The sequence below is a fragment of the Nonomuraea roseola genome, assembly GCF_039535395.1.
Lineage (GTDB): Bacteria > Actinomycetota > Actinomycetes > Streptosporangiales > Streptosporangiaceae > Nonomuraea > Nonomuraea roseola.
In genome coordinates this window covers 4,136,530-4,192,442 of record NZ_BAAAXC010000015.1, presented here as the reverse complement: position 1 = coordinate 4,192,442, position 55,913 = coordinate 4,136,530, and the positions used below count along the sequence as shown (strand labels likewise).

The window sequence follows — 55,913 nt, the reverse complement described above, 5'->3', positions numbered from 1 at the left end:
GGCCGGACGGTGCCCGATCGCCTCCAGCGTCTTCTGGGTGGTCACGTAGTCGTAGGCGATCTCCGAGGGGTGGACCTCGTGCGCGAAGCGGACCCCCACCTCGTCGAAGACGTCGAGGATGGGGTTCCAGCGGTCGGCGAAGTCCTGGTAACCGGCCTCGATCATCGACGCGGGCACCGGCGGGAACATCGCCACCGTGTGCCAGATGGACGACCCCGTGAACCCGACGACGGTGTCGACGCCCAGCAGGGCAGCGGCGCGGGCGGTGTTCTTCAGCTCCTCGGCCGCCGCCTGCCGTACCGACTCGGGGTCGCCTGAGCCCCAGATGCGCGCGGGCAGGATCGCCTGGTGCCTGGCGTCGATGGGGTGGTCGCAGACGGCCTGGCCGACGAGGTGGTTGGAGATGGCCCACACCTTGAGGCCGTGCTTGTCCAGCTGCGCCCTCTTGCCCTGGACATAGGAGGGGTCGGAGACCGCCTGCTCGACGTCGAAGTGGTCGCCCCAGCAGGCGATCTCGAGGCCGTCGTAGCCCCATTCGGCCGCCAGCCTGCACACCTCGTCGAAGGGCAGGTCTGCCCACTGCCCGGTGAACAGCGTGATGGGTCTCATGCGATCTCCTTGTAACTGCCGGAGGCGGCGCTCTCCTCGACGGCCGCCAGCACCCGCTGCACCCTGAGGCCGTCGGCGAACGAGGGCGAAGGGTCGCTCCCCGTGCCGACGGCCTCCAGGAAGTCCTTGATCTCGTGCGTGAAGGTGTGCTCGTACCCGAGGCCGTGCCCCGGCGGCCACCACGCGCCCACGTAGGGATGGTCGGGCTCGGTGACGAGCACCCGCCGAAAGCCTGAGTCGCCCGACGACACCCACAGCTCGTTCATGGCCTCGAAGTCGAAGGCCAGGCTGCCGAGCGAGCCGTTGATCTCCAGGCGCAGCGCGTTCTTGCGCCCGGTGGCGAACCTGGTGGCCTCGAAGGAGGCCAGCGCCCCCGCCGACATCCGCCCGATGAACAGCGCCGCGTCATCGACGGTGACCGTCCCCTTCTCGGAGGTACGGCTGCCGCCGAGCCCCGAGGAGGCCGACGCCAACGGCCGTTCCTTGACGAAGGTCTCGGTCAGCGCCGAGACTCCCACGATCGTCTGCCCCGTGACGAACTGGGCGGTGTCAATGATGTGCGCCCCGATGTCGCCGAGCGCCCCCGAGCCCGCCTTGTCCTTCTGCAGCCGCCACACCAGGGGGAACTCGGGATCGACGATCCAGTCCTGCAGGTACTGCGCCCTGACGTGCCTGATCTGCCCGAGCTCGCCTGCCGCCACCATGCGCTGCGCCAGCGCGACGGCGGGCACGCGCCGGTAGTTGAAGGCGACCATCGACCTGCCCTGCGAGGCGGCTGCCGCCGCGACCATCGCCTCGGCCTCGGCCACGGTGTTGGCCAGCGGCTTCTCGCAGATGACGTGCTTGCCCGCCTGGAGCGCCGCGATCGCGATCTCGGCGTGGGAGTCGCCCGGCGTGCAGATGTCCACGATCTGCACGTCGTCGCGGTTGACCAGCTCCTTCCAGTCGGTCTCGACCGCGGCCCACCCCATCCTGGCCGCCGCGTCGGTGGCGGCCGAGAGCGACCTGCCGGACAGCGCTGCCATCACTGGCGTCACCGGCAGATCGAAGAAGGCCGCCACGTTGCGCCAGGCCTGAGAGTGGACGCGTCCCATGAACGCGTAGCCCACCAGACCGACGCCGATGGTCGTCTGTGTCATCAGGATTCGAACCCCAGAGGTAGATAGGTCTGCACGTTCTCCTTCGTGATGGTCTCCGAAGCGAGCGTGATCGACTGCGGAACCTGGTTCTCCACGAGGTCGCTCATGCCCTTTCCCTGGGCGATCAACCGTGCCAGCTTGATGGCCGAGGAGGCCATCGTCGGGCTGTAGGTGACGGTCGCCTCCAGCACCGAGCCGCCCGACTGGATCTCCCGCATGGCGTTGGCCGAGCCCGCGCCGCCCACCATGAAGAACTCCTTGCGGCCCGCCTCGTTGATCGCGGCGAGCACGCCCACGCCCTGGTCGTCGTCGTGGTTCCACATGGCGTCGATCTTCTTGTGCGCCTGCAGCAGGTTGGCCGCGACCTTGTTGCCCGTCTCGACGGTGAACTGCGCGTCCTGCTTGGCCGTGACGCTGAAGCCGTAGGTCTTGAGCGCGTCGGCGAAGCCCTTGCTGCGGTCCTGGGTCAGCGGCAGCGTCGCGATGCCCTGGATCTCGACGATCACCGGGTTGGCCACGCCCTTGTCCTTGAGCTTCTTGCCGACGTAGTGGCCCGCGGCCACGCCCATGCCGTAGTTGTCGCCGCCGATCCAGGTCCTGTAGGCGAGCTTGTCGGGGAAGACCCTGTCGAGGTTGACCACCGGGATGCCCGCGGCGGTGGCCTGCAGCGCGATCTGGTTCAGCTGCTGGCCGTCGTTGGGCAGGATGACCAGCGCGTTCACCTTCGCCGCGATCAGCGATTCGACGGCCGAGATCTGCGCGTTGATGTCGTTGGTCGGTTCGACCGGCTTGAACTCCACGTCGGAGTACTGCTTCGCGGCGGCCTCGGCGTTCTTGGCGATGGCCGCGATCCAGCCGTGGTCGGCGGCGGGCGCGGAGAAGCCGATGACGACCTTCTCGCCCGGCTGGTCGTTGCCGCTGGCAGCAGGGGCGGGCGCGGGGGCCGAACCCTGCGCGGAAGGCTCGGCTGCGGGCTGGTTGCTGGTGCAGGCGGCGGTGGCCAGCAGGACGGCTCCGCCCACTCCGCCGGCAAGGAACCCTCTGCGCGCGACGTTCTCGGTCATGTTGCTCTCTCCTTGAGATTCCGCCGCTGGAGAAGGACGGCGACGACGATGATCAGGCCCTTGGCGACCAGCTGGTCGCTGGTGTTGAGCCCGTTGAGGATGAACAGGTTGGTGATCAGCGTGAAGATGAGCAGGCCGAGGATGGAGCCGATGATCGTGCCCCTTCCCCCTGTGAGCAGGGTGCCGCCGATGATGACCGCGGCGATCGCGTCCAGCTCGTAGAGGTCTCCATGGGTGGAGGAGCCCGTGGTGGTCCTCGCCATGATCAGGATGGCCGCGACCCCGCAGCAGAACCCGGACAGGGCGTACAGCAGCATCGTGTGCCTGCGCACGTCGATCCCCGCGAGCCTCGCGGCCTCCGGGTTGCCGCCGACCGCGTAGGTGCGGCGGCCGAAGGTCGTGCGGTTGAGCACGACCCAGCCGACCGCGACCACCAGCGCGAAGATGTAGACCAGCAGCGGGATGCCGAGCACCCTCGTGGTCGACAGGGCGACGATCGCCTCGTTGCCCTGCTGGATGAGCTGCGTCTTGCGGTCCGACATCCGTTGCGCGAGACCGCGCGCGGCGACCAGCATGGCGAGCGTGGCGATGAACGGCACCATCCGCCCGTAGGCGATCAGCAGGCCGTTGACCAGGCCCGCGCCGGTGCCGACGAGGATCGCGCAGACCGCCATGATGAAGGGGCCGAACGCCTGGGTGGCGAGCGTGGTCGCCCACACCGAGGCCAGCGCCATGATCGCGCCGACGGACAGGTCGATGCCACCACCGATGATCACGAAGGTCATGCCGACCGTGATCACGCCGATGGTGGCGGCCAGCGACAGGATGCTGACCAGGTTCGAGGCGGTGGCGAAGTTCTCTGGCACGGTCACCAGCCCGACGACGGCCAGCAGCACCAGAGCGATCACCAGCCCGAGATGCCTGGCCTCGCCGAAGCGCCGCCCTGTCAGCGAAAGGACCCCGTTCATCAGGCCGCACTACCTTCCATGATCATGTCCAGGACGGCGTGCTCGTCCAGGTCTGTGGCGGCGCCCTCGTGGATGACGCGGCCCTCGCGGATCACCAGCACCCTGTCGGCCAGGCCGAGCACCTCGGGCACCTCGCTGGAGACCAGCAGTACCCCGATCCCGTCGTCGGCCAGCTTCCTGATGACCGCGTAGAGCTCGGCCCTCGCGCCGACGTCCACCCCTCGGGTGGGTTCGTCGAGCAGGAGCAGCTTGCGCCCGTTCAGCAGCCATCTGGCCAGCACCGCCTTCTGCTGGTTGCCGCCCGAGAGGGTCTTGATCGGCCGCTGCGGATCGGGCGGCCTGATGTCGAGGGTCTCGACGAGCTGCCTGGCCTCGACGTCCTCGCGGGCCCTGTCGAGCCAGCCGAACCTGGCGTAGCGGCTGAGGCTGCCCAGCGTGATGTTGGCCGTCACGCTCTGGTCCAGCAGCAGCGCCTGGGCCTTGCGCTCCTCGGGAGCCAGGCCCATGCCGTGCCGTACCGCCTTGGTGGTGGACCTGGACACGGACGCGCCCTCCAGCAGGACCCTGCCTGAGGCGCGGCGCGCGCCGTACACCGCTTCGAGGATCTCGGACCTGCCCGAGCCGACCAGACCGGCCAGCCCGACGATCTCCCCCGCCTGCACCGCGAAGGAGATGTCGGTGAAGACTCCGGGTGCGGTGAGGTTCTCCACGCGCAGGACCTCTGCCCCCGGCGCGACGCCCGAGCGGGGAGGGAAGACGTACTCCACGTTGCGGCCGGTCATGAGCGAGACGACCTGCGAGGTCGGGGTGTCGCGGGCGGGCAGGCCGACCGCGACCGTCCTGCCGTCCTTGAGGACGGTGACCCTGTCGCCGATCTCCCTGATCTCCTCGAGGCGGTGGGAGATGTAGACGACGGCCACGTCCTGGGAGGTGAGCTCCCTGATGATGCGGAACAGGTTGGCCACCTCGTCGTGGGCCAGCGCCGCGGACGGCTCGTCCATGACGATCACGCGGGCCTCGTGGGAGAGGGCCCTGGCCATCGAGACCACCTGCTTGGCGGCCGGCGAGAGCCTGCCGACCTCGGTGGACGGCTTGATCTCCCCGTGCCCGAGCCTGGTGAGGATCTCGGTGGCGGTGCTCCTCAGCGCCCTGCGGCGGGTGAAGCCGAGACGGGTGGGCTCGTGCCCGAGCAGGATGTTCTCGGCCACGCTGAGCCCGTCGACGAGGTCGAGCTCCTGGTACATGGTGGCCACACCGAGCCTGATGGCGTCGACGGGGCTGCTCGGCCTGATGACCTCGCCGTTGAGCTCGATGGTCCCCTCGTCGGGCTGGTGGACGCCGGCGAGCACCTTGATGAGCGTGGACTTGCCCGCGCCGTTCTGGCCGAGCAGGCAGTGCACCTCGCCCGCGCGCACGTCGAGGTCCACCCCGTCCAGCGCCCGTACGCCGGGGAACTGCTTGACGATGCCACTCATGATCAGCATGTGACGATCCGATTGATGTTGTCGGGAGCGAGGTAGTGCTCGATGGCCAGCGTCCCCGCGCCCAGCGCGGCGGCGTTGACCCCTGTACGGCTGGGCACGATGACCAGGTCGTGGGTGGCCAGCGGGAGCGAGCGCCGGTAGACGGTCTCGCGGACGCCCGCCAGGAGGTGCTCGTGCACCCTGGCCAGCACCCCGCCGATCACGATGACCTCGGGGTTGAAGAAGTTGACCAGCCCTGCGAGCACCTCGCCGATGAGCCGGCCCGCCTCCCTGACCAGGCGGAGCGCGTGGGTGTTGCCGTTCTGGACGAGGGTGACCACGTCGGAGCCGGTTTCGGCGGAGAAGCCCAGGTCGGTGAGCCTGTGCGCGAGGGCCTCTCCTCCGGCCACCGCCTCCAGGCACGCGGTGTTGCCGCAGTGGCAGAAGGCCTGGTCGTGGCCGCTCACCCTGATGTGCCCGATGTCGCCCGCCGAGCCCTGCGCGCCCCTGTGCAGCTCGCCGCCCGCGACGATCCCGCAGCCGATGCCGGTGCCCACCTTGACGAACAGCAGGTGCGCCACCTCGGGGAAGGCGTTCCTGTGCTCCCCCAGCGCCATCACGTTGACGTCGTTGTCTACCAGGATCATGGTGGTGAAGCGGTCGGGGATGGGGTAGCCGTTCCAGCCCGGCATGATCGGCGGATTGTTCGGCCTGCCGGTGGCGAACTCCACGGGCCCCGGCACGCCGAGCCCCATCGCCCTCAGCGCGGTCGGCGGACGGCCCGCGTCTTCGAGCAGCGCGTGGATGCGCCGTTCCACGTGGTCGAGGACGGTTTCGGGCCCCTCGGAGATGCGCATCGGGTCCTCGGCCGCGGCCAGGACGCGCCCCGTGAGGTCCATGAGCGCGATCCTGCAGTGGGTCGCGCCCAGGTCGACGCCCGCCACCGCGTGGTCCTCGGCGTGCAGGCGCAGCTGCCGCGCCGGTCGGCCGCCCGTGGAGTCGCCACCCTGGGTCTCCTCGACGAGCCCGCGCTCGATGAGCGCGTCGACCCGCTGGGAGATCGTGGACCTGGCCAGGCCAGTGATCCTCGCGAGGTCCGACCGTGTGGTGGCCGACCCACTGCCGATCAGCGTCAGAACATCGCCCGGCGAGCCGGGGACGTCACCCGTCATGCCGCGACCATAAGAGCGTACTTATGCCGAAATCAAGAGATCGTCAGCACGAAATTGGACTGATACCTGAGTCCCTTCGGACGATCACCGAACAAAGTGCGGTCCTGACCGGCACAAGGAGCACGCCGGAGGGCCGCCCCACGCGGAGGCGGCCTCGCGGGGGCTCCTTCAGAGCATGGCCTTCATCGAGTCGGCGGCCGACAGCACGTAGGGCTGCTCGGTCATGATCGAGTCCCAGTTGGCGGCGATCGTCTCGGGCGACAGGTCGTCGGTCTTCCACCCGGGGCCCTCGGCCACGAAGACCCTCGCCACCTTGCCGCCGCCGACGCTGAACACCTCGCCCGTGACCTCGCACGACTCGTGCGTCAGGAAGGCCACCAGCGCGCTGACGCGCTCGGCGGTGAACTTCGCCTCGAACTCGGCGGGAAGCAGCGCCTCGGTCATGCGCGTCCAGGCGATGGGCGCGATGGCGTTGGCCTTGATTCCGCTGCGCGCGCCCTCGATGGCCAGGGTCTTGGTCAGCCCGACCAGACCCATCTTGGCCGTGGAGTAGTTCGCCTGGCCGAAGTTGCCGAACAGGCCGGCGGGCGAGGAGGTGTTGACGATCCTGCCGTAGCCCTGCTCCTTGAGATAGGGGTAGGCGGCCTGGCTGACCAGGTAGGACCCGCGCACGTGCACCGCGAGCACCGTGTCGAACTCCTCGACCGTCATCTTCCCGAACGACTTGTCGCGCAGGATGCCCGCGTTGTTGACGACGATGTCGACCTTGCCGAACGCGTCGACGGCGGAGCGCACGATGGCCTTGGCGCCCTCGGGGGTGGCGACGTTGTCGGTGTTCGCGACCGCCTGGCCGCCGTTCTTGGTGATCAGCTCGACGACCTCGGCCGCGGGGCCCGTCGACGCGCCCGTGCCGTCCAGCGCCCCGCCGAGGTCGTTGACCACGACATGGGCGCCGCGCTCGGCCAGGAGAAGCGCGTGCGAGCGACCGAGACCGTGCCCGGCGCCCGTGATGATGGCGACCTTTCCGTCGAACCGGAGCATGCGAACCCTCCACACTAGGAGAACAACATTCTAGTAAGGGCACAATATCCCGATGATGCTGTTGCGGACAGTGATCAGTCGGACGGATTTCTGCTAGAGTTCTTGACCCCGCTAGGGCGGCGGTCAACGACGACACCCCTCCCTGTAACGGCCCCGCCCACCATCCGGGCTGGAGGCTCTGCATGCCCACACAGCCGCCCCTCCGCGTGGTCCAGTGGGCCACTGGCGCCGTCGGCCGCTACGCGTTGCGCAGCCTGCTCAGCAGAGCGGAGTTCGAGCTCGCGGGCGTCCTGGTCTACGACCCCGACAAGGTGGGCATGGACGCGGGCGAGCTGGTCGGCATGCCGCCGGCGGGCGTCTGCTGCACCGACGACGTCGAGCGGATCATGGCGCTCGACGCCGACTGCGTGCTGCACATGCCGCTGCCCGCCTCCTACTTCGGGCGCGACCAGACCTCGGACGTCGAGACGATCTGCGCGCTGCTCGCCTCGGGCAAGAACGTGATCACCACGACGGGCTTCGTCTACCCGCGCTCCTACGGCCCCGGCGTCGTCGAGCGGCTCGAACAGGCCTGCAAGAAGGGCGGCAGCTCCCTCCACGGCACCGGCATCAACCCCGGCTTCATGAGCGACTTCCTGCCCCTGGCGCTGACCGGGCTGTCGAGCAGGGTCGACCACATCTACGTGCGCGAGTCGTCCGACTTCCGCGGCCATCCCTCCAGGCAGATCGTGGTCGACCTGGTCGGATTCACCCGCTCGGCCAAGGACTACACCGCGGCGATCAGGCCGTACAGGGCCTTCCAGCGTTCGCTCTTCGCCGAGAGCGTGCAGCTGGTGGCCGACGCCCTCGACGTGCGTCTCGACGAGGTGGAGGAGAGCGACGAGTTCGAACTGGCGACGGAGGAGTTCGAGATCTCGGCCGGGCTGGTGCGCGAGGGCACGGTCTGCGCCTCGCGCTGGGTCTTCTCAGGACTGGTGCGCGGACGCCCCTTCATGACCGTCGAGTGCGTCTACAAGGCCGACTCCACCAGGGTGCGGCGCTGGCCCGATCCCGGCTTCGCCATCCACATCGAGGGCGTGCCGCAGATGACCGTGACCGTGGACGAGGTCTCGCACGGGCTGGCCGCGGCGGCCGCCCGCGCGGTCAACAACGTCCCCGCCCTGTGCGCGGCCCCTCCCGGCATCCGCACCATGCTCGACCTGCCCGTCGCCACCGGCCGTCGCACCGTCACCCGCCACTGACCCCTGCGCCGCGCCCTCACGGATGGGGCTGGAAGCGGCCGTAGCGGCCGTGGTGGTAGAGCAGAGGGGCCGCGCGGGTGGTGGAGGCGGAGGTCACCAGGCCGACCACGAGGATGTGGTCGCCGATCGCCATCGTGGAGTGGGGCGCGCAGATCAGGTGGGCGGCGACGTCCTCCAGCAGCGGCGTCCCCGAGGGGCCTGGCCGCCAGCGGGTGGGATCGGCGAAGCGGTCGACGTCCTTGCGGGCGAAGCGCCCGGCCACGTCGTGCTGGTCGCCCGCCAGCACGTTGACGGCGAAGCTGTCGGCCAGCCGCAGCCACGGCCAGGTGGCCGACGACTGGGCGACGTAGAAGGACACCAGCGGAGGGGCGAGGCTGACCGAGGAGAACGAGGTCGCGGTGAGCCCCACGGGAATGCCCCGCGAGTTGGCGGTGACGACCACGACGCCCGCCGCGTGTCTGGCCAGCGCACTGCGGAAGCGCTCGCCGTCCACTCCTGTCTCGTCCGTGATCGTCATCGCAGGGCCTCCTCGCCCAGGGGGATCTGCGGGACGACGAGGTCGGCCCACGCCGCCAGAGCCTGCCCGCCGGGAAGGTCGGACTCCAGCAGCGCGAGCCCCGGGGTCGGCACGGAGGCGCCGAGTTCCAGCAGAAGCGGCCTGAAGTGGACCTCCACGGCGAGGGCGTGCCTGGGATCGCCCATGACCAGCACGGGCAGCGCCGTCCTGCCCGTGAGCGCCCCTGGCGGGAGCCTGTCGAGGAAGGCCTTGAGCAGGCCGGTGTAGGTGGCCTTGTAGGTGGGGCTGGCGATGACCGCCAGGTGGGCCCCTCGCACCAGCTCCAGCGCCGCTTCCAGGCCGGCGTGGGCTTTCGTGTCGAGGAGGACGGGCCCGAGGGCGGACAGGTCGACGACGTCTCTCTGACACTCTTGGCCGAGTCTCGCGGCGACGGCCTCCGTGGCCGCCACCGCCGCTGCGAGAGTTCTGGATCCGGTTCTCGGGTTTCCGACGACGGTGACGATGTTCATCGCTCTCCTCTCGTCACCGACGCTACGCAGACGCCACTCTAAAGTCAACTTTTCCTACTAGCTTTACATGGAATACCAGAGATCCGCCTCTCCAGGGATCCTGCGCACCCGCCCCTTGGCCTCCAGCCAGGCCAGGTGGGCGAGGGTCTCGTTGTTGGCCGCGCGCCGCATGAACGGCTGGATCGACTCCCACGGCCGCGACCAGGTGAGCCTGGTGGCGATGTCCCAGCAGGTGATGCCGTCGTGCGCGCCGATCACCTCGACGATCTCCTCGAGCCTGTCCTCGTGGTGGCCGATCACGTAGTCGACGCGCTCGGCCAGCTCCTTGAAGCGGTACTCGTGCGCGGGCAGCACCTCGTCCACCTCGAACTTGCGCACCGCGACCAGCGCCTCGAGGTAGTCGGCCAGCGGGTTGGGCGTGGACTGCGGGTGCACGGCCACCATCGGAGTGATCTTGGCGAGCACGTGGTCGCCCGAGAACAGCACCCTGCGCGACTCCGAGAGGAAGCACAGGTGCCCTGGCGAGTGCCCCGGCGTCCACACCGCGCGCAGGTCCCAGCCCCGCAGGTCCAGACGGTCGCCGTCCTCGACCAGCCGGTCGGGCCTGGCCATGGTCACCATGTGCCTGATCATCATCGACGCGCCCGCCAGGGTGTCGAGCACGGTCTGCGGCACGCCCGACCTGACCAGGAGCGCCTTCTCCTGCTCCACCAGCGTCTCGACGTAGTCGTCGTCGTACCGGTCGCGCAGCAGGCGGGCGTCGGCGGGATGGAGGGCGATCCACGCGCCCGAGACCTCCCTGACCCGCCCTGCGAGGCCGTAGTGGTCGGGGTGGATGTGGGTGACCAGCACGGCCTTGACGTCGGTGATCGAGTAGCCCGCGACGGCCAGCCCCGCCACGAGCGCGTCGTAGGCCTCGTCGGTGTTCCATCCCGCGTCGACGATCGCCACGCCGTCAGGCAGTTCGAGGGCGTAGACGAGGACGTAACGCAGGGGGTTGATCGGAATGGGCACCGGGATGGACCACAGGCCCGGCCTGACCTTCTCGACCTCGGGGAGCGTTCCACCGAGCCAGGCGGCCCGCTGGGCCTCGTTCGCCGCCGTCACCACAAACTTCGACATTTGGCCATTGTTCCAGAACCATATTCTGTCGGCCTCACCGGCCGGAGCGCGCCCGCCTAGAATTGCGCGCGTGCTGCGCTGGGCCAGGCTCGCGACCCTGGCGACCCTGAGCATGACCGTGCTGACGAGCCTCGTCATGCCCGGCGTCGGCCTGCTGCGCGAGCCCGATCCCCTGCTGGTCGTCCTGGGCGCGCTCGGCATCGTCCTGTTCGCCGCCGCCCAGGCGGGCGTGCTGTACGCGGCGGTCACCCCTGCGGTGGACCCCGGTCTCCGGCGCCGGATCTTCGCCGCCGCGACCGTGGCCTCGGTCCCGCTGGCGGGGCCGCTGGCCGTACCCGACTGGCAGACCTGGGCGTGGATCGGCGGCTCGGTCGTCGCGACCGCGCCGATGCTGACCACACGGCGGTGGCCCGCGCTCACCGTCATGGCGGCGGCCACCGCCGCCTCCGCGGGCGTCGCGCTGTGGGCTGGCGACCAGGTCCGCCCGTATGTCGCGATCACGGTCATCCTCGGGCTGTCCACGCTCACGATCAGCGGCCTGCAGGTCTGGCTGTGGAACCTGCTGATCGAGGCGCAGGAGGGCCGCGCCGCCCAGGCCAGGCTGGCGGCGGTGGAGGAGCGGCTGCGCTTCGCGCGTGACGTGCACGACGTCCTGGGCCACGATCTCTCGGTGATCGCGCTCAAGGCCGAGCTGGCCGAACGGCTGGTCTCCCTCGCGCCGGAGAAGGCCGCGCAGGAGGCCGCCGACCTGCGCCGCGTGGCCGCCGACGCGCTCACGAACCTGCGCGCGGCCGTCCATGGCTATCGCGAGGTCGACCTGGCCGCCCAGCTCACCGCCGTCGCGCAGGTGCTGCGCTCCTCGGGTGTGCGCTGCACGGTCACGGGCCCCGACCGCGAGCTGCCGCGCGAGGTCGCCGTCCAGCTCGCCACGGTGCTGCGGGAGGCCACCACCAACATCCTCAGGCACAGTACGGCCGGCTGGTGCGAGATCGTGATCACCGGCACCAGGATGACCGTGACCAACGACGGCGCAGGGCAGGCCGTTCCCGACCGCCACAGCTCGGGCCTGCACGGCCTGCGTGAACGCCTGGCCGAGGTCGGCGGCGCGCTGCGCACCTCGGTCGAGGGCGACGTGTTCCACCTGGAGGTGACGCTGTGATCAAGGTGCTGCTCGCCGACGACGAGGAGCTCATCAGGACGGCGCTGGCCGCGCTGCTCGGCCTGGAGCCCGACCTCGAGGTCGTCGCCCAGGCCGCCGACGGCAGAGCAGCCGTCGACACCGCGCTGGCCCACAGGCCGGACGTGGCCGTGGTCGACCTGGAGATGCCTGCCCTCGACGGGCTGGAGGTCAGCGCCGCGCTGGCCGCCGCGCTGCCTTCGTGCAAGGTGGTCATCCTCACCGGGTACGGCAAGCCGCCGCTGCTCAAGCGGGCCCTCGACGCGGGGGCGAAGGGCTTCCTGCCCAAGGGCTCCCCCGGCGGCGCGCTGGCCGAGGTGATCAGGCGCGTGCACGCGGGTGGGCGCTACGTCGATCCCGCGCTGGCCGCCGACGCGCTGACCGCGCCCGAGTGCCCGCTGACGCCGCGCGAGCTCGAGGTGCTGCGGCTGGCGGAGTCCGACACGCCGGTGGCGGTGATCGCCCGCCGTACCCACCTGTCGGGCGGGACCGTCCGCAACTACCTGGCGGCCGCCGTCGCCAAGCTCGGCGTCTCGAGCAGGGGCGAGGCGTTCAGGCTGGCCCGCGAGCACGGCTGGCTGTAGGAAGGGCCTTCCGGCGAAGGCGCGTGAAAGTTTCATGGCCCGTTGACGGCCCGGCGGGCGAACGACAGGCTGGGAGCGCTCCCACCACCCTCTCCCGAGGAATGATGATGCGACATTGGGCCGCGGCCTTATCCCTGCTCACCGCGATCGCGCTGGCCCCCGCCACGGCGCACGCCGACGAGGGCCCCGAGCAGATCGTCAACGGCACCTTCGAGACCGGCACCGCCCCGTGGTGGAGCACGGCCAACACCAGCCTCGCGGTGTCCGAAGGGCGGCTGTGCGCCGACATCCCCGGCGGTACCGCCAACCCATGGGATGTGATCATCGGCCTCGACGGCGTGCCGCTCGTCGCAGGCGAGACCTACGCCTACAGGTACTCCGCCTCGGCCGGTCCCGCCAGGGTCGCGAGGGCGCTGATCCAGCTCCCCGTCGACCCCTGGACGCAGTACCTGTCGGCCTCCCCCGAACTCGGACCCGAGCCAGGGGCCCACCACCACACCTTCACCGCGCCCGTGAGCCTGCCGAACGCCCAGGTGGCCTTCCAGCTCGGGGGCAGCGCCGACCCATGGAGGTTCTGCTTGGACGACGTGTCACTCAAGGGCGGCGCCGACCCCGACGTCCACGAGCCCGACACAGGGCCCAGGGTTCGCGTCAACATGGTCGGATACCTCACGAAGGGCCCGAAGAACGCCACCGTGGTCACCGACCTGACCACGCCCTTGGCCTGGCAGCTCAGGAACGCAGAGGGCGACACGGTGGCCGAGGGCTCCAGCAGGCCGCGCGGCCTGGACGCCAGCTCGGGCCAGAACGTCCACTCCATCGACTTCGGCTCCTACGCCAGGCCAGGCCAGGGCTACACCCTGACCGCCGACGGCGAGACCAGCCGCCCCTTCGACATCGGCGACGACCTCTACGACGAGCTCCGCGTGGACGCGCTGAAGTTCTACTACACCCAGCGCAGCGGCATCGAGATCCGCGACGACCTGCGGCCCGGCTACGGCAGGCCGGCGGGCCACCTGGACGTCGCGCCCAACAAGGGCGACACCCAGGTCCCCTACGGCGACGCCTACACCCTTGACGTGCGCGGCGGCTGGTACGACGCCGGCGACCACGGCAAGTACGTCGTCAACGGCGGCATCTCGGTCCACCAGCTCATGTCGGCCTACGAAAGGGACAAGACCGCCTTCTCCGACGGCCAGCTCACCATCCCGGAGAGCGGGAACGGGGTGCCCGACATCCTCGACGAGGCCAGGTGGGAGCTGGAGTTCCTGCTGTCCATGCAGGTGCCCGACGGCAGGCACCAGGCGGGGATGGCGCATCACAAGATCCACGACGTCGCCTGGACCGGCCTGCCCCTGCTGCCCCATCTCGACCCGCAGCAGCGCACCCTGCACCCGCCGTCCACGGCCGCCACGCTCAACCTGGCCGCCACCGCCGCGCAGGCCGCACGGATCTTCGCCCCCTACGACGCGGCCTTCGCCGCCCGCGCCATGACCGCCGCGCGCAAGGCGTGGGCGGCTGCCATGGCCAACCCCGCCGTCCTCGCCGATCCAGCCGACAACGTCGGCGGCGGACCGTACGACGACAAGGACGTCTCGGACGAGTTCTACTGGGCCGCCGCCGAGCTGTTCATCACGACGGGAGACAAGCCGTTCGCCGACTTCGTCATGGCCTCGCCGCATCACAGGGGCGATGTCTGGCTCGAGCGCGGCTTCGACTGGGGCCACACCGCCCAGCTCGGCCGCCTGCAGCTGGCGGCGGTGCCGAACGCGCTGCCCGACCGCGCCCGGGTGCGCGCGTCGGTGCTCCAGGGGGCCGACTCCTACCTCGCCACGCTCAGGTCGCACCCGTACGGCGTGCCGTACGGACCGCCCGACTACGACTGGGGCTCCAACAATCTGATCCTCAACAACATGGTCGTCATGGCCGTCGCCCACGACCTCAGCGGAAAGGAGAAGTACAGAGCGGGTGTGCGCGAGGGCATGGACTACGTCCTGGGCCGCAACGCGCTCAACCAGTCGTACGTCACCGGCTACGGCGAGGTCGCCGCCAAGAACCAGCACAGCCGCTGGTACGCCCGCCAGCTCGACGCCTCGCTGCCGAACCCGCCCAGGGGGACGCTGTCCGGCGGCCCCAACTCCGCCATCCAGGACCCCGTCGCCCAGCGACTGCTGAAGGGCTGCGCGCCGCAGTTCTGCTACATCGACGACATCGAGTCGTGGTCGACCAACGAGCTGACCATCAACTGGAACTCCCCGCTGGCCTGGATCGCCTCGTTCCTCGCCGACAGGGGGAAGCGGGCCTCGTGCACGGTGTCGTACGCCGCGCACGGGCCCGCAGGGCAGATCAGGCTGACCAACACGGGAAAGAAGCCCATCGAGGACTGGAGCCTGCGCTGGTGGTTCCCCGACGGCCGGCGCGTGGCACGTGACTGGGGAGCGGAGCTCTCGCAGTCAGGTCCCGTCGTGACGGCCCGCGGCCCGGCCGTCAGACCGGGCAGGTCGGTGGTGTTCGGGTTCCTGAGCGACAGGGCGAAGGGCGCCTCCCCCGAGGTGTTCCTGCTCGACGGCGCCCGTTGCGCCTGAGGCCATGAAGCGGCGCGGGCCCTGCCTCCTCCGGGGCCCGCGCGTTGGTCCTACGCTGGTCACATGCTTGACGACATCACCGTTGACCCCTCGGTCACCGCGCTGCGGCCCGACTTCGCCGTCCTCGCCATCACCGCGCACGGGCTGCGCAACGGCCCCACCGACGACAGGTCACGCGGCTGGCTGGCCGAGGCGAGGCCGGTGCCGAACGACCACGAGAAGCTCGAGTCGTGGAGGGAGGCCTACCGGGCGTTCGGCACGAAGCCGTCACGCACCAGGCCCTCGGTGGACGCGCTCTCGCGCAGGCTGCCGCTTCCCGAGATCAACCAGGTCGTCGACGCCTACAACGCCATCAGCGTGAAGCACGTGCTGCCCATCGGCGGCGAGGACCTCGCCCGCTACCAGGGCCCCGCGCGCCTGGTGCGGGCCGTGGGCGACGAGCCGTCGGAGGAGGCGCTCGGCGTGCCCGAGCCAGGCGAGGTCGTCTGGCGCGACGACCTCGGCGTCACCTGCCGCAGGTGGAACTGGCGTCAGGTGGCGCGCACCAGGATCACGGAGGAGACCACGGACGCGCTCTTCCTCCTGGAGCGCCTCGAGCCGTTCTCGCTCGACGAGCTCAAGGTGGCCGGCGAGGAGCTGGCCGAACTGCTGTCGGAGATCACTCCTGAGGTGCGCATCGTGACGAGACTCATTGTTAGCGGGACGTAAAACCCCCGCCGAAGTGTTGATACCGAATGGTAACAATGACTGCACCCCCAGGATTGACTAGGGAGGCGTGACCACTTTGGACAGTCCTGAGAGGATCAGACGAAGTGGCCTGGCCTCACGGGCGCACGTTGCCGGTCTGGGCGAGTAGCCTTGGACAGGTTCTCTATCATCAACGCCGATCTGCGGAAGAGGGCGATTTCCGCCGTGTCGTCTGAGTCGTCGCGGACAAACCCGCTGGCAAGCTTCGGTCAGAACGAGTGGCTTGTCGACGAGCTGTACCAGAAATACCTCCAGGATCCCGAGTCTGTGGACAAGGCCTGGTGGAACTTCTTCGCTGACTACAACCCTGACTATGGACCGGGCCGAACCCCGGCCAGGGAGGCGGCGAACGGCACAGCGACCGCGCCCGCCCCCACCGCTCCGAAGGCCGCCGTGACTACCACCGCAACCGAGAAGCCCAAGGTCTCCACCCCCGTGCCCGCAGGCGCCGAAGAGGTCAAGCTGCGCGGCGCCGCAGCGCGCACGGCGGCCAACATGGATTCCTCGCTCACCGTGCCCACCGCCACCAGCGTCAGGGCCATCCCCGCCAAGCTGCTCATCGACAACCGCATCGTGATCAACAATCACCTCGCGCGCGGTCGTGGCGGCAAGGTCTCCTTCACGCACCTGATCGGCTACGCGATCGTCAAGGCGCTGAAGGCCATGCCGGAGATGAACTACTCCTACACCGAGGTCGAGGGCAAGCCGACGCTGGTCAAGCCCGAGCACATCGGCTTCGGCCTGGCGATCGACGTGCAGAAGAGCAGCGGCGAGCGCCAGCTCCTCGTGCCCTCCATCAAGGCCGCCGAAGGCATGGACTTCCGGCAGTTCTGGATGGCCTACGAGGAGATCGTCCGCAAGGCCCGCTCCGGCAAGCTCGGCGTCGACGACTTCTCCGGCACCACGATCTCGCTGACCAACCCGGGCACGATCGGCACGGTCCACTCCGTGCCGCGTCTCATGCCCGGGCAGGGCACGATCATCGGCGTCGGCGCGATGGAGTACCCGGCCGAGTACCAGGGCGCCTCGCCCGACACGCTCTCGCGCCTGGCCGTCTCCAAGGTCATGACGCTCACCAGCACCTACGACCACCGGATCATCCAGGGCGCCCAGTCGGGCGACTTCCTGCGCACGATCCACCGGCTGTTGCTGGGCGAGGACGGCTTCTACGACGAGATCTTCGAGGCGCTGAGGATCCCCTACGAGCCGGTTCGCTGGACCCAGGACGTCTCGGCCTCCCACGACGACGACGTGGCCAAGTCCGCTCGCGTGATCGAGCTGATCCACGCCTACCGCGTCCGCGGCCACCTCATGGCCGAGACCGACCCGCTGGAGTACAAGCAGCGCAAGCACCCCGACCTCGACATCCAGTCGCACGGCCTCACGCTGTGGGACCTGGAGCGCGAGTTCGCCACCGGCGGTTTCGGCGGCCGCCCCCTGATGAAGCTGCGCGAGATCCTGGGCGTGCTGCGCGACTCCTACTGCCGCACGGTGGGCATCGAGTACATGCACATCCAGAACCCCGAGGAGCGGGCCTGGATCCAGGAGCGGGTGGAGAAGGCGCACGCCAAGCCCGACCGCGAGGAGCAGCTGCACGTCCTCGCGCGCCTCAACACGGCGGAGGCGTTCGAGACCTTCCTGCAGACGAAGTTCGTCGGCCAGAAGAGGTTCTCCCTCGAGGGTGGCGAGTCCCTCATCCCGCTGCTCGACTCGGTCATCAGCGAGGCCGCCGGCGAGAACCTCGACGAGGTCGTCATCGGCATGGCCCACCGTGGCAGGCTCAACGTGCTGGCCAACATCGTGGGCAAGTCCTACGGCCAGATCTTCGGCGAGTTCGAGGGCAACATCGACCCGCGCACGGCGCACGGCTCCGGTGACGTGAAGTACCACCTGGGCGCCACCGGCACCTTCACCGCGCCGACGGGCAAGACCATCGTCTCCTCCGTGGTCGCCAACCCCTCGCACCTCGAGGCGGTCGACCCGGTCCTCGAAGGCGTCGTGCGCGCCAAGCAGGACCTGCTGGAGCGCGGCGAGGAGGGCTTCTCGGTCCTGCCCGTGCTCGTCCACGGCGACGCGGCCTTCGCGGGCCAGGGCGTGGTGGCCGAGACGCTCAACCTGTCGCAGCTGCGCGGCTACCGCACCGGCGGCACCGTGCACATCGTGGTCAACAACCAGGTCGGCTTCACCACCTCGCCCGCCTCCTCCAGGAGCTCGGTCTACGCGACCGACGTGGCGCGGATGATCCAGGCGCCGATCTTCCACGTCAACGGCGACGACCCCGAGGCCGTCGTCCGCGTCGGCAGGCTGGCCTACGAGTACCGCCAGACCTTCCGCAAGGACGTCGTCATCGACATGGTCTGCTACCGCCGTCGCGGCCACAACGAGGGCGACAACCCGGCCTACACGCAGCCGCTGATGTACGACATCATCGACGCCAAGCGTTCGACCAGGAAGCTCTACACCGAGGCCCTGATCGGCCGCGGCGACATCACGGTCGAGGAGGCCGAGTCGGCGCTGCGCGACTACCAGGCCAAGCTGGAGCAGGCCTTCACCGAGGTCCGCGAGGCGGCCAAGCGCCCCGCCGACTCCGGCGAGCTGCAGGTGCCCGCCACCGAGGTGGTCAAGTGGTCGCACGCCGACACGCCGACGGCGATCACCGACGAGACGCTCAAGCGCGTCGTCGACACCCAGCTCAACCTGCCCGACGGCTTCACCGCGCACCCGCGGCTGGCGCCGATCATCCAGCGCCGCGGTCAGATGGTCGAGCAGGACGCCATCGACTGGGGCATGGGCGAGACCATCGCCTTCGGCTCGCTGCTGATCGACGGTCACCCTGTCCGCCTCGTCGGTCAGGACTCCCGCCGAGGCACCTTCGTCCAGCGCCACGCGGTGCTGGTCGACAGGCTCACCGGTGAGGACCACACGCCGCTCAAGGCCTTCAACCAGGGCACCACGAAGTTCTACGTCTACGACTCGCTGCTGAGCGAGTACGCGGCGCTGGGCTTCGAGTACGGCTACAGCGTGGTCAGGCCCGACGCGCTGGTGGCGTGGGAGGCCCAGTTCGGCGACTTCGTCAACGGCGCACAGACGATCATCGACGAGTTCATCTCGTCCGGTGAGCAGAAGTGGGGCCAGAAGTCCGGCGTCGTGCTGCTGCTGCCGCACGGCTACGAGGGTCAGGGCCCCGACCACTCCTCGGCCCGTATCGAGCGCTTCCTGCAGGTCTGCGCGCTCGACAACATGACCGTCGTCCAGCCGACGACCCCTGCCAACTACTTCCACCTGCTGCGCTGGCAGGTTCAGTCGGGCAGGCACAAGCCGCTGGTGGTCTTCACGCCGAAGTCGCTGCTGCGGCACAAGAAGGCCACGTCGAAGGCGGCCGAGTTCACCTCGGGCACCTTCCAGCCGGTCATCGGCGACACCACGGTCGACCCTGGCAAGGTCACCAAGGTCGTGCTGTGCTCGGGCAAGGTCTACTACGACCTGGTCGCGGCCCGCGAGAAGTCTCCGGCGGCGGAGAACACCGCGGTCGTCCGTCTCGAGCGGCTCTACCCGTTCCCCGAGGACGAGCTCAACGCCGAGCTCGCCCGCTACGGCTCCACGGCGGAGCTGGTCTGGGCGCAGGACGAGCCGGTCAACATGGGCCCGTGGCCGTACCTCACGCTGAAGCTGGCGGAGAACCCCGACATGTTCGGCGGCCGCCGCCTGCGCAGGGTCTCCCGCACACCCAACAGCTCTCCCGCGACCGGCTCGCACGCCGCTCACGACAGGGAGCTGGAGGAGATCCAGCACGCGCTGTTCGGCTGACACAGCCACGAACGCCCCGGTCCCCTGCGGGCCGGGGCGTTCCGCGTTCCCTGGCGTCCTCGGGCTCGACCGGCCGTCCGGTGATCTCCACGGGTCGGCGCGGGCGTAGGCTCGATAGCGGACGCCTGACACGAGCGCCGGTCGGCTCGGCGGCGCTCTCGGGGCCGCGGAACGAAGAATCTTCCGCTGCGGACATCCCGCACGCCTGTACCCACCGGCTCGCCCGCCCGAGGTTCACGACGTGCGGCGCACTAGAGTGACGCAGCGGCATCGGCGCGAGGGAACAGGAGAGAGATGTACTTCACCGACAGGGGGATCGAGGAGCTCGTCGAGCGGCGCGGGGAGGAGGAGGTCAGCCTCCTGTGGCTCGGTGAGCGGCTGCGCGAGTTCGTGGACCTCAACCCCGAGTTCGAGATCCCGATCGAGCGGCTGGCGACCTGGCTGGCCCGTCACGACTCCGACGACGAGGAGTGAGACACGATACATCTTGAGATTTCCGACAACGCGACATATCGTGTCTTGTGTCGGACGCGTCGGGAACGAAGGACGGAACCATGTCGCAGTGGACGATCGAGCGGCCCCAGCAGCTCACGTTCGACGCCGTGAGCGCGCTCAACGTGCGCATCGTCGCGGGCAAGCTGGCCGTCCTGGCCAGCGAGGGTCCGCCGACTCTTGAGGTCACCGAGATCGACTCCTCCCCGCTCATCGTCACCCATGACGACGACGGCACGCTCACGATCGCCTACAAGGACCTCACCTGGGACGGCCTGCTCGGCTGGCTCAAGCGGTCGGGCAAGCGCTCCAGCGCCCTGACGATCACCGTCCCCAAGGACTGCAGCCTCAGCGTCGGCGTCGTCTCCGCCTCGGCCGTGGTCGCAGGCTTCGAGCGGCGCACCAACGTCCGCAGCGTCTCCGGCGAGATCGTCCTGGACGGCGTGAGCGGCGACGTCAACGCCGAGACCGTCTCCGGCGACGTCGAGAGCCGCGCGATGGAGGGCGACCTGGCGTTCAAGAGCGTGTCGGGCGACCTGGCCGTCGCCGGAGGCGTCCCGAGGCGACTGAGAGCCGGCACGATCTCCGGCAGGATCACCGCCGACCTGGCACTGCGCCCCACCGGGCACGTCACGCTGTCCAGCGTCTCCGGCGACATCCTGGTCCGCCTGCCGCACGACGCGGAGAGCGACGTCACGATCCGCTCGACCTCGGGCCGCCTCGACTCGGCCTTCGACGAGCTGCGCCCACGCGGCCGTCCAGCGGTCAAGTCGCTGTCGGGACGGCTGGGTGGTGGAATGGCCTCTCTCACGGCCAACACCGTCTCGGCCGACGTCACGCTGCTCAAGGGGGAGAAGGAATGAGCCCGGTCTTCGGCCACGGCAGGCTTCGGCTGTATCTGCTCAAGCTCCTGGAGGAGAGCCCGCGCCACGGCTACGAGGTGATCAGGCTGCTCCAGGACCGCTTCCTGGGCGTCTACTCCCCCTCGCCCGGCACGATCTACCCTCGACTGGCCCGCCTGGAGGAGGAGGGCCTGGTCACGCACGAGGTCGTCGACGGCAAGAAGGTCTTCTCGATCACCGACAAGGGCCGCGACGAGCTCAACTCCCGCCTCGACGAGCTGGCCGACCTGGAGCAGGAGATCACCGACTCCGTCCGCGACATCGCCCGTGAGGTCAAGGAGGACGTCCGCGAGACGGTCAAGTCGCTGCGCGAGGAGCTGACGGCGATGGCCAGGGACGTCAAGCGCAACAGCCGCGAGCAGCAGGCCGCCGATCTCAAGCGGCTGAAGGACCAGCAGAAGCGGCAGTGGATGGACCACGCCGCGCACTGGCAGGACGAGGGCGAGCGCCTGAGCAGGCAGTGGCGCAGCGTCTGGAGCGAGGTCTGGAGCGATCTGGGCGGGGCCACCGACAACCGCGCCGAGCTCGACGCGGAGCTGGGCGAGCTGCTGGCCGACTTCGTCGCCACGGTCCGCGAGCAGGCCTCCGACAGCCGCCTCACCCGCGAGACGCTCGAGCAGTGCCGCGCCGCGCTCGACGAGGCGACCGCCAGGATCCGCGACTCACTGCGCGGGTGACAGCTCCCGCCGACGCGCGGCCCGCCTGGCCCGGTAGGCGACCGGCAGGTAGCGCGCCCGCTCGGGCAGGTGCGGGGTGAGCGCCGCCACCGCCCGCCCGAGCCTGCGCAGCCGCCGCTCGTCCCGCGCCGACCACGACAACCCCAGCACCTCCCGTACGGCGGGCGGCAGCGTCCCGACGGTGACGAAGTGGTTGAACTCCCCCGACCCCATCCCGACAGGGGCCCAGAGCCTGCGCAGCACCCTGGGCACCATGGGAGGGGCGGGCGTGCCGCGCATGGTGGCCAGCACCTCGAGCGCGGCCGGATGGGGCTCGAGCCGCCTGGCGATCATCTGGTCGAAGTAGGGCCAGAACTCCTCGATCGTGGGCGGCACCTCCCGCTCCGGCACCCGCAGGATCCGCCCCAGCTGCTGCGACTCGGCGTAGAGCGCGCGCTCCTGCTCTGCGGAGTAGGGCGTGCCGAAGTAGCGGTGCAGGGTGATGTAGCGCTCGAACAGAGTCAGGTGCACCCACGCGTAGGCCTCGCCGTTCAGCGCGTGGTATGAGCGGCCCTGCTCGTCGGTGCCGCTGATCGGGGCGTGGATCTCCCGCAGGCGGCGCCCCTCCTCGATGCCCTCGGCTCCGCCGTACACCCACTTCTGGACGGAGGCGAGGGTGCGGTTGAGCCGCCCCCACGGGTCCTGCTTGTAGGTGGAGTGCTCGGCGACGGCCGCGCCGACGGCGGGATGCATCGTCTGCAGGACCAGCGCGCTGCCGGCCACGAGCAGGTTGCGGTACTCGCCTGCGGTGTCCCAGTGAATCGTGCCCGGACGGAACGCTTCCATGGGTCATGACCTCCCGAGTGATACATCTTCCTTCTCTTTGTATCACCCGGGAGGGCGCGAAGTAACCCAACACTTATTCAGCGGGTGAAGACCACCTTGCCGAACAGCTCGCCCTCGTGCATGGCGGCGAACCCGTCGCGCGCCTGCGTCATGGGCATCGTCCTGTCGATGAGCGGCCTGACCCCGGTCTGCTCGAGGAAGACCGCCAGGCGCCCGAGCTGGTCGCGGGTGCCCATCGTCGAGCCGACGATCGAGAGCTGCAGGAAGAAGACCCTGTTCAGGTCGGCGGGGGGCACCGCGCCGCTGGTCGCGCCCGACACGACGATCCGCCCGCCGGGGCGCAGCGACTTCAGCGAGTGGTCCCACGTGGCCTGGCCGACCGTCTCCATCACCGCGTCGACCCGCTCGGGCAGCCTGGCCCCCGGCTCGAAGACCTGATCGGCGCCGAGTTCGAGCGCCCTGTCGCGCTTGTCCTGCGACCTCGACGTGGCCCACACCCTGAACCCCGCCGCCCTGCCGAGCGCAATCACCGCCGTCGCGACGCCGCCGCCCGCGCCCTGGACCAGGACGGTCGAGCCAGGCTCGAGACCCGCCTTGTCGAACAGCATCCGATAGGCGGTCAGCCACGCCGTGGGCAGACACGCCGCCTCCTCGAACGTCAGCGCGGCGGGCTTGGGGACCAGGTTGCGGCGCGGCACCGCGACCCGCTCGGCGAAGGTGCCGTCGTGCACCTCCGACAACAGCGACCGCTTCGGGTCGAGCGTCTCGTCGGCGCCGGCGCCGATCACGGAGTGGACGATGACCTCGTTGCCCTCCTCGTCGACGCCGGCCGCGTCGCAGCCGAGCACGATGGGCAGCCGGTCCTGGCGGATGCCGACGCCCTTGAGCGTCCAGAGGTCGTGGTGGTTGAGCGCGGCCGCCTTCACGGACACCGTGGTCCAGCCGTCGGGCGCCTCGGGCTCCGGGTGCTCACCCAGCGTCAGCCCTGCGAGCGGGTTGTCGGGATCGGTCTGTGTAGCGGTTACGGCGAACATGGCCGCACCTTACTGCTTGAGCTTGACCTTGATCCCCTTCAACGCCGACTTCACGAAGGGCACCTCTCCCGAGGCGGAGACGAAGACGTCGCCCTTGCACGTGCCGTCGGCTCCCCTGCCGTTCTGCCGGACCTCGGGAGGAATGCCGCCGTTGCGTGGGCAGTTCTTCGTCAGCACCAGCGAGACCATCTGACTGAGCCCGCCGCCGAACAGCAGGCCAGGCCCCGCCGGTTCGCCGCCCAGCCGGTCGCCTGGCCCGGACAGGTGCACGGGCTTGCTCGCCGACAGCACCAGGTAGCCGCCGGGCGTCACCCTGCCCTTGAGCGCACGCGCCCACTCCATGCGCTGCTCGAAGGTGAGCGGGTCGGGCCTGTCGAGCAGCGCGATGCGCCAGTCGCCGAACTCGTAGATCAGCAACTGCCCGCTCGGGAAGGTCCACAGCGACACGTTGGAGGTCAGGCCCCTGATCCGCCTGCCGTTCAGCGGCTGGCCGCCCAGCGGCACGTAGAGCTTGCGGAACCTCAGGGCCGGGCCCTCGCTCCACACCCCCTGCGTGGGCCTGGAGCCCTTCCTGCCCAGTTGCAGCCGCGCGGGATAGCGCACCTCGGCCTCCGTCCCGTCGGGGAAGACCACGTCGATGGCCTCCTCCTCGCCCTCCTTCCTGGCCTCGGCGCGCAGGACGTTGGGGGTGCTCTCGTACTGGTAGGTCGAGGGGCGCGGGGTGCCTGGCAACGCCATGTCCGGCCGCGCGGGGCCCGGCGGTTCGTCGGGGTTCCTGCTGATCAGCAGGCCCGCGGCGGGGACGGCGAGCACGCCGACGAGGACCGCGATGCCGATCCAGCGCCTGCGGTGGGGGGTGCCTGCCTCTATGACGTCGTGCACACCTCAATTCAGTTGCCGGGCCCTCGCCCATGCAATACCCGCGGGGCTCTCACAGGTCACAAGTTCACAACCGTGCGTCACCAGACCGCGACGTTGACCTTGCCGTCGGTGGTGAGCATCACCCGCTCCCCGACCAGACCCCTCTCCATCGCGTCGGCCATCAGCTCCGGCCTCAGCACCCACGCGTGGGTGCGCCCGCCTTCGGGCAGGTCCACCACGAGCAGACCCTTCGAGGGCGAGCCGTCGCGCTCGTGGGCGACGGTGTATCCGGCCACCGTGGCCCGCCCCGCGCAGGAGGAGACGATCGGCACGGGCTCGGCGGTGTGGACGGGTCGGCCGTCGCCGAGCGTGCCGCCGGGCTCGCTGGACCACACCGCGTAGGTGTGCTTGGTCAGGTGCATGCCCACCCCGCTGACCAGCCCGTGCCCGCCGTCCCTCAGCAGTCCCGCCATCGTCGCCGTCGAGTGCAGCACGTACCCGCTGGCCGGACCGCCCGCGTACGGCAGGCCGCCCGTGACGGTGAGCCCACGCCGGTCCAGCGGGTCCAGCCCCAGCGCGTCGCAGGCCATCCTGACGGCGACGGCGAAACAGCTGTAGACGTCCATGGCCGCCATGTCGTCGAGACCGAGGCCCGCCCGCTCGAACGCGGTGGAGGCCGCCGCGCCGAGAGCCGCGGAGGAGCCGAGCGAGGGCCTGGCCGCCACCTCCCACGTGTCCTCGGCGTAGGCCCAGCCGCGCAGGTAGATCCTCCGGTCGAGGGGGACGCCGAGCCGGTCGGCGAGCCCGCTGGAGACCAGCGCCAGCGCCGCCGCCTGGTCCACCTCCATGACCGCCACCGTCTTCTTGGTGTACGGCCAGCCGACGAGGCGGTTGTCCGGCCCTGGTGTCACCAGCTCCGACGGGGTGTGCGCCGCCCGGTGCCAGGCATGGGGGTTGACCGCCGCGACCTCGGTGAAGGGGGCGAACAGCTCCCCCCTGGAAGCCCGCTCCTCGGCGATCCCGAGCCGCAGGGCGGTCTCCATGATCGCGTAGGTGTGCACGGGCAGGAAGAGCTCGTGCGCCAGGGCGGCGGGGTCGGGCTCCCGTTCCCAGCCGTAGGGCGGCTTGGGGTCGGCGGGATGGCTCCACGCGACGCGCTCGCCCTCCCTCCTGAAGGCCCGCCTGGTCGCCAGCGCCTCGGCGCCCACGACCAGCGCCGCCTCCATCTGTCCCGCCGCGATCCTGCCCGCCGCCGCCCCGATGAGCTGCTGCGGGGCTGTGCCGCCGACTCTGGAGTAGGTCCGGTGGCGAGGGGCGGCGCCCAGTCTCTCCACCAGCCGTCCGATCGGGTCGTCGTACTGCCAGGAGTCGGTGTAGACGATCTGGACGGAGTCGAGCCGCGCGGCGGGCAGCCGCGCCTCCGACAGCGCCTGCCTCGCCACCGTCTCCCAGAGGGACAGCGGCTCGGGGCCCGGCTGGTCGCGGACGGTGAGCTGAGCGGCTCCGACGAGGCAGGGGGTGCGTGGATCCATGACGCGATATAACCAGAGCAATGTTCGGTATGTAAAGGGAGAGACCGCTGTTAATGGTGTTGCGGTGGTTATTTGATTCCCACCGCGACCTGCGCGGATACCTTTCTTGAATACATGCGGATTGGTTATTTCAATAACGGAATGGAACCGGGCCAGACTTTTTCACGTCGTTTCCTGGTTTCCGACTCGGGCTATTCAGTAGCGTCCTCAACGTTTTCCTGGCCCACCGGGGCACAGTTCCCCGCTCTGGGCCGCCGAGAACCGGAAGGAGCACTATGTTTTCCCGAGCAAGGCGCCTCACGGTCGGCGTCGCGGCCTTCGGAATGGCCGCGGGTCTGATCAGCGCCACCGCGGCCCAGGCCGCGGCCCCTGGCGATGTCGTCTCGAAGAACGCGGAAACCTCAGCAGCCAACGCCATCGCGTTCTGGACGCCGGACAAGATCCGCGCGGCCACCGACATCAACGACGACCTGGCCATGGACGTCAAGGGAGCCAAGGGCAGCGCCTCGGCCCCTGACGGCCCGCCCGGATCGGTCCCGCCGATCGGCGCGGAGAAGGCCAAGGCCATCAAGACCAAGCAGGTCAACCTGCCCAACACGGTCGGCCGCATCTTCTTCACGCTGCCCGGCGCCAACCAGAACGACAGGAAGAGCTGGAAGTACTGCTCAGGCACCTCGGTCCAGGGCAAGTACCGCAACGTGGTCGCCACGTCCGCCCACTGCGTCTACGACGTCAAGCACAACGTCTTCTACGACAACTGGGTCTTCATCCCGTCGTACTGGGACGGCAACAACAAGTGGGACGGCAAGGCCCCCTACGGCATGTACGCCGCCAAGACCTTCAACGCCCACGACGACTTCGTGGTCAAGGAGGACTACGACTACGACTACGCCTTCGTCAACGTCTACAACGGCACCAAGCCGGTGTGGGAGAAGGACGACAAGGGCAACTGGCACGCCAAGAAGAAGAACGTCGGCAGGCTCGGCGACAACGTCGGCGGCCAGGGCTTCACCTGGAACCGCAGCACCAAGGCCACCGTCTTCTCCTTCGGCTACCCGGCCGGCGATCACCCTGACGGCGACAAGCCGTACACCGGCAAGACCATGAAGTGGTGCTACGGCACGACGGCCGCCATGCCGCCCGCGCCGAAGTTCCGCATCGAGGAGCACATCGGATTCAGGTGCGCCTTCACCGCGGGCGCCAGCGGTGGACCGTTCCTGTACAACTACAAGAACTCCAGCCGCACCGGCTACCTGATCGGCGTCAACAGCGTCGCGTGGGACACCGACGGCAATGACCGCTACGACCGCATCTCCTCGCCGTACTTCAACGGCGACACCTACAAGGTCTACAAGGTGGCCGCCAACCGCTGGAGCGGCAACCAGCCCTCCTGATCCGACGGCCCGACCCGAGACCCCGGTCCACTAGGACCGGGGTCTCCCCCTTTCCTCCAGGTAGCGCCGCTCGGGCAGGCTGCTGGTCAGCTCGGCAGCCCTGAGGTAGGCCGCGCCTGCCTCCTCGTGCCTGCCCGCCATCTCCAGCAGATGAGCCCGTACGGCATGCAGCCGATGGTGCTCGGCCAGCTCGGCCTCGAGCGTGCCGAGCAGCGCCAGACCCTCCAGGGGCCCGTGCACCATCGCCACGGCCACGGCCTGGTTCAGCGTCACCATGGGTCCTGGCGCGATGCGCGCCAGCAGCTCGTAGAGGGCCAGGATCTGCGGCCAGTCGGTCTCGCCCTCCTCCGAGTGCACCGCCGCGATCGCCGCCTGGAGCTGGTAGGCCCCCAGCGGCCCCGCCGACAGCGCCCCCGTCACCAACTCCACTCCTTCGGCGATGAGGTCCTTGTCCCACAGGCTCCTGTCCTGCTCGGCCAGCGGCACCAGCGAGCCGCCCGGCCCCGTGCGCGCCGTACGGCGGGCGTCGGTCAGCAGCATGAGCGCCAGCAGCCCCGCGACCTCGCCGTCGTCGGGCAGCAGCCTGCGCACCGTCCTGGTCAGCCTGATCGCCTCGCTGGTCAGATCGGCGCGCTGCAGGTCGGGGCCCGAGGTGGCGGTGTAACCCTCGTTGAAGATCAGGTAGAGCACGTGCAGGACCACGTCGAGCCTGTTGGGCGTCAGCTCGAAGGTGGCGCCCGCCTTCTTGATCGTCGCCTTGGCCCTGCTGATGCGCTGCGCCATCGTCGGCTCGGGCACCAGGAACGCTCCCGCGATCTCCGCAGTGGTCAGTCCGCCGACCGCGCGCAGCGTCAGCGCGATCTGGGAGGCGGGCGTCAGCGAGGGATGGCAGCACAGGAACAGCAGCGTGAGCGTGTCGTCCTGGTCGGGGACGGCGGGCGGCTCCTCCAGCGCGTGCTCCGACTCCCTGCGGCGCCGCGCCTCCTCGCTGCGGATCTCGTCGATCATCCGGCGCGAGGCGACCGTGACCAGCCAGCCCTTCGGGTTGTCCGGCACGCCCTCCTTCGGCCACTGCGTCGCGGCGGCGAGCAGCGCCTCCTGTACCGCGTCCTCGCAGGCGTCGAACTGCCCGTAGCGCCTGACGAGCACGCCGAGCACCCGGGGAGCGAGCTCCCTCAGCAGTTCCTCGCTCATTCCCCGACGACCGGGCGCAGTTCGAGCGCGCCGCCGTAACAGGCGTCAGGCCAGCGCTTGGCGATCTCGGCCGCCCGCTCCGGCGTCGCGCAGTCGATGATGCAGTAGCCCGCCAGGTACTCCTTCGACTCAAGGAACGGGCCGTCCGTCACCGCGGGGACGCCGTTGGTCATCCTGATCGTCCTCGACCCCGAGGGATCGGCCAGAGCCTCGCCGCCGACCCACTCGCCGTTCGCGGTGAGCTCGGCGATGAGCTCGTCCACCTGCGCGACGACCCGGTCGAAGTCCTTGGAGATGGCCTGCGACGCGGCGGCGTTCGTGTAGATCATCAACATGTATTTCACGGTTTCGACGCTACATGTCGAGGCGTGTCGGCCGGCTCCGACCCAGGAGCGTGAACACGAAATGGATCGGCCTCGCCGTACTGGCCCTGCCCACCCTTCTCATCTCGATCGACGTCTTCGTCCTGCTGCTGGCGCTGCCCCACCTGAGCGCGGAGCTCGGCGCAGGCAGCACCGAGCAGCTGTGGATCATGGACATCTACGGGTTCATGCTCGCGGGCTTCCTCATCACGATGGGCACGCTCGGTGACAGGATCGGCCGCAGGCGCCTGCTGCTCATCGGCGCCACGGCCTTCCGCCTCCGCGACTTCCTGCACAAGCTCACTACTCGTCTCGTCCGTGAGAACCAAACGGTCGTGATCGAGGACCTCACCGTGCGCGCCATGGTGAAGAACCACAGCCTGGCCCGCGCCATCTCGGACGCGTCCTGGCGGGAACTGCGCGGCATGCTGACCTATAAGGCGGCCTGGTACGGGCGGGAACTGGTGGTCGTGGACCGCTGGTTCCCCTCTTCCAAGCTGTGCTCGGCGTGCGGAACCTTGCAAGACAAGATGCCGCTCGGCGTTCGGATGTGGGAGTGCGCCTGCGGCGTGGTCCACGACCGCGACGTCAACGCCGCGAAGAACATCCTCGCCGTCGGGCTGGCGGAGAGGTGAAACGCCTGTGGAGCTGACGTAAGACCTCAAGGAGAGTCCTCTCTGGCGGGCAGTTGGCGGTGAAGCAGGAAGCCTCACGGGTGACCGTGGGAATCCCCTCGTTTACGAAGGGGAGGATGTCAACACGCAGTACTTCCAGCTCGTCGGCGGGCTGTCGCGGTTCGTCGCGGGGCTGTGGATGCTGCCCGCCGTGGCCGCCTCGGGCGTGGCCTTCCTGCTCTCACCGATCGTCCTGGCCGTGGCTGTCGCGACCGGGCTCGATCCCGTACGGCTCGAGCCCGCCCGCGCGGCGTTCACCACCGGGATGCACACGGTGGCGTGGATCAGCGCCGTCCTGCTGCTCGGCGTCGCCGTCCTGACCGCGGTGCTGCTCAGGCAGGTCGATCCTCTCCGGGAGGAGACCCCTGAGCAGGTGGCCTGAGCGCGGTCCTTCCTGCTCAGAAGTCGAAGACAGGGCCGGTCGAGACGCCCAGCTCGCAGCGGTTTCCGTAGGTGCGCATGTGCATGGACTGCCTTCCGTCCCACATGCCGATCGCGGAGACGGACACGGGGTCGCTCTCCATGGTGCACACGATCGTGCCGGCCTGCTTGAGCCTGCTGGGCACGCCGTCGACCGCGGCGAGGGCGTCGCAGGCCTGCCTTGCCTTCGGGTGCGTGGAGCGGTGGACCTGGCCGGGGTCGCAGATGAGGACCGTGAAGCGCTTGTCAGCGATGAGGAGTAGCATCCGCCGCAGTCTGGGGTCATTCGGCGGCGCGGCCTCGACCCCGGAAGCGGACGCTGACTCGGTCGCGGAAGCGGTGGCCGCAAGGGCCGGAGTGGCAGCGAAAGCCGTACCGCACAGCACGGCCAGACACGCGAGTCTCTTCATGATCAAAAGACTCTCTTGGCCTTCTGAGCTGCGACAACGATCAACACGCTGGATATACAGTACCTATTGGGTTTCTTGATCAGATAACGATCCCCTATCCAGGCTGCAATTACGCCGACGATCTGGAAAAATCACCCGTTACGGCGCAAGGAAGGCAATTCATGATCCCCCGCATGAGGCAACTCGCGATCGCCGCCAGCAGCGGCGTTCTGCTGATGCTGCCCATGTTCACCGGGACCTCCCACGCCGTCGCCGCCCCTCCCGACTACGTCTACGCCGAGCCGCTGGCCAAGTCCGACGCCGAGATGCGCAAGGTCGCGGAGTACTGGAAGCCCGAGCGGCTGAAGGACGCCGACAGCTACTCCCCCGCCACCCCCGGCACCAAGTCCTCGGCCCCCTCCTCCTCGCCCTCCTCCTCCGCCGGCTCGGTGCTGACCAACGGCGCGTCCAGGCGGGCGGCCGCGCGCGACATCCAGCCGACCGCCCCGGCCAAGGGCGGCGCCGCCAAGACCATCGGCAAGGTCTTCTTCCAGCTCGGCGGCAAGGAGTACTGGTGCTCGGCCAGCGCCGTGGCCGCCAAGAACCGCAGCCTGGTCGCCACCGCCGGCCACTGCGCGTGGGACCCCCGTCTCGGCAAGAGCGCCAACTGGATCTTCGTCCCCAGCCCCGGCAAGGACGGCGACGCGCCGTACGGCATCTACGTCGGCTCCACCCTGCACATGCACGAGGACTGGGCGGCCATCGGCGACTACGACTACGACTACGCCTTCGTCTCGGTGCACCACGGCTTCCGCTGGGTCACCGAGGACGGCAAGGCGGTCATGAAGGACGTTGGCCGCCTGGAGGACAACGTCGGCGGCCAGGGCCTCACCGTCGGCAAGAAGACGGGCAACCAGGTCGCCGCCTTCGGCTACCCGGCCGGCGCCCAGCCCGACGGCTCGCAGCCCTTCAACGGCCGCACGCTCAAGTCGTGCGAGGGCAAGACCAAGCGGACCGTCAACCCCACCCGCAACCTGCAGTACGGCGTCCTGCTGTCGGGATGCGACTTCAGCGCGGGCGCGAGCGGCGGCCCGTGGATCCTCGGCTACAGGGCCTCGGCGGGGCTCGGCTTCCTCAACGGGATCAACAGCCTCACGTGGAACCTCGACGCGGCGGCGAAGTACGATGCGGTGTCCTCGCCGTACTTCACCCCGACGACGTTCGAGGTCTACGACCAGGCCGCCAACGACGCCACCACCTGACTCCCCGCACCCTCCCGGACACGGTGCGATCATGGAATCGGCAAAATGTGACTCAAGTCACATGAAACACTGGCAACCATTTGATCACTCCCGCGTCATAGGCATGCTGATCAGCACAGATCATCCGCCGTCCGCTGATCTCGGACAGGTCACAGGGCGAGCGCTTCGCCCGACTTGTCCCTTGACTCGATCGTCGGGAAATTCACAGGACCAAACCCCTCCCTGTAGGTTCCTGCCTGTCCGTTTGCTGACTCTTGGGGCGCAAGAGGCGTCACGGTCAGCGCAAAGGAATCCAGGAGTTATACCTTGAAGCGCATCTTCCTCCCGGCTGGTGGCGCGATCCTGGCCACCGGTCTCCTGGCCGCTGGCCTCTCCGCCGGCTCCGCCCAGGCCGCCAGCGACATCGCCTCCGACCCCATGGCCAGGAACTCCGGCGAGGCCGCCTCCATCGCGACCTTCTGGTGGAAGTCGAACGGCGCCGCCCTTCGCCAGGCCAGCGCCTACCACTGGGACGCGAGCGAGGTCAAGAAGCTCGTCAGCAAGGGTGGTTACACCCCCGACGGCAGCCCCGGCATGGTCGCTCCCACCGGCAACGCCGTGAGCTCCGGCACCGGCCAGAACATCAACATCCCCAGGACCGTCGGCAAGGTGTTCTTCCTCGACGCCAGCGGCCAGCCCCGCTGGTGCACGGCCACCTCGATCCAGGCCAACTACAAGAACCTGGTCGCCACCGCGGGCCACTGCGTGTACGACACCGACGGCAACGCCGACACCATGTCCAAGTGGGTCTTCGTCCCCGGCTACTACCAGGGCAAGGCGCCGTTCGGCATCTACGTCGGCAAGCAGGCCTTCACGCACTACGACTTCGACGTCTACGAGGACTACGACCGCGACTACGCGTTCGTCACCGTCTACAACGGCATCCGCTTCACCGGCGTGAAGCAGGTCGACAGCCGCGACTACAACCGCTTCGTCGGCCCGAAGTGGGGCGGCAAGTACATCCTGCTGTCCGAGGACGCGGGTCGCCTGGGCGACGCCGTCGGCGGTCAGGGCTTCGCCTACAACCAGCCCACCGGCAAGTACGTGCGCACCTTCGGCTACCCGTACGCGCCGCACCCGGACGGCAGCAAGCCGTACACCGGCGTCACCCCGAAGAACTGCTACGGCAGGACCTCGGCCAAGACGGTCGGCTCGGCCGCGAAGAAGATCGAGGAGCACGTGGCACTGAAGTGCCCGGTGACCCCCGGTTACGACGGCGGCCCCTGGCTGCTGCAGTACAGCAACGCCAAGCGTCTCGGTTACGTGAACGGTGTCACCAGCACCTTCAACGACCAGGACGGCAACGACCGCGTCGACTACATCTCCAGCCCGTACTTCGACAGCGAGACGGCCGCCGTGTACAACGCCGCCAAGAACCGCTGGTCGGGCAAGATCGTCGGCAAGGACGGCGAGCTCTACAAGTAGGCCTTCCGCCCAGTAGGCGCTCACACGCTTCGAGGCTCGGCCAGCGGCCACAGTGAGGGGCTCCCCGCCCCCACTGTGGCCGCTTCGTTTTGGGCTCGGGCGTCCGGCTTCGTTTTCGGCTCGGGCATCGGGGCAGCTCGGCTCTCCCGGACCCCTTGCCGGTGGCCCGCCGACCCTGACGCGCCACCGCTCCCCCGCCTTCCGATTGCGAAGAGCGAAGGTCATCTGACCGCAGCGACGCCATAGGACAGGGAGGCCGCTTCGGTGCCGAGCCCCTCTCCTTCCGACTGCTGCCGGACGCAGCACATGCTTGACGCATCGCCCAGATGGTGATGAAATCCCGCGTCAGCGTCGCAGTGCACCCGGCAAAGAGACCGTCGTGGGCGCGGAGGCGTCGAACAACACGGGAAACCTGTGCGACCACGCATCGAACCGACCGGACGCCTCGCCGCGTTCGGCACCCAGCTCATCGAAGTACACCACTGGCTCCGCGAGGAGCTGTCCCGGCTTCGCGACAATGTCGACGCCTTCCTCGACGGAGAGGGCCGGCGCCCACGCGAACTGCGGGCCCACTGCCTGACCTTCTGCTCGGCGCTCGAACGGCACCACACGGGCGAGGACCAGAACGCCTTCCCCACCCTGGCCGAGGAGTTCCCCGCCCTGCGGCCCACGCTGGAGAAGCTGCAGGAGGACCACCACCTGGTGGCCGGCATCCTGCGCAGGATCGAGGCCCTGGTCGGCGACCTCGACGCCGACCTCGACGAGAACGAGGCGGAGCGGGTGCGCCGGGAACTCGACGGCCTGTCCGCCATCGTGGAGTCGCACTTCTCCTTCGAGGAGAGACAGATCGTCGAGGCGCTCAACTCGCTGAACGATCCGGGGTGGGAGCAGTCGAAACCGGACTTCCTGAAGATGTCCGGCAGCGCCCCTGCCTGAATGACCGTGGGCCGTCCTTGAGGGCGGCCCACAGTCATGTTCACTCAGATCACGAACTGAGCGTCATCAAACGACAACTATCGGTAAAGTCGTCGCGTGCCGTCAGTAGTTCACGAGACCGTGATCGATCTCTTCCGAAAGCGGCCCACGCTGGCGGCGACCCTGATCCGCGAGCAGGGCGTGGCTCTGGCCACCCACGACGAGGTGCGCCTGGAGTCGGAGAGCCTCGCCGACTGCAAGCCCGCCGAGTATCGAGCAGACGCCGTGATCGTGCACAGGGCCGAGAGCAAACCGGTCCTAGGCGTGATCGTGGAGGTGCAGCTGCGGCCCGACGAGGACAAGCGATGGAGCTGGCCGGTCTACCTGGCCACCCTTCGCGCCCGCCTGCAGTGCGACACCGCGCTGCTGGTGATGTGCCTGAGCAGCAAGACGGCCAGGGAATGCGCCACCCCCATCGACATGGGGCACCCAGGATGGACACTCGCTCCTCTGGTCATGGGCCCGGACCATCTGCCGCGAATCACGGACGTCGCGCAGGCCATCGCCGAGCCTGAGCTCGCCGCGCTGTCCGTGGTCGCGCATGGGCGCGACCCCGGACCTGCAGGACAGGAGGCCATGGACGTCTTCTACAAGGCAGCGCCGCTCATGGCCGACGGACTGGGCAAGACATATGCTGATGTCGTACTGGCACTGCTACCCAAGGTAGCCGCGCGGAAGTTCGTGGAGGGACTCATGGCACTCGGAACTGACGAGTACAAGAGCGACTACGTCCGCCAGTGGGTCGCCGAGGGCAAGGCGGAGGGCAAGGCGGAGGACATCGTCCTCGCGTTCCGCACCCGAGGCATCTACGTCTCACCCGAGGCGGAGAGGCGCATCCTCGAATGCTCCGACGTCTACCAGCTGAGTGCGTGGTTCCCGAAGTCGATCACAGCTGACAGCGTTGAAGAGTTGTTCGACAGCGAGTGATGTCGTTCCGCATCCTCGGCTACTCGAGGCTGGTTCGTTCTCACGACATCAGGTCGGAGACGACCGGCAGGTGATGGCGCGCACCGCCGGGGCCGAGACGATCTGGGTGTGGTCGATGCCCGGCACCCTGATGTTCACGAAGCCGCCCTCGATCGCGAACAGCACGTCGCTGAGATCGCCCTCGAGGCTGTAGCCGTCCACCAGCTCGACGGAGCCTGTCCTCCACTCGCGGTTCACGCGCTCACCTCCGGGAAGTCGAGCTCGGGCTCGGCCACATGGTTGAAGTAGTTGGACAGCGTGTTGAGCCCGACGTGCGCGACGATCTCGGCGATCTCCGCGTCCGTCACCCCTGCCGCCCTGGCGGCGGTCAGTTCCGCGGAGTCGATGCGGCCCGCCGTACGGACGATGTTCTGAGTGAGCGCCAGGACGGCGCCCGCGTGAGGGTCGGCGTCATGGGCGGCGCGGGTGCCGAGGAGTTCCTCGTTCGTCAGCCCCATGCGGCTGCCGCGCAGGGTGTGGGCGCTCACGCAGTAGGTGCAGCCGTTCTCCTGCGCGACCAGCAGCGCGATCTGCTCCCTGAGCCTGGCGCTCAACACCCCCTTGGACAGCTGGTCGCGCATGGCCAGGTAGCCCGACAGGGCGGCGGAGCTGTTGGCGAGGGTGGCATACAGGTTCGGCACCCGTCCGAGCTGGCGGCGGGTCTCCTCCAGGAGGCCGTCAGGATCCTCGGCGAGTTGCGGCAGACGTGGCATGTCATCTCCAAACGGTACTGATCGATTCCGTTAGGACGGTACCGATCGGTTCCATTTCTGGCAAGACCCGCATAACCTGGCTCCATGCCCACGAACGCCCGCGAGCGCCTGCTGACCACCGCCGACGACCTCTTCTACGCCGAGGGCATCCGCGCCGTCGGCGTCGAACGCATCCTTAGCGTCTCCGGCGTCGGCCGCGCCTCCTTCTACCGGCACTTCCCCAGCAAGGACGACCTGGTCGTCGCGGTACTGCGCAGACGCGACGAGGCGTGGCGCGCATGGATGGCCGAGAGAGTGGAGGCGCTCGGCGGGCAGCCCCTCAACGTCTTCGACGCCCTGGCCGAGCGCTTCGCCCGCGCCGACTTCCGCGGCTGCGCCTTCATCAACACCATGGTCGAGGCCGCCGACCCGGCCAGCTCCGCCCACCGAGCCGCCGCCGAGCACAAGGAACGCGTCACGGACTACGTCGCCGACCTGCTGGACGACCGCGCCGAACTGGCCGGCTCCTTCGTGCTGCTGATGGACGGGGCCATCGTCACCGCCGTACGAGAGCGCTCGACGGCGCCCGCACACCACGCCCGAGCCGTCGCCGAAGCTCTCCTGAACACCTTCCAGGACGCGAAATCAGGGCTTTCCTGAACGTTTCCTGGCAAGATCGAGAGATATTAGACGGGGCGAGACCGATTTCGGTGCCATCAGGTTCCTGTGATCTGCGTCACATAGAGCTCATCACGGAGAGTGTCCTCTCACTCACTCCACTTTTGCCCCATTCGCCACAACCCCTTGAGGCCCTGCGGAAACGTGGCTTACCGGATACCGGGCGCGATTGTGTCTGACAGATAACGGAAAGGTCACGCCGGTTGGGGCTCCCGACGAAGGGCCCACAACGGCTTTCACCTGCGAAGATCACCACGTTATGGTCCTTGCTATCCCTTTACTGACGCATGGGACGCATGTTGCGTCTCACGACAGAGCAAGGAGCAGTTCCCTTGAAGCGCATCCTCATTCCCGCCAGCGGCGCCGTCCTGGCCACCGGTCTGCTGGCTGCCGGCCTGGCTGGTACCGCCCAAGCCGCCAGTGACGTCGCCAGCGACCCGATGGCGAAGAACGCCGCGGTCGCGCAGTCCATCGCCCAGTACTGGGCCGAGTCGAACGGTGCCGCGCTCAGGGCCGCTACCGAGTCGAACATCTGGGACAGCAAGGACGTCGCCAAGCTCAAGAGCACGGGCGGCTACAGCGCCGACACCAAGCCGGGCGTCGTCGCCCCGATCGGCGAAGAGAAGAAGACCGCGACCAAGTCGCAGAACGTCAACATGCCGAAGACCATCGGCAAGGTCTTCTTCCTCAACTCCAAGGGCGAGCGCAAGTGGTGCTCGGCCACCTCGATCCAGTCGCGCTACCGCAACCTGGTCTCGACGGCCGGTCACTGCGTGTACGACACGGCCGGCAACGCTGACACGATGTCGAAGTGGGTCTTCGTCCCGGGTTACTACCAGGGCAAGGCTCCGTTCGGCATCTACGTCGGCAAGCAGGCCTTCACGCACTACGACTTCGACGTCTACGAGGACTTCGACCGCGACTACGCGTTCGTGACGGTCTACAACGGCATCAAGATCGACGCCTCGAAGGCCAGCCAGGTCACCAAGAGCGAGTTCGAGAAGCACGTCGGCCCCAAGTGGGTCGACGAGAAGACCATCACCCGCGACGAGTGGGTCGCCGGCGTCGAGAAGTACGGCGTCAACGGCCCGTTCCAGTCGAAGGCCGTCGACCCCAAGGTCGAGACCGTCGCCAAGCCGGCTGACGCCGCCCAGCACATCGAGGACTACATCCTCGGCAAGGGCCCGACCGCCGGCGTCCAGCTGACGGGTGTCGAGGTCGTCAAGTCGGTCTACACCAACGCCGGCAAGGGCCTCGACAACGGCAACCAGTTCGAGCGTCTCAGCACGAAGCTGCCGATCAGCGCCGAGGAGTACGCGGAGCTGAACAAGGCCAAGGCTGACGGCAAGTTCCTGGGTGAGCTGACCGTTGACCTCGACAACAACAAGCAGCCCAAGGCTTGGTACAAGCAGCAGTTCTTCATCAAGAAGTGGATCAAGACCAGCGAGCAGTTCCGCTACTGGGTCGAGACCTACTACGTGCAGGACGTGAAGGCGGCTGACGCCGGTCGTCTCGGCGACGCCGTCGGCGGTCAGGGCTTCGCCTACAACCAGCCCACCGGCAAGTACGTCCGCGTGTTCGGTTACCCGGCCGCGGCGCACCCCGACGGTCACAAGAACTTCACCGGCATCACCCCCAAGTGGTGCTACGGCAAGACCACGGCCAAGACCGTCGGTTCCGCCGCGAAGAAGATCGAGGAGCACATCGCGCTGAAGTGCTCCATGACCGAGGGCGCCGACGGTGGCCCCTGGCTGCTCAAGTACAGCAACTCCAAGCGTCTCGGCTACGTGAACGGTGTCACCAGCACCTTCAACGACCAGGACGGCAACGACCGCGTCGACTACATCTCCAGCCCGTACTTCGACGGTGAGACCAACACCGTCTACAAGGCGGCTGCGAACGTGTGGTCCGGCAAGATCGTCGGCTGAGGCCGAACTGCATGATCCGTGCTGAGAGGTGACTCTCCGTACGGCTGGTAACACCAGAGGGGGCCCGACATCGTCGGGCCCCCTCTGCGTTTCGAGCGGTCTGCTCGAAATTTGCTGGCCCCTTCGACGCACCGGAGCCCGAAACGGTGCCATCTGGACAATGTGATCTGTGTCACATCAGCAACTCACGCCGCGTGACGCCAGCACTCCAACCTCATTCGCCACACTAACAACATCTTTATGGTGATCTGCGGAAACATCACCCGCGCACCCCTTCGCACCAAACACGCGCTTCGGCCACTCAAACATCACAGAACGATCACGCCCGACTTGTGCGGCCTTTTCCCGCCAAAGCGGCTTCCTGTTTCCAAGATCGGCACTGTATGTTCCTGGCTATCCCTTTACTGACGCCTGGGGCGCAAGAGGCGCCCCACGACAGCGCAAGGAGTTACCTTGAAGCGCATCCTCCTCCCCGCTGGTGGTGCCGTTCTGGCCACCGGTCTGCTGGCTGCCGGCCTCGCTGGCACCGCCTCGGCCACCCCGGCTCCGACTGACGAGTACCTCGCCAAGAGCGCTCAGCAGGTCGCGGACATCATCGACTTCTGGACGAAGTCCGACAACGCCGCCCTGAAGTCGGCCACGGCCTACCACTGGGACTACAAGGAAGTTAAGAAGCTCGTCCAGAAGGGCGGGTACGTCGCCGACACCAAGCCGGGCGTCGTCGCCCCGATTGGCGAGGAGAAGAAGGTCGCGGCCAAGGTTCACAACGTGAACGTGCCGAAGACCATCGGTAAGGTCTTCTTCGAGGGCCGCGACGGCAAGCTGTACTGGTGCACCGGTACGTCGATCCAGAGCAACTACAAGAACCTGGTTTCGACCGCTGGTCACTGCGTGTACGACCTTGCTGGCAACGACGAGGTCGTGTCCCGCTGGGTCTTCGTCCCGGCTTACTACCAGGGCAAGGCTCCTTACGGCCTCTACGTCGGCAAGCAGGCCTTCACGCACTACGACTTCTCGATCTACGAGGACTTCGACCGCGACTACGCGTTCGTGACCGTCTACAACGGCATTGGCGGCGGCGCTTCCAAGGCCAGCCAGGTCACCAAGGGCGAGTTCGACAAGCACGTCGGTCCGAAGTGGGTTGACGAGAAGGACATCACGGCTGCGGAGTACTCCGCGGGCGTCGACAAGTACGGCGAGAACGGCCCGTTCAAGTCGAAGGCTGTCGACCCCAAGGTCGAGACCGTCGCCAAGCCTGACGACGTCAAGACCGGCGAGGACGCGAAGAAGTACCAGGACGCGGACGGCCACAACGGCGTCAAGCTGGTTGGCGTCGAGGTCACCAAGGGTCAGTACACCGCTGCCCCCGACGGCCTGGACAACAACGCCAAGTACCTCGGCCTGACCGGCAGCCCGCTGTCGATCAGCAAGGAAGAGTACGACCAGCTGTCCGCCGCCAAGGCTGACGGCAAGTTCCTGGGCGAGCTGACCGTCACCAAGGACGCGAACGGCAACGCCACGGCTTGGTTCAAGCAGCAGTTCTACATCAAGAAGTGGGTCAAGGCCACCGCGCAGACCCGCTACTGGGTGGAGACCTACTACGTCGCGGACGTCAAGTTCGTCGACAACGGCCGCCTCGGCGACGTCGTCGGTGGCCAGGGCTTCGCGTACAACCAGCCCACCGGCAAGTACGTCCGCACCTTCGGCTACCCCTACGCCGAGCACCCCGACGGCTCCAAGCCGTACACCGGTGTCACGGTGAAGAACTGCTACGGCAAGACCAGCGCCAAGCTGGTCGGCTCGGCCGCCAAGAAGATCGAGGAGCACGTGGCGCTGAAGTGCGCCATGACCCCCGGTGCTGACGGTGGCCCGTGGCTGCTCAAGTACAGCAACGCCAAGCGTCTCGGCTACGTGAACGGTGTCACCAGCACCTTCAACGACCAGGACAGCAACGACCGCGTTGACTACATCTCCAGCCCGTACTTCGACGGTGAGACCAACACCGTTTACAAGGCGGCTGCGAACACGGCTTCGGGCCCGATGTTCCCGTTCCCCAAGCCGTAACACGTCAACGTTGAGCTGGGGGTCCAAACCCCAACTCATCTGCTTCATCCGAAGGGCTCGGCATCTGCCGGGCCCTTCGGCCTTTTCCAGGGACAACAGCGCGATGCCTGGAGCAAACCCTCAGGAAAGATCCCTTACGGGAGAGACGCGAGGGTCGGTAGGGTCTTAACACCCTTTTTGCTGATTTGTGGAGCCCCCCGTTGAAGCGCCTGCTCATCCCCCTTGCCGCTGCCGGTCTGACCGCCGCCGCGCTGGCCGCACCCGCCGCCGCCGCCCCCAGCTGGGTCACCGACCCGCTGGCCCCCAAGCCCGCTGACGCCTACAGCACCGCCAAGTTCTGGCTGAACGCCAACGGCGCCGCGCTCAGGAAGGCCACGCAGTACCACTGGGACTCCAAGGACGTCACCAAGCTGGTCAAGGTCAGCGCCGACCAGCCCGATGACGGCAAGCCCGGCATCGTCGCCCCCACCGGGGCCGCCAAGACCGGCGGCAAGGTGAAGAACGTCAACCTGCCCAGGACCCTCGGCAAGGTCTTCTTCGTCGACCGCAAGGGCGAGTACCGCTGGTGCTCGGCCACCTCGATCCAGTCGAGGCACCGCAACCTCGTGGCCACCGCCGGGCACTGCGTCTACGAGCACGGGCGTGACGTCTTCGCCAAGTGGGTCTTCGTCCCCGGGTACTACCAGGGCAAGGCACCCTTCGGCGTCTTCTCCGGCGCGTACGCCTTCACCACCTACGATCTCGACACCTACGACGACTACGACGGGGACTTCGCCTTCGTCGCGGTCCACAACGGGTTCGCCCTCACCGGCAGCCGCGAGGTCCCCAAGGGGGAGTTCGCCGACTGGGCCGGCGACAAGTGGGTCGAGCACGAGGAGATCAAGGAAGACGAGTACAAGACCGGCTTCGAGAAGTACGGCGCCGCGGGGCCGTACTGGTCGAAGGACTTCGACGTCACCCCCGAGAAGGTCGGCCACGACTACAAGGGCGAGAAGACCCTCACCAAGGTCGAGGTGACCGAGAAGGAATACGGCGACGCCGCCCCCAGCACCACGGCCAACGTCAACGGCGAGCAGTACGAGAAGGTCGGCCCGACGCCCATCAGCAAGGAGAAGTACCAGGAGCTGACCAAGCTCAAGGCCGACGGCAAGTTCCCCGGCAAGCTCCACGCCGAGGTCAGCAACGGCGCCGAGATCGCCTGGTACGAGAGCCACTACTACCTCAAGCAGTGGGTGAAGTCGGGCAAGACCGTCCGGTACTTCCGCGACCACTACATCATCGGCATGGCCAAGGACGCGGGGAAGCTCGGTGACGCCGTGGGCGGGCAGGGCATCGCGTGGAACCAGCCGACCGGGCAGCCCGTCTTCGTCTTCGGCTACCCCGCCGACCCGCACCCGGACGGCGACAAGCCGTACACCGGGGTCACCCCCAAGTACTGCTACGGCAAGACGGGCACGAAGACCTACCAGGTCAACTCGTTCAGGGTGGAGACCCACCAGGCCCTGAAGTGCTCGCTGACCGGCGGCTCGGACGGCGGCCCCTGGCTGCTGAAGTACAACAACAGCAAGCGCCTCGGCTACGTCAACGGCGTGACCAGCCTCTTCCACGACCAGGACGGCAACGACCGCGTGGACATGATCAGCTCGGCGTACTTCGACGGCGAGACCGCGGACGTCTACAACAAGGCGCAGTACGCGGAGACCAAGGCCGTCGTCGGCCCCAAGGGCGAGATTCTGCAGTAGAGACGTGCAACAGCGGCCCGGCTCGTCACGAGCCGGGCCGCTGTCATCTCGATCCGGGTGCGGCCTCGGGGAGAAGCTCATCGACGGAGTCGACCGAGATCGCCTGGATCAACCAATCCCGCAACTGCTCGGTGTCCATGCAGGCGCGCACGCGGGCAGCCACGTCGTCGGAGACCGTCATCCCCCGGGTCTCCAACACGCGCAGAACCGATTCCGCTCGTCCCTCGTTGAAGCCCCGGACCCAGTCCCGGAGGTACGTCATCAGATCGGCGCCTTCGGTTTCGACAGCGGCGTCGAGCGCCGCCACCAACGTCCGTTGCGCCTCGCCCGGGGCTTCCACGTAGAAGGCGGTGAAGCTGTCGGCCATGCGCCTCAGGGGCATCCACCAGGATTCGGCGGCCTGGCCGCCCAAGCCGGGCAGCATGGCAAGGACGATGGCCAACTCGGGGTGCTCGTAAGCCGACAAGGACGAGAGGCCGCCGGAGGCGAACACCCGAGGTCGCAGCTCATAGCCGTGGAATCCGGTGACGATGGGTTCCGCCGCCCATGCCGCGACCTGGTCATCCGGGCAGAGCACGACTAGGTTCACCGCACACCGGTAGTCCAACCAGAGCTCGGCGACCTGTCGAGCCCACGACTCGCGTCGAGAAGGTGCCTCGCTCATCTGCATCGCGAGAAGGACGACCTGCGCCGGCTCCTCCTTCGGCCCCAGACAGATCACCGCCCCCTCGGGTCGCCTCAGGATGACTTCCACTGAGTCAGCCGCCGGCGCATCGTCCACGCAAGCATTCACGACCGCCACCGGACGAGCCAGCAACAAGTCGAGCACGATCGACATGTCACGCTACGTTACGCCAAACATCCAGCGAGTGTCGGTCGCACGTTGGCATTGCTGCTGATCACAACACGCGCCGACAGCCACCCGGTCGCATGCGCCGTGGACCCGCATGCGCTTCGGGACCAACGACGTCACAGGCAGATCTCTGCCACGCCTTCGATCATGTTCAGACCGGCATCAGGTCCTTGACGCGTTCGTTCAGCTCTATCACGGAGGGCTCCGAGCGGTAGGGCTCCAGCCTGCGGCGTAGGTCCGAGGCGTACGAGCGGGTGCGGACCGACTGCAGCTCGCCCGCCAACGCCAGCGCCTCCGTGGCCGTGCTGCAGGCCTCCTCCAGCTCTCCGCACTGCAACAGCCCGGCCGCCAGCAGCGAGAGGTTGAACATCCGCCCGCGCACGTAACGCCCGTCCATCTCCAGCGATCTGCGGGCCAGCCGGACGGTCCGCTCGCCCTCGCCCAGGTCTCTGAAGCAGTGGGCGAACTTCGCCGACAGGTACGCCTCGTCGAAGTAGGACAGCCAGCTCGGCTCGTTGCCCTCGCTCCTGCGCTCGAAGGCGCGTTCGGCGGCGTTGAGCGAGCTCGCGCAGGAGGTCGTGTCGCCGAGGCCCGCGTGGGCGTGGGCCTCCAGGACGTGGCAGGAGGCCATGAGGGTGTCGATGCCCGACCTGCCCGCCGACTGCTGGGCGGCGCGGGCCAGATCGAGGGCGTGGGCCGGCTGGCCCATGTAGAGGGCCTGGTGGCTCATCCCTGCCAGGATCTCGCCGCCCAGGCCCTCGTCGCCGCCGCCACGGGCCAGGCGCAGCGCCTGGATGAGGTAGCGCTGGGCCAGACCGTGCTGCTCGAGGTCGTAGGCCATCCAGCCGGCCAGCCTGGTGAGCTCGGCGGCGGCTGAGGCCAGGCGCCTGCCGGTGGCATCGCCGTACGAGCCCTCTCGGAGCAGCGGTGTGACCGCTGTGTCGAGGTACTTGACGACGGCGGAGCGCACGCGGCCGCCGCCGAACCTGTTGTCGAGTTCCCCGAAGGAGCGGGTGACCTCGTGGATGGCGGCGATGTCGGCCAGGCCGACCCTGCGCCCGCCCGTCCCGGTCGGCTCATTCTCCTGGGGGAACGTCAGCCACCGGATGGCCCCTACCGACCCTGCCCCTATCGCGAAGGTGGAGTCGAGCAGAAACCTGCGTCGCTCCACGTCCGCCCGCCACAGTGCTGTCACTGTCGCGACTCCCTCCCGCCACGTGTGAGTGAACTCCTGCCCGAGGTGGAGGGGAGTAGTGATGGCCGGCATGCCGAGATCCTCCGGCGAAACCCTGCGGCCGAGACGGAGGGCGAAGATCTCCGTGAGTAGGCAGGGAACCGGGTCCCTGGGCCGCTGACCACCGATCCAGCGCAGCACGGAACTGTGGTCGTACTTCAGGCCCGGAGTGCCGCGGGCGGCACCCAGATCATTCAGCCTGCGGGCCAGCCCCTTGTGGGAGAAGCCCGCCTCGGCGATGAGGGCCTGAAGCGGCCGGTTGACCTCACGTTCCATGGGCTCCCCCTCAGCGGAGAGTCGCACGTCATTACAGAGCGTTCAAGTTGTAGCACGCAAGGTAACTCGTACGATGCCGTTCCTCAAAGGAAGGGCAAACTTCTCCGCTGAGAGATCGTCACACCGGTGGCGGTCAGAGCCTGGCGACGCCGTCCAGCCGTGCCTGCGCCGACACCGCGGCGATGACGGCGGGAGCGACACGGGGATCGAACGGGCTGGGGATGACGTAGTCCTCGCTCAGCCCCTCACCGACCACGTCGGCCAGCGCCGAGGCGGCGGCCACCTTCATGTTCTCGGTGATGGTCGTGGCGCGGACGTCGAGCGCCCCCTTGAAGACGCCGGGGAAGGCGAGCACGTTGTTGATCTGGTTGGGGAAGTCGGAGCGTCCCGTGGCCACGACCCGCGCGTAACGGGCGGCCACGGCCGGGTGCACCTCGGGGTCGGGGTTGGACAGCGCGAACACGATCGAGTCGGGCGCCATCGAGGCGATCGCCTCCTCGGGCACCGTCGAGCCCGACAGCCCGACGAACACGTCGGCGCCCTCGAGCGCGGCGGCGGTCGAGCCGGTGAAGCCCGACCTGTTGGTGTCGGCCGCCAGGGCCTCCTTGTAGGGGTTGAGCCCTGAGCGCCCTGAATAGATCATGCCCTTGGAGTCGGACACCGCGATGTCGCCGATGCCCGCGTTCAGCAGCATGCGGGTGACGGCGACGCCTGAGGCGCCCGCCCCCGCGACGACCGCCCGCAGCGCGGAGAGCGGCCGGCCGGTGAGCCTCGCGGCGTTCTTGAGCGCGGCGAGGACGACGATCGCCGTGCCGTGCTGGTCGTCGTGGAAGACGGGGATGTCGAGGAGGGCGCGCAGCCTGTCCTCGACCTCGAAGCAGCGCGGCGCGCTGATGTCCTCGAGGTTGATGCCGCCGAAGGACGGCGCGAGCCTGGCGACCGTCTCGACGATCGCGTCGACGTCGGTGCAGTCGATGCAGAGGGGCACCGCGTCGACGCCGGCGAACTCCTTGAACAGCAGCGCCTTGCCCTCCATGACGGGCATGGCCGCCGAGGGGCCGATGTCGCCGAGGCCGAGGACGGCGGTGCCGTCGGAGACGACGGCCACCACGTTGGAGACCCAGGTGTAGTCCCTGGCCAGCTCGGGGGATTCGGCGATGGCGGAGCAGACCTTGGCGACCCCCGGCGTGTAGGCGAGGGAGAGGTCGTCGGCGTTGCGGACGGGGATGGTGGAGCGGACTTCGAGCTTGCCACCGCGGTGGAGGGCGAAGGCCGGATCCAGGTCGAGGGATTCGAGAGATGCAGAAGCGGGCGTGACAGCCACAGCGACCCCAGTAGTTCATCGGAAACGGACACGAACCAGACGCGGCACGAGAGGTGTCGTACGCAGGGCGTCTTCGTGAGGGGGTACGGGGGTCACCCGTTTTTTGATTCTGCCACATACTGAGACGCGGCCATGTGTAAGGAGTGTTAACAGGTTGGATCTGACCTCATACGCGGAGTTGGCCGTCCTGCTGGTCAACGGCGAGCTGCCGGACGAGGGCGACCTGCGCGCCGAGCTGACGACCGTCTTCGCTCACGCCGCGGGCGGCAGGGAACGGGAGGCCGTCGAGTTGCTCAACGACCTGCTCGCGCGACATCCGGTCAGCCCGCAGATCTCGGGGCACGACGGGCAGCGCTGGCACCTGCACCTGGCGGAGGGCGGCGTGGTGATGGGCCTGGCCGCGGTGGTGACCGAGCTCGGCGTGGACAGGCTGGGCGTCTGCCAGGCCGCGCGGTGCTCGCGGGTGTTCGTCGACACCTCGTCCAACCGCTCGCGCCGCTACTGCTCCGAGCGCTGCGCCAGCAGGGCGAACGTGGCCGCCTACCGGGCGCGGCGCAGGAGCGGCCAGTAGCGCAGCACGACCGTGCCGACGATGTCGGCGACGGGCCCGAAGTCCCAGCTGTCCCTGCGTCCTGAGGCGCGCTGGTTGTCGCTCTCCAGCCACCAGCCCTCGGCGCCGTGCCACTGGGCCCTCTTGACGATCAGCTGGGCCGGGTCGCCGGGCAGCCTGGCCACGACGAGGTCGCCCGGCTGGACCCTTGCGCCACGCCGTACCAGGAGCCAGTCCCCCGGCAGGAGCGCGGGACGCATGGAGTCGCCTTCGACACGTACCCTCATGGGCTCATGATCTCCCTACGCGAGTAAGGTCGGTAACCGGACCAAGCTGATACAGCATCAAGGAAGGACTTTCTGATGCTCGCACGACTGCTACGACCCAAGCACGTCGCTTCCGCGCACTGCGACCTGCCCTGCGGTGTCTACGACCCCGCCCAGGCGCGGATCGAGGCCGAGTCGGTCAAGGCGATCATGGAGAAGTACGCAGGCAACGAGGACCCGGTCTTCCGCTCCCGCGCCCTCACCATCAAGGAGGAGCGCGCCGAGCTGGTCAAGCACCACCTGTGGGTGCTCTGGACCGACTACTTCAAGCCCCCGCACCTGGAGACCTACCCGCAGCTGCACCAGCTGTTCTGGGAGGCCACCAAGCTCGCGGGCGCGGCCGGCGGCAAGGGCACTGTCGACGTGAACAAGGCCGACGAGCTGCTCGGTAAGATCGACGAGATCTCCAAGATCTTCTGGGAGACGAAGGCGGCCTGAACCGTCAAGGAAGGGCCCCGCGGTCGCGGGGCCTTTTTCGTTGGTTGGCGCGTCTGAATCCGCCAATCGGGTCCCGGTGGCGGTAAGTTGCAGAGAGCGTCCTATACGCGAGGAGGAACGTGACCGAGGACACCGAGGCGCGCGTGATTCGTGACGTGGTGAGCGTCAGGCTGCCCGCCGCGAGCGCGTACCTGTCCGTGCTCCGTACGGCTACTGCCGGCCTGGCCGCACGGCTTGACTTCACGCTCGACGAGATCGAGGACCTGCGCATCGCCGTCGACGAGGCCTGCGCCATGCTGCTGAACGAAGCCGTGCCCGGCACCGACCTGACAGCCGAGTTCGAGCTGACAGGGCAGGAGATGCAGGTCAGGGTGGAGGTCGCGACCGTGGGCAGCTCCGCGCCCAAACGCGATGACTTCGCGTGGATGGTGCTGACGGCCTTGGCCGACGACGTGGACGCGGTGACCGATTCCCCCGACCGCATGGCGATCGTCCTGCGTAAGCGCCGAGGCGCGGCGAGGCCGGCGTGACGGAAAGGACTGGAGCCATGGCCGCCAGCGACCACGCCGTGCCCGACAGGGTGCGCGCCCGCATGCTCTTCGCCGAGCTGGCCGAGCTGGGCCCGGAAGAGCCGCGCAGGCAGCGCATCAGGGACGAACTGGTCGAGCTTCATCTTCCCCTGGTGGAATACCTGGCCCGGCGCTTCCGCAACAGGGGCGAGTGGCTCGACGACCTGACCCAGGTCGCCACCATCGGCCTGATCAAGTCGATCGACAGGTTCGACCTGGCGCGCGGGGTGGAGTTCTCCACCTACGCGACGCCGACCATCGTCGGCGAGATCAAGCGGCACTTCCGTGACAAGGGCTGGGCCGTGCGCGTGCCGCGCAGGCTGCAGGAGCTCAAGCTGTCGCTGACCAAGGCGATCAGCGAGCTGTCGCAGCGTGAGGGGCGCGCGCCGACCGTGGCCGAGCTGGCGGCGTTCCTGAAGATGACCGAGGAAGAGGTGCTCGAGGGTCTGGAGTCGGCCAACGCCTACTCCACGGTCTCCCTCGACGCCCCCGACTCGGGCGACGACGACGCGCCCGCCGTGTCCGACTCGCTGGGCATCGTCGACGAGTCGCTCGAGGGGGTGGAGTACCGCGAGTCGCTCAAGCCGCTGCTCGAACGGCTGCCTCCGCGCGAGAAGCGCATCCTGCTGCTGCGCTTCTTCGGCAACATGACGCAGTCGCAGATCGCCACCGAGCTCGGCATCTCGCAGATGCACGTCTCACGCCTGCTGGCCCGCACGCTCGCTCAGCTGCGCGAGGGGCTGACGGCCGAGGACTAGTCGCCGTACAACGCCTTGGTGGTCGGCGGCGCGAGCAGTGTGCCGAGGCCCGCGATCGCGGCGGCCAGCAGTGGCACGCCGATCGCGGGCCAGCCCGACTGCATCACCGTGATCGACACGGGGATCAGGAAGATCTGGGTCAGCACGCCGGGCGCCCTGCCCCACCGTTCGGCCCTCAGCAGGCCGCCCACGGCGACCCAGATCAACCCCGCTCCGATGAGCAGCCCGAACGCGGCCTCGGCGAGCGCGGCGGTGGTCTCCGTGGCCTCACCGGCCAGCGTGCCGACAAGGGCGTAGACCCCGAGCCCGAGCGCCACCAGTCCCTCGGCCGCCACGATCCCAGCGGCGGCCACCAAGCTCCAAGGGCGCATGCTTCTTCATTCCTCTTGTACGGCATAAGCGGGCTCAAGGCCACCGTCGCTCACCGGTGACCGACCGTCCTCCACGCTACTCCAGCAGGACTCCGGCCGGTCGCCGTCACGTCAGGGCGCCCCCATCATCCCGGCCCCTGCCCTCGCCCTCTCCACCGGGCGGCCAAGACGGATGAAGACCCGAAAATGCGACACGCGCCCCTCTGGGCCGCTATACGGACAAGGCGGACATGGATCATTGGCTACGCTGGCCGTATGCGCGCGATGCTCCTGGTCAACCCCAAGGCGACGACGACGAATCGCCGCACGCGTGACGTGCTCATCCGCGCGCTGGGCGCCGCCGTCGACCTGACCGTCGAGGAGACGCGCTACAGGGGGCACGCCGCGGCGCTGGCCCGCACCGCTCACACCAAGGGCTACGACACCGTGGCGGTGCTCGGCGGCGACGGCACAGTGAACGAGACCGTCAACGGCCTGCTCAACGCCGGCGGCAGGGCCGAACGCCCCGCGCTCATCGTGATCCCCGGAGGCAGCGCGAACGTCTTCGCCCGCGCCCTGGGCCTGCCCAACGACCCCATCGAGGCCACGGGCGCGACCCTGGAGGCCCTGCGCGAGGATCGCCGCAGGGCCGTCGGTCTGGGCCAGGCCCTCTGGGAGGGTGAGAGCCGCTACTTCACCTTCTGCGCGGGCATGGGCTACGACGCCGAGGTCATCCGCGCGGTGGAGGGCCTGCGCGGCGCGGGCCGCAAGGCGACCCCCGCCCGCTATGTGAACACCGCTGTGCGCCACTATCTGGCCACCGACAAGCGCCACGCCGCGATGACCGTGAAGGGGCCGGGCATCCCCGCGGCCGAGGGCGTCTTCATGGCGATCATCTCCAACACCTCACCGTGGACCTACGTGGGCTCGCGTCCGGTCGAGCCGACCCCGTGGGCGAGCTTCGAGACCGGGCTCGACCTGCTCGGGCTCCAGCGCATGGGGCTGCCCTCGATGACCTCGATCATCCGACAGATCCTCACGGAGCGTGACACCCTTCCGCGGGGCAGGCACCTCGTCCAGCTCCACGACGAGGCCGAGTTCACCCTCTCCGCCGAGCGTCCCGTCGCCTTTCAGCTCGACGGTGACTACCTGGGCGAACGTGAGTCCGTAACGTTCCGGTCTGTCCCGGATGCGTTACAAGTTCTGGTCTAGACGGTTACATTCGGTCATTGTGTGATGCATCCGACATCCATATCCGCCAAAACTTAGCGCCAAACCTCTTGCGTGTACTCAGCGTGGCTGGAAGTCTCATCACTGACGTCGGAACGTAGGACCTTTAACTACCCCGAGGCCCTACCGGCGGGGCGCGGGCACTCCCCCCGGATCCACACAGGATCACGGGAAAATGCTCGCGCTAGTTAGTGAAAGTCTTCACAAAGTAGACCCGCACGGAGCCGGGCACAGCGGCTCCATCTACGAAGGAGTGGACGCATGGACTGGCGCCACCGAGCTGCCTGCCGTGACGTGGACCCTGAGCTGTTCTTCCCGATCGGCAACACGGGCCCCGCGCTCATGCAGATCGAAGAGGCCAAGCAGGTCTGCCGTTCCTGTTCGGCCGTCGACTCGTGCCTGAAGTGGGCTCTGGAGTCCGGCCAGGACGCCGGCGTCTGGGGCGGTCTCAGCGAGGACGAGCGCCGCGCCCTCAAGCGCCGCAACGCCCGCGCCCGCGCCCGCGCCACCGCCTGACCGCACCACCCCGACGACGCCTGGCGAGGGAGCCGTTCCCGCCAGGCAGGTGACCCCGCGGGGTCACCGCATCGCAGCGGTCACGAGGTGGGCAACGGGATCGACAGCGTGACCTCGGTCCCGCCCCCATGACGCGGCTCGATGGTCAGCTTGCCCGACAGCTCTCCCTCCACGAGTGTGCGCACGATCTGCAGACCGAGACTGGTGGTGCTGTCCAGATCGAAGTCGGCGGGCAGCCCGCGCCCGTCGTCCCACACCACGACGTTCAGCCTGTCGCCTCTGGCCTCGACGACGACCTGCAGCCGCCGGGGCCTGCCGTGCTGCAGGGCGTTCTGCAGCAGCTCGGTCAGCGCCATCGCCAGCGGGGTCGCGACGATCGAGGGAAGCACCCCGAACGTGCCGACCCTTCGCGGCGTCACCGCCGCCTCCGGCGCCGACACCTCCCCCGCCATCGCGATGACCCTGTCGGCGATCTCGTCGAAGTCGGCGAACTCCTCCGGCGCCATCGACAGCGTCTCGTGCACGATGGCGATCGAGCCGACCCGCCGTACGGCCTCTTCGAGCGCCTCGCGCCCCTCGGGCACCTGAAGGCGGCGCGCCTGCAGGCGCAGCAGGGCCGCGACGGTCTGCAGGTTGTTCTTGACGCGGTGGTGGATCTCGCGGATCGTGGCGTCCTTGGTCATCAGCTCGCGCTCGCGCCTGCGCAGCTCGGTGACGTCGCGGATGAGCACCAGGGCGCCGATGCGCCCACCGCCGACGATCAGCGGGATCGCCCTGAGCTGCACGATCGTGCCGCCCGACTCGACCTCGGTCTCCTTGGCCGCCCGCCCGCTCGCCACGATCATGAGATCTTCGTTGATCGGCTCGTCTGAGTAGCAGAGAGCGGCGGTCAGCCTGCCGAGCTCGGCGCCCACCAGGTCGGCGTGCAGGCCGAGTCGCCGGTAGGCCGACAGCGCGTTCGGCGAGGCGTAGGTCACCCTGCCGGCGCGGTCGAGCCTGAGCAGGCCGTCGCCGACCCGGGGCGAGCGGACCAGGATCGGCTCCTCGCCCGAGAAGGGGAAGCGCCCCTCCGCCACCATCTGGGCCAGGTCGGAAGCGCTCTGCAGGTAGGTGAGCTCCAGGCGGGAGGGCGTGCGGGCCGACGACAGGTTGGTCGAACGCTGGATGACGCCGAGGAAGCGGCCTTCGCCGTTGGGCAGCGCCCGCCGTACCGGGATGGTCTCCTCGCGGACCGGCACCCCTGTCGACCAGTCGGGGTCGCCCTCGCGGCAGATGCGCCGCTCGTTCCACGCGGTGTCGATCAGTTGCCGCTCGCCCTTGGCCGCGACGGTGCCGACGATGTCGTCGTGATAGACGGTCGGGCCGGTGGTGGGACGCATCTGCGCGATCGCGATCCAGCCCTGGTCCCCGCCCGCGCCCGGTTCGTCGAGAACCTTCGGGCCCCTGCGCTCCAGCAGCGGCGCCCAGAGGATGAGGTCGGCGAACGACAGGTCGGCCAGCAGCTGCCAGTCGGAGACAAGCGAGTGCAGCCAGTCGAGGTCCGCCGCGTCGAGCGCGGTGTGGCGGACGACCAGGTCGCTGAGAGTCGGCACGAGTGCATCATGCGTGCTTTCCGCCCTAACAACCAACTCGCAGGCCGCGCGAAGGTACGACAGGGCGAGTTTTGGGGCATCTCACATTGTGAGAACCGTCACACCGCACGGCTGTCCCCGCGCCCAGGAGGTGGTCGCCACGGCCCTCACAGCGGACTCGGTTGCCGTCGCACGTGCGGCGATGGATATCCTTCACAATCAGCCCGAGCTGCCCGGATACGCGCGCGATGGGACGAGCACGCCCTGCGGGCTCGACCGGCACGCCCGCATACCCGCGCACCGCACTTGCCTGCGGTTGACCGCTCGGGCCAATCTGAGTTCCGATGATCTCGCGGTGATCAGACACGCCCTCACCGCCGTGGCTGGAGTGAAGGTGAGAGCGTGACAGAAGAACCCCCTCGCGTACCCAAGTACTACGACGTCAAACGGAGCCTGCTGGAGCTCACCAAGAGCCTGACGCCCGGCAGTTCGCTGCCGCCCGAGCGCACGCTGGCCGTGCGCTTCGAGACGTCGCGTACCACCGTCCGCCAGGCGCTCACGGAGCTGGTGGTCGAGGGCAGGCTGGTACGCATCCAGGGGAAGGGCACCTTCGTCGCCCAGCCGAAGGTCGCCCAGGTGCTGCAGCTCACCTCCTACATCGGCGACCTGCGCACCGCGGGCCTGGAGCCGGACACCAAGATCCTCGACATCAGCTACATCACGGCCGACGAGGCGCTGGCGCGACGGCTGGCGATCAACCCCGGTGGCAGGGTGCTGCGAATCCACCGGCTCAGGCTGGCCAACGGCGAGCCCGTCTCGATCGACACCACGCATCTGTCGGCCAGGCGCTTCCCCCGGCTGCGGCGCGAGCTCGAGGTCCACTCCTCCCTCTACGAGACGCTGCACAACGCCTACAGCGTGCGGCTGACGGACGCCGAGGAGGTCATCGAGACCGTGCTGGCGACGCCGTACGACGCCCAGATGCTCGGCGTCGACGTCGGCCTGCCGATGCTCCTGCTCACCCGGCACGCCTTCGACGCCGACGGCAACCCGGTCGAGTGGGCGCAGTCCCTCTACAGGGGCGACAGGTACAAGTTCGTCACCAGGCTGCGCCGCCCCTAGCGGATCAGGTGTTCTGGCACTGGGCCTCGGGCAGCCAGCACACCTTCCTGGACATCTCCCTGGCGTCCTTGAGCAGTGTCTTGAACTCGCCCATCGGCAGCGAAGGGGTCGGCCACGCGGTCTCGGTGTAGACCATGATCGCCGCACCCCTGCGCACCGCCACCTGCCGCAGGCCGCCCTCCCAGTAGCGGGCCCCCGCCCGCACGGCCTCGTCGCCCAGGGCGAGCGGCTTGCTGTAGTAGCTGATGCGCTCGATGCCGTTGCCGCGCGAGGCGCAGCGCTTCAGCTCGGCCCGCATGGCGTCCATCGCCGCGCGAGCGCCCGACTCGTCCTGGTAGAGGGCGACCTGCTCGCCGCCGATCTCGATCTCCTGCTGCCGGTAGACGGTCCTGGCCGCCACGCGGCCCTTCTCGACGCCCCCGCGCTTGGACCAGTAGCTGTCGTGGCAGGCGTCGAGCATGAGTGGAGTCGAGGCCCTGTCCGACACCTCCCAGATGTCCCAGCCGCTCGACCGGCCCTCCCACAGCAGGAAGCCCTTCGGCAGACTGGTAGTGGCGCCGCCGAGCAGCGTGGCCGCGGCGGTCATCAGCGCCGCCCCCGTTGTCATCATCCCCATGCCTAGTAGACGCGACGATCCTTCATGAAGTTGGCGGCGTACCGTCACCGTCACTGGATCGCTAGGTTGTGCGCATGAGCGACATCGACACCAGCGTGCCGCATTCCGCCAGGATCTGGAACTACTGGCTCGGCGGCAAGGACAACTACGAGGTCGACAGGATCGCGGGCGAGGAGTTCCTGAAGATCTTCCCAGGGATGGCCATGGGCGCGCGCGCCTCCAGGGCGTTCCTGCGCAGGACGATCGCCTGGCTGGCCGCCGAGGCCGGCGTCAGGCAGTTCCTCGACATCGGCACCGGGCTGCCCACCGCCGACAACACCCACGAGATCGCCCAGCGGATCGCGCCGGAGTCGCGCGTCGTCTACGTCGACAACGACCCTCTCGTGCTGACCCACGCCCGCGCGCTGCTGGTGGGCGCGCCCGAGGGCGCCACCGACTACATCGACGCCGACGTGCGCGAGCCGGAGGTGATCCTCACCGCGGCCGCCAAGACGCTCGACTTCTCGAGGCCGATCGCGCTCAACCTGAGCGGGATCATGGGTCACGTGGCCGACGACGAGAGCGCGCTGTCGATCGTCCGCAGGCTGCTCGACGCGCTGCCCTCGGGCAGCTACCTGGCGCTCAACGACGGCACGAACGTGCACAGCGAGGCCAACAGGCAGGCGCACCAGCAGTACAACGAGAGCGGTGCGCTGCCCTACATCCAGCGCAGCCCCGAGCAGCTCGCCCGCTTCTTCGAGGGGCTGGAACTCGTGGAGCCAGGGCTGGTCTCGGTGACGCGGTGGCGGCCCGAGGGCATCACCCCTCCGGAGGTGGACGGCTACGGAGCGGTCGGACGCAAGCCGTGACGCATCCCTGTTTGGAACGCTGAGCGGCTGGTAGGTTCCGGGCCATGGACTCCGCGAAGCACGCCGGTGACGCCGCTGTCGCCGTCGCCAAGGCCTATGGCATCGAGACCATGTTCACCCTCTCGGGCGGGCACGTCTTCCCCCTCTACGACGGCGCGGTGCACGAGGGCATGCGCATCCTCGATGTCAGGCACGAGCAGAGCGCCGTGTTCGCCGCCGAGGCGACGGCCCGGCTGACCAGGAAGCCCGGCCTGGCCGTGCTCACCGCGGGCCCCGGCATCACCAACGGCGTCAGCGGCGTCGCCACGGCGCACTTCAACGGCTCGCCCGTCGTCGTCATGGGCGGCCGTGCGCCGCAGTCGCGCTGGGGCAGCGGCGCGCTGCAGGAGATGGACCACCCGCCCCTGCTCGAGCCGATCACCAAGCTCGCCTTCACCTCCTCGGGCGCCGACTCGATCGGCCAGGACGTCGAGATGGCCTTCCGCACGGCCGTCGCGCCGCACAGGGGCCCGGTCTTCGTGGACTTCTTCATGGACCACCTCTTCGCGCCCGCGCAGATGCACCAGGCCGAGACGCAGACGCCCTCGCCGTACGAGCCCGACCCCGACTCCCTGGCCCGCGTCGCCGGGCTGCTGGCCGAGGCCGAGCGACCCGTGGTCGTTCTCGGCTCCGACGTCTGGATGGACCGCGCGGAGGAGGCCGCCCGCGACTTCGTCGAGGCGTGGCGCCTGCCGGTCATCCCCAACGGCCAGGGCCGCGGCATCCTGCCCGCCGGCCACGAACTGCTCGTCACCCGCGCCCGCGGCCTCGCCTTCGGCAAGGCCGACCTGGTGATCGTCGTCGGCACCCCGCTCGACTTCCGCCTCGGCTACGGCTGGTTCGGCGGCAAGGAGGGTGCGCCGCTGGCGCGCGTCGTCCATCTCGCCGACGCGCCGTCCCAGCTGGCCACCCACATGCAGCCCGCCGCCTCCGCCGCGGGCGACCTGTCACTGGTCTTCTGGAGCCTCGCCACCGCCTGCGGCGACGCGGGCGTGAAGACGTCCCGCTACGCCTCGTGGCT

The 55,913-nt window shown here is 68.7% G+C and carries 54 protein-coding genes and 2 pseudogenes (2 of these 56 only partly in view); 30 read left to right on the top strand and 26 right to left on the bottom strand.

Features of this window, described 5'->3' with window-relative positions; all coding sequences use genetic code 11:
• The 7 genes from ABFX55_RS43350 to ABFX55_RS43320 all read right to left on the bottom strand — a co-directional run.
• Positions 1–609 carry the 5' portion of a sugar phosphate isomerase/epimerase family protein gene (locus ABFX55_RS43350; protein ID WP_346129420.1) on the bottom strand. It extends 396 nt beyond the left edge of the window, so 609 of the gene's 1,005 nt are visible here — the first part of the coding sequence; the start codon lies at positions 607–609; its stop codon lies beyond the left edge, outside the window.
• Positions 606–1,748, bottom strand: coding sequence for a Gfo/Idh/MocA family protein (locus tag ABFX55_RS43345; protein WP_346129419.1), 1,143 nt, complete (start codon positions 1,746–1,748; stop codon positions 606–608). Before ABFX55_RS43345 ends, ABFX55_RS43350 begins: the two co-directional genes overlap by 4 nt.
• Positions 1,748–2,812 carry a substrate-binding domain-containing protein gene (locus tag ABFX55_RS43340; RefSeq protein ID WP_346129417.1) on the bottom strand — a complete coding sequence of 355 codons (1,065 nt, stop codon included), beginning with the start codon at positions 2,810–2,812 and terminating at the stop codon, positions 1,748–1,750. The genes ABFX55_RS43345 and ABFX55_RS43340 overlap by 1 nt, the downstream gene beginning before the upstream one ends.
• Positions 2,809–3,780 (bottom strand): ABC transporter permease, encoded by a 972-nt coding sequence (locus tag ABFX55_RS43335; protein WP_346129415.1) that lies wholly within the window; start codon positions 3,778–3,780, stop codon positions 2,809–2,811. Before ABFX55_RS43335 ends, ABFX55_RS43340 begins: the two co-directional genes overlap by 4 nt.
• Positions 3,780–5,264 (bottom strand): sugar ABC transporter ATP-binding protein, encoded by a 1,485-nt coding sequence (locus tag ABFX55_RS43330; protein WP_346129413.1) that lies wholly within the window; start codon positions 5,262–5,264, stop codon positions 3,780–3,782. Before ABFX55_RS43330 ends, ABFX55_RS43335 begins: the two co-directional genes overlap by 1 nt.
• A complete protein-coding gene (locus ABFX55_RS43325) occupies positions 5,258–6,415 on the bottom strand; it encodes an ROK family transcriptional regulator (protein WP_346129411.1) in 1,158 nt (385 codons plus the stop codon). Before ABFX55_RS43325 ends, ABFX55_RS43330 begins: the two co-directional genes overlap by 7 nt.
• A 168-nt stretch (positions 6,416–6,583) precedes the next feature.
• Positions 6,584–7,456: an SDR family oxidoreductase gene (locus ABFX55_RS43320; protein WP_346129409.1), complete on the bottom strand. Its 873-nt coding sequence runs from the start codon at positions 7,454–7,456 to the stop codon at positions 6,584–6,586.
• A 182-nt stretch (positions 7,457–7,638) separates the two neighbouring features.
• On the opposite strand from ABFX55_RS43320, the gene ABFX55_RS43315 reads away from it, so the two are divergent.
• The gene (locus tag ABFX55_RS43315; RefSeq protein WP_346129407.1) at positions 7,639–8,697 is read left to right on the top strand and encodes an NAD(P)H-dependent amine dehydrogenase family protein; all 1,059 of its coding nucleotides are present in this window, start codon (positions 7,639–7,641) and stop codon (positions 8,695–8,697) included.
• A 16-nt stretch (positions 8,698–8,713) separates the two neighbouring features.
• Here the strand turns inward: ABFX55_RS43315 and ABFX55_RS43310 are convergent, their stop codons facing one another.
• The 3 genes from ABFX55_RS43310 to ABFX55_RS43300 form a co-directional block, all read right to left on the bottom strand.
• A complete protein-coding gene (locus ABFX55_RS43310) occupies positions 8,714–9,214 on the bottom strand; it encodes a flavin reductase family protein (RefSeq protein WP_346129405.1) in 501 nt (166 codons plus the stop codon).
• The gene (locus tag ABFX55_RS43305; protein WP_346129403.1) at positions 9,211–9,723 is read right to left on the bottom strand and encodes an NADPH-dependent FMN reductase; all 513 of its coding nucleotides are present in this window, start codon (positions 9,721–9,723) and stop codon (positions 9,211–9,213) included. The genes ABFX55_RS43310 and ABFX55_RS43305 overlap by 4 nt, the downstream gene beginning before the upstream one ends.
• A gap of 63 nt (positions 9,724–9,786) precedes the next feature.
• Positions 9,787–10,845, bottom strand: coding sequence for an MBL fold metallo-hydrolase (locus tag ABFX55_RS43300; protein ID WP_346129401.1), 1,059 nt, complete (start codon positions 10,843–10,845; stop codon positions 9,787–9,789).
• A 70-nt stretch (positions 10,846–10,915) separates the two neighbouring features.
• Here ABFX55_RS43300 and ABFX55_RS43295 point away from each other — a divergent pair, with 70 nt between their 5' ends.
• The 8 genes from ABFX55_RS43295 to ABFX55_RS43260 all read left to right on the top strand — a co-directional run bounded on the left by ABFX55_RS43295 (position 10,916) and on the right by ABFX55_RS43260 (position 21,816).
• On the top strand, positions 10,916–12,004 hold the full coding sequence (locus tag ABFX55_RS43295; protein ID WP_346129400.1) for a sensor histidine kinase: 1,089 nt from the start codon (positions 10,916–10,918) through the stop codon (positions 12,002–12,004).
• Positions 12,001–12,606, top strand: a complete 606-nt coding sequence (locus ABFX55_RS43290; protein WP_346129398.1) for a response regulator transcription factor — start codon at positions 12,001–12,003, stop codon at positions 12,604–12,606. The genes ABFX55_RS43295 and ABFX55_RS43290 overlap by 4 nt, the downstream gene beginning before the upstream one ends.
• 107 nt (positions 12,607–12,713) lie before the next feature.
• Positions 12,714–15,191 (top strand): glycoside hydrolase family 9 protein, encoded by a 2,478-nt coding sequence (locus ABFX55_RS43285; RefSeq protein WP_346129396.1) that lies wholly within the window; start codon positions 12,714–12,716, stop codon positions 15,189–15,191.
• A 63-nt stretch (positions 15,192–15,254) separates the two neighbouring features.
• Positions 15,255–15,899 (top strand): B3/B4 domain-containing protein, encoded by a 645-nt coding sequence (locus tag ABFX55_RS43280; RefSeq protein ID WP_346129394.1) that lies wholly within the window; start codon positions 15,255–15,257, stop codon positions 15,897–15,899.
• Positions 15,900–16,103: 204 nt separating this feature from the next.
• On the top strand, positions 16,104–19,745 hold the full coding sequence (locus ABFX55_RS43275) for a multifunctional oxoglutarate decarboxylase/oxoglutarate dehydrogenase thiamine pyrophosphate-binding subunit/dihydrolipoyllysine-residue succinyltransferase subunit (protein ID WP_346129392.1): 3,642 nt from the start codon (positions 16,104–16,106) through the stop codon (positions 19,743–19,745).
• A gap of 294 nt (positions 19,746–20,039) precedes the next feature.
• Positions 20,040–20,219, top strand: a complete 180-nt coding sequence (locus ABFX55_RS43270) for a DUF6104 family protein (protein ID WP_183655950.1) — start codon at positions 20,040–20,042, stop codon at positions 20,217–20,219.
• 80 nt (positions 20,220–20,299) lie between these two features.
• Positions 20,300–21,100 carry a DUF4097 family beta strand repeat-containing protein gene (locus ABFX55_RS43265; RefSeq protein WP_346129390.1) on the top strand — a complete coding sequence of 267 codons (801 nt, stop codon included), beginning with the start codon at positions 20,300–20,302 and terminating at the stop codon, positions 21,098–21,100.
• Positions 21,097–21,816, top strand: coding sequence for a helix-turn-helix transcriptional regulator (locus ABFX55_RS43260; protein ID WP_346129388.1), 720 nt, complete (start codon positions 21,097–21,099; stop codon positions 21,814–21,816). The genes ABFX55_RS43265 and ABFX55_RS43260 overlap by 4 nt, the downstream gene beginning before the upstream one ends.
• On the opposite strand, the gene ABFX55_RS43255 is transcribed toward ABFX55_RS43260, so the two are convergent.
• The 4 genes from ABFX55_RS43255 to ABFX55_RS43240 all read right to left on the bottom strand — a co-directional run bounded on the left by ABFX55_RS43255 (position 21,802) and on the right by ABFX55_RS43240 (position 26,068).
• Positions 21,802–22,641 (bottom strand): oxygenase MpaB family protein, encoded by an 840-nt coding sequence (locus ABFX55_RS43255; protein WP_346129386.1) that lies wholly within the window; start codon positions 22,639–22,641, stop codon positions 21,802–21,804. The genes ABFX55_RS43260 and ABFX55_RS43255 overlap by 15 nt on opposite strands.
• Before the next feature lie 77 nt (positions 22,642–22,718).
• The gene (locus ABFX55_RS43250) at positions 22,719–23,675 is read right to left on the bottom strand and encodes a zinc-binding dehydrogenase (RefSeq protein WP_346129385.1); all 957 of its coding nucleotides are present in this window, start codon (positions 23,673–23,675) and stop codon (positions 22,719–22,721) included.
• Between the two features lie 9 nt (positions 23,676–23,684).
• The gene (locus tag ABFX55_RS43245) at positions 23,685–24,557 is read right to left on the bottom strand and encodes a hypothetical protein (protein ID WP_346129383.1); all 873 of its coding nucleotides are present in this window, start codon (positions 24,555–24,557) and stop codon (positions 23,685–23,687) included.
• A gap of 77 nt (positions 24,558–24,634) precedes the next feature.
• Complete coding sequence (locus ABFX55_RS43240) at positions 24,635–26,068, bottom strand: acetyl-CoA synthetase (RefSeq protein WP_346129381.1); 1,434 nt, start codon at positions 26,066–26,068, stop codon at positions 24,635–24,637.
• A gap of 275 nt (positions 26,069–26,343) precedes the next feature.
• Here ABFX55_RS43240 and ABFX55_RS43235 point away from each other — a divergent pair, with 275 nt between their 5' ends.
• Entirely contained in the window at positions 26,344–27,462 is a 1,119-nt protein-coding gene (locus ABFX55_RS43235; protein ID WP_346129380.1) for a trypsin-like serine peptidase, read from the top strand.
• Positions 27,463–27,492: 30 nt separating this feature from the next.
• Here ABFX55_RS43235 and ABFX55_RS43230 read toward each other — a convergent pair whose 3' ends face one another.
• Together ABFX55_RS43230 and ABFX55_RS43225 are read right to left on the bottom strand one after the other, a co-directional pair.
• Entirely contained in the window at positions 27,493–28,656 is a 1,164-nt protein-coding gene (locus tag ABFX55_RS43230; RefSeq protein ID WP_346129379.1) for an RNA polymerase sigma factor, read from the bottom strand.
• Positions 28,653–28,991, bottom strand: coding sequence for a YciI family protein (locus ABFX55_RS43225; RefSeq protein ID WP_346131417.1), 339 nt, complete (start codon positions 28,989–28,991; stop codon positions 28,653–28,655). Before ABFX55_RS43225 ends, ABFX55_RS43230 begins: the two co-directional genes overlap by 4 nt.
• Positions 28,992–29,014: 23 nt before the next feature.
• On the opposite strand from ABFX55_RS43225, the pseudogene ABFX55_RS43220 reads away from it, so the two are divergent.
• The 3 genes and pseudogenes from ABFX55_RS43220 to ABFX55_RS43210 form a co-directional block, all read left to right on the top strand.
• Positions 29,015–29,320: pseudogene (locus ABFX55_RS43220) on the top strand (MFS transporter); the annotation flags it as partial.
• Positions 29,294–29,653: pseudogene (locus ABFX55_RS43215) on the top strand (RNA-guided endonuclease TnpB family protein); the annotation flags it as partial. The pseudogenes ABFX55_RS43220 and ABFX55_RS43215, both read left to right, overlap by 27 nt.
• A gap of 178 nt (positions 29,654–29,831) precedes the next feature.
• Positions 29,832–30,074, top strand: coding sequence for a hypothetical protein (locus ABFX55_RS43210; RefSeq protein WP_346129377.1), 243 nt, complete (start codon positions 29,832–29,834; stop codon positions 30,072–30,074).
• A 16-nt stretch (positions 30,075–30,090) separates the two neighbouring features.
• On the opposite strand, the gene ABFX55_RS43205 is transcribed toward ABFX55_RS43210, so the two are convergent.
• The gene (locus ABFX55_RS43205; RefSeq protein WP_346129375.1) at positions 30,091–30,378 is read right to left on the bottom strand and encodes an SSI family serine proteinase inhibitor; all 288 of its coding nucleotides are present in this window, start codon (positions 30,376–30,378) and stop codon (positions 30,091–30,093) included.
• A 317-nt stretch (positions 30,379–30,695) separates the two neighbouring features.
• Between ABFX55_RS43205 and ABFX55_RS43200 the strand changes: the two genes are divergently transcribed.
• From ABFX55_RS43200 to ABFX55_RS43185, 4 genes are all read left to right on the top strand, one after another.
• Positions 30,696–31,763, top strand: coding sequence for a trypsin-like serine peptidase (locus tag ABFX55_RS43200; RefSeq protein ID WP_346129373.1), 1,068 nt, complete (start codon positions 30,696–30,698; stop codon positions 31,761–31,763).
• A 306-nt stretch (positions 31,764–32,069) separates the two neighbouring features.
• Positions 32,070–33,227, top strand: a complete 1,158-nt coding sequence (locus ABFX55_RS43195) for a trypsin-like serine peptidase (RefSeq protein WP_346129371.1) — start codon at positions 32,070–32,072, stop codon at positions 33,225–33,227.
• 414 nt (positions 33,228–33,641) lie between these two features.
• Positions 33,642–34,163 (top strand): hemerythrin domain-containing protein, encoded by a 522-nt coding sequence (locus ABFX55_RS43190; RefSeq protein ID WP_346129369.1) that lies wholly within the window; start codon positions 33,642–33,644, stop codon positions 34,161–34,163.
• A gap of 96 nt (positions 34,164–34,259) precedes the next feature.
• On the top strand, positions 34,260–35,129 hold the full coding sequence (locus ABFX55_RS43185; RefSeq protein WP_346129367.1) for a hypothetical protein: 870 nt from the start codon (positions 34,260–34,262) through the stop codon (positions 35,127–35,129).
• Positions 35,130–35,177: 48 nt separating this feature from the next.
• Here ABFX55_RS43185 and ABFX55_RS43180 read toward each other — a convergent pair whose 3' ends face one another.
• Entirely contained in the window at positions 35,178–35,366 is a 189-nt protein-coding gene (locus tag ABFX55_RS43180; RefSeq protein WP_346129366.1) for a hypothetical protein, read from the bottom strand.
• The gene (locus tag ABFX55_RS43175) at positions 35,363–35,881 is read right to left on the bottom strand and encodes a carboxymuconolactone decarboxylase family protein (protein WP_346129364.1); all 519 of its coding nucleotides are present in this window, start codon (positions 35,879–35,881) and stop codon (positions 35,363–35,365) included. Before ABFX55_RS43175 ends, ABFX55_RS43180 begins: the two co-directional genes overlap by 4 nt.
• A gap of 84 nt (positions 35,882–35,965) precedes the next feature.
• Here ABFX55_RS43175 and ABFX55_RS43170 point away from each other — a divergent pair, with 84 nt between their 5' ends.
• The 4 genes from ABFX55_RS43170 to ABFX55_RS43155 all read left to right on the top strand — a co-directional run bounded on the left by ABFX55_RS43170 (position 35,966) and on the right by ABFX55_RS43155 (position 42,272).
• Positions 35,966–36,520 (top strand): TetR/AcrR family transcriptional regulator, encoded by a 555-nt coding sequence (locus ABFX55_RS43170; RefSeq protein WP_346129362.1) that lies wholly within the window; start codon positions 35,966–35,968, stop codon positions 36,518–36,520.
• 350 nt (positions 36,521–36,870) lie between these two features.
• Positions 36,871–38,466 (top strand): trypsin-like serine peptidase, encoded by a 1,596-nt coding sequence (locus ABFX55_RS43165; RefSeq protein WP_346129361.1) that lies wholly within the window; start codon positions 36,871–36,873, stop codon positions 38,464–38,466.
• 453 nt (positions 38,467–38,919) lie between these two features.
• On the top strand, positions 38,920–40,530 hold the full coding sequence (locus tag ABFX55_RS43160) for a trypsin-like serine peptidase (RefSeq protein WP_346129359.1): 1,611 nt from the start codon (positions 38,920–38,922) through the stop codon (positions 40,528–40,530).
• Between the two features lie 200 nt (positions 40,531–40,730).
• Entirely contained in the window at positions 40,731–42,272 is a 1,542-nt protein-coding gene (locus ABFX55_RS43155; RefSeq protein ID WP_346129357.1) for a trypsin-like serine peptidase, read from the top strand.
• Between the two features lie 43 nt (positions 42,273–42,315).
• Here ABFX55_RS43155 and ABFX55_RS43150 read toward each other — a convergent pair whose 3' ends face one another.
• The 3 genes from ABFX55_RS43150 to ABFX55_RS43140 form a co-directional block, all read right to left on the bottom strand.
• A complete protein-coding gene (locus ABFX55_RS43150) occupies positions 42,316–43,110 on the bottom strand; it encodes a hypothetical protein (protein WP_346129356.1) in 795 nt (264 codons plus the stop codon).
• 166 nt (positions 43,111–43,276) lie between these two features.
• Positions 43,277–44,635, bottom strand: a complete 1,359-nt coding sequence (locus tag ABFX55_RS43145) for an NsdA family TPR-like regulatory protein (RefSeq protein WP_346129354.1) — start codon at positions 44,633–44,635, stop codon at positions 43,277–43,279.
• 133 nt (positions 44,636–44,768) lie between these two features.
• The gene (locus ABFX55_RS43140; RefSeq protein WP_346129353.1) at positions 44,769–45,959 is read right to left on the bottom strand and encodes an NAD(P)-dependent malic enzyme; all 1,191 of its coding nucleotides are present in this window, start codon (positions 45,957–45,959) and stop codon (positions 44,769–44,771) included.
• Positions 45,960–46,113: 154 nt separating this feature from the next.
• On the opposite strand from ABFX55_RS43140, the gene ABFX55_RS43135 reads away from it, so the two are divergent.
• A complete protein-coding gene (locus ABFX55_RS43135) occupies positions 46,114–46,530 on the top strand; it encodes a CGNR zinc finger domain-containing protein (RefSeq protein WP_346129351.1) in 417 nt (138 codons plus the stop codon).
• On the opposite strand, the gene ABFX55_RS43130 is transcribed toward ABFX55_RS43135, so the two are convergent.
• A complete protein-coding gene (locus ABFX55_RS43130; protein WP_346129350.1) occupies positions 46,500–46,796 on the bottom strand; it encodes a S24 family peptidase in 297 nt (98 codons plus the stop codon). The two genes, ABFX55_RS43135 and ABFX55_RS43130, sit on opposite strands and share 31 nt — an antisense overlap.
• A 75-nt stretch (positions 46,797–46,871) precedes the next feature.
• Between ABFX55_RS43130 and sodN the strand changes: the two genes are divergently transcribed.
• The 3 genes from sodN (at position 46,872) to ABFX55_RS43115 (ending at position 48,600) form a co-directional block, all read left to right on the top strand.
• Positions 46,872–47,273, top strand: coding sequence for a superoxide dismutase, Ni (sodN, locus tag ABFX55_RS43125; RefSeq protein WP_221241347.1), 402 nt, complete (start codon positions 46,872–46,874; stop codon positions 47,271–47,273).
• 119 nt (positions 47,274–47,392) lie between these two features.
• A complete protein-coding gene (locus ABFX55_RS43120; protein WP_183655876.1) occupies positions 47,393–47,803 on the top strand; it encodes an ATP-binding protein in 411 nt (136 codons plus the stop codon).
• Positions 47,804–47,820: 17 nt separating this feature from the next.
• A complete protein-coding gene (locus ABFX55_RS43115; RefSeq protein WP_183655874.1) occupies positions 47,821–48,600 on the top strand; it encodes an RNA polymerase sigma factor SigF in 780 nt (259 codons plus the stop codon).
• On the opposite strand, the gene ABFX55_RS43110 is transcribed toward ABFX55_RS43115, so the two are convergent.
• Positions 48,597–48,971 carry a hypothetical protein gene (locus ABFX55_RS43110; RefSeq protein ID WP_346129348.1) on the bottom strand — a complete coding sequence of 125 codons (375 nt, stop codon included), beginning with the start codon at positions 48,969–48,971 and terminating at the stop codon, positions 48,597–48,599. The genes ABFX55_RS43115 and ABFX55_RS43110 overlap by 4 nt on opposite strands.
• Positions 48,972–49,226: 255 nt before the next feature.
• Here ABFX55_RS43110 and ABFX55_RS43105 point away from each other — a divergent pair, with 255 nt between their 5' ends.
• Positions 49,227–50,162: a diacylglycerol/lipid kinase family protein gene (locus ABFX55_RS43105; protein ID WP_346129346.1), complete on the top strand. Its 936-nt coding sequence runs from the start codon at positions 49,227–49,229 to the stop codon at positions 50,160–50,162.
• 279 nt (positions 50,163–50,441) lie between these two features.
• On the top strand, positions 50,442–50,696 hold the full coding sequence (locus ABFX55_RS43100; RefSeq protein WP_183655868.1) for a WhiB family transcriptional regulator: 255 nt from the start codon (positions 50,442–50,444) through the stop codon (positions 50,694–50,696).
• A gap of 80 nt (positions 50,697–50,776) precedes the next feature.
• Here the strand turns inward: ABFX55_RS43100 and ABFX55_RS43095 are convergent, their stop codons facing one another.
• On the bottom strand, positions 50,777–52,288 hold the full coding sequence (locus ABFX55_RS43095; RefSeq protein ID WP_346129344.1) for a sensor histidine kinase: 1,512 nt from the start codon (positions 52,286–52,288) through the stop codon (positions 50,777–50,779).
• A 381-nt stretch (positions 52,289–52,669) separates the two neighbouring features.
• On the opposite strand from ABFX55_RS43095, the gene ABFX55_RS43090 reads away from it, so the two are divergent.
• On the top strand, positions 52,670–53,389 hold the full coding sequence (locus ABFX55_RS43090) for a GntR family transcriptional regulator (protein WP_192777799.1): 720 nt from the start codon (positions 52,670–52,672) through the stop codon (positions 53,387–53,389).
• 4 nt (positions 53,390–53,393) lie between these two features.
• Here the strand turns inward: ABFX55_RS43090 and ABFX55_RS43085 are convergent, their stop codons facing one another.
• Positions 53,394–54,005: a hypothetical protein gene (locus ABFX55_RS43085; protein WP_346129342.1), complete on the bottom strand. Its 612-nt coding sequence runs from the start codon at positions 54,003–54,005 to the stop codon at positions 53,394–53,396.
• A 74-nt stretch (positions 54,006–54,079) separates the two neighbouring features.
• On the opposite strand from ABFX55_RS43085, the gene ABFX55_RS43080 reads away from it, so the two are divergent.
• Both ABFX55_RS43080 and ABFX55_RS43075 read left to right on the top strand, forming a co-directional pair.
• Positions 54,080–54,853 carry an SAM-dependent methyltransferase gene (locus tag ABFX55_RS43080; protein ID WP_346129340.1) on the top strand — a complete coding sequence of 258 codons (774 nt, stop codon included), beginning with the start codon at positions 54,080–54,082 and terminating at the stop codon, positions 54,851–54,853.
• A 44-nt stretch (positions 54,854–54,897) separates the two neighbouring features.
• On the top strand, positions 54,898–55,913 hold the 5' portion of the coding sequence (locus tag ABFX55_RS43075) for an acetolactate synthase (protein WP_346129338.1). 631 nt of this gene lie beyond the right edge of the window; only the first 1,016 of its 1,647 coding nucleotides appear in the window; it begins with the start codon at positions 54,898–54,900; its stop codon lies off the right edge, out of view.

Coding starts and splice junctions, on each gene's coding strand:
- ABFX55_RS43345 (WP_346129419.1), bottom strand. CDS start 1,748: ATGACACAGACGACCATCGGCGTCGGTCTGGTGGGCTACGCGTTCATG.
- ABFX55_RS43340 (WP_346129417.1), bottom strand. CDS start 2,812: ATGACCGAGAACGTCGCGCGCAGAGGGTTCCTTGCCGGCGGAGTGGGC.
- ABFX55_RS43335 (WP_346129415.1), bottom strand. CDS start 3,780: ATGAACGGGGTCCTTTCGCTGACAGGGCGGCGCTTCGGCGAGGCCAGG.
- ABFX55_RS43330 (WP_346129413.1), bottom strand. CDS start 5,264: ATGCTGATCATGAGTGGCATCGTCAAGCAGTTCCCCGGCGTACGGGCG.
- ABFX55_RS43325 (WP_346129411.1), bottom strand. CDS start 6,415: ATGACGGGTGACGTCCCCGGCTCGCCGGGCGATGTTCTGACGCTGATC.
- ABFX55_RS43320 (WP_346129409.1), bottom strand. CDS start 7,456: ATGCTCCGGTTCGACGGAAAGGTCGCCATCATCACGGGCGCCGGGCAC.
- ABFX55_RS43315 (WP_346129407.1), top strand. CDS start 7,639: ATGCCCACACAGCCGCCCCTCCGCGTGGTCCAGTGGGCCACTGGCGCC.
- ABFX55_RS43310 (WP_346129405.1), bottom strand. CDS start 9,214: ATGACGATCACGGACGAGACAGGAGTGGACGGCGAGCGCTTCCGCAGT.
- ABFX55_RS43305 (WP_346129403.1), bottom strand. CDS start 9,723: ATGAACATCGTCACCGTCGTCGGAAACCCGAGAACCGGATCCAGAACT.
- ABFX55_RS43300 (WP_346129401.1), bottom strand. CDS start 10,845: ATGTCGAAGTTTGTGGTGACGGCGGCGAACGAGGCCCAGCGGGCCGCC.
- ABFX55_RS43285 (WP_346129396.1), top strand. CDS start 12,714: ATGCGACATTGGGCCGCGGCCTTATCCCTGCTCACCGCGATCGCGCTG.
- ABFX55_RS43280 (WP_346129394.1), top strand. CDS start 15,255: ATGCTTGACGACATCACCGTTGACCCCTCGGTCACCGCGCTGCGGCCC.
- ABFX55_RS43270 (WP_183655950.1), top strand. CDS start 20,040: ATGTACTTCACCGACAGGGGGATCGAGGAGCTCGTCGAGCGGCGCGGG.
- ABFX55_RS43265 (WP_346129390.1), top strand. CDS start 20,300: ATGTCGCAGTGGACGATCGAGCGGCCCCAGCAGCTCACGTTCGACGCC.
- ABFX55_RS43260 (WP_346129388.1), top strand. CDS start 21,097: ATGAGCCCGGTCTTCGGCCACGGCAGGCTTCGGCTGTATCTGCTCAAG.
- ABFX55_RS43255 (WP_346129386.1), bottom strand. CDS start 22,641: ATGGAAGCGTTCCGTCCGGGCACGATTCACTGGGACACCGCAGGCGAG.
- ABFX55_RS43250 (WP_346129385.1), bottom strand. CDS start 23,675: ATGTTCGCCGTAACCGCTACACAGACCGATCCCGACAACCCGCTCGCA.
- ABFX55_RS43240 (WP_346129381.1), bottom strand. CDS start 26,068: ATGGATCCACGCACCCCCTGCCTCGTCGGAGCCGCTCAGCTCACCGTC.
- ABFX55_RS43235 (WP_346129380.1), top strand. CDS start 26,344: ATGTTTTCCCGAGCAAGGCGCCTCACGGTCGGCGTCGCGGCCTTCGGA.
- ABFX55_RS43230 (WP_346129379.1), bottom strand. CDS start 28,656: ATGAGCGAGGAACTGCTGAGGGAGCTCGCTCCCCGGGTGCTCGGCGTG.
- ABFX55_RS43225 (WP_346131417.1), bottom strand. CDS start 28,991: ATGTTGATGATCTACACGAACGCCGCCGCGTCGCAGGCCATCTCCAAG.
- ABFX55_RS43210 (WP_346129377.1), top strand. CDS start 29,832: ATGCTGCCCGCCGTGGCCGCCTCGGGCGTGGCCTTCCTGCTCTCACCG.
- ABFX55_RS43205 (WP_346129375.1), bottom strand. CDS start 30,378: ATGCTACTCCTCATCGCTGACAAGCGCTTCACGGTCCTCATCTGCGAC.
- ABFX55_RS43200 (WP_346129373.1), top strand. CDS start 30,696: ATGAGGCAACTCGCGATCGCCGCCAGCAGCGGCGTTCTGCTGATGCTG.
- ABFX55_RS43175 (WP_346129364.1), bottom strand. CDS start 35,881: ATGCCACGTCTGCCGCAACTCGCCGAGGATCCTGACGGCCTCCTGGAG.
- ABFX55_RS43170 (WP_346129362.1), top strand. CDS start 35,966: ATGCCCACGAACGCCCGCGAGCGCCTGCTGACCACCGCCGACGACCTC.
- ABFX55_RS43150 (WP_346129356.1), bottom strand. CDS start 43,110: ATGTCGATCGTGCTCGACTTGTTGCTGGCTCGTCCGGTGGCGGTCGTG.
- ABFX55_RS43145 (WP_346129354.1), bottom strand. CDS start 44,635: ATGGAACGTGAGGTCAACCGGCCGCTTCAGGCCCTCATCGCCGAGGCG.
- ABFX55_RS43130 (WP_346129350.1), bottom strand. CDS start 46,796: ATGAGGGTACGTGTCGAAGGCGACTCCATGCGTCCCGCGCTCCTGCCG.
- sodN (WP_221241347.1), top strand. CDS start 46,872: ATGCTCGCACGACTGCTACGACCCAAGCACGTCGCTTCCGCGCACTGC.
- ABFX55_RS43115 (WP_183655874.1), top strand. CDS start 47,821: ATGGCCGCCAGCGACCACGCCGTGCCCGACAGGGTGCGCGCCCGCATG.
- ABFX55_RS43110 (WP_346129348.1), bottom strand. CDS start 48,971: ATGCGCCCTTGGAGCTTGGTGGCCGCCGCTGGGATCGTGGCGGCCGAG.
- ABFX55_RS43105 (WP_346129346.1), top strand. CDS start 49,227: ATGCGCGCGATGCTCCTGGTCAACCCCAAGGCGACGACGACGAATCGC.
- ABFX55_RS43100 (WP_183655868.1), top strand. CDS start 50,442: ATGGACTGGCGCCACCGAGCTGCCTGCCGTGACGTGGACCCTGAGCTG.
- ABFX55_RS43085 (WP_346129342.1), bottom strand. CDS start 54,005: ATGGGGATGATGACAACGGGGGCGGCGCTGATGACCGCCGCGGCCACG.
- ABFX55_RS43080 (WP_346129340.1), top strand. CDS start 54,080: ATGAGCGACATCGACACCAGCGTGCCGCATTCCGCCAGGATCTGGAAC.